This is a genomic window from Pseudomonas sp. Irchel 3H3, from assembly GCF_900187635.1.
Lineage (GTDB): Bacteria > Pseudomonadota > Gammaproteobacteria > Pseudomonadales > Pseudomonadaceae > Aquipseudomonas.
On the sequence record NZ_FYEC01000035.1, the window covers coordinates 1 to 51,018 of the forward strand.

Here is a 51,018-nt window from a genome sequence, read left to right on the forward strand (position 1 = left end):
GGGCGCCCCGTTAACCACGCTGGCCGAACGCAGGCTTGAAGCCGTGGGTAACCCGGCAGGACGCCGGGTTAGCCGCCCCGCGCCATGGATGGCGCGTGGCGGCGGCCCACGGATTCAAGCCGGAGTGAGGGAACACCGAGCCCAAGCGAGGTGCCAAGTGGTGGGGCAAGAGCCTTTTGCTTACTTTTGGGTTTTCAAAAGTGAGCCGCCGTCAGGCGGAACCATAGGAGGCCGTTACCGAAGAAATGGATATGTACTCGACCTAATCCAACACCCCGGCCGGCCCAGAGGCCGCCACAAAGTTGTGTAGATACCTATGCCGCGATGGGCGCGATGGGCGCGCCGCGGTATCGGATCAATCCATCGAACCGTAACGCTTCGCCGCTTCAATCGCCAGGCCGCTGCCGATGCTGCCAAAGATGTTGCCTTCGACATGGCGGGCGTTCGGCAGCATGGCCGAGACGCTGTTGCGCAGGGCCGGAATCCCGCTCGAACCGCCAGTGAAGAACACCGTGTCCACCTGGTCGACGCTGACGTTGGCGTCCAGCAACAGTTGGCTGACGCTGTTGCGCACGCGCTCCAGCAGCCCATCGATGGCTGACTCGAACAACGCTCGGCTCAGCTCCACGCTCAACCCCGGCTCGATGCGGTCCAGCGGCACGTGGCGGCTGTCGGCATGGGTCAGATGGATCTTGGTTTCTTCCACTTCCATCGCCAGCCAGTGCCCGGCGCGCTGCTCGATCAGTTTGAACAGGCGGTCGATGCCACCGGTGTCCTCGATGTCATAGCGCATGCTGCCCAACGCCAGCTGGGATTTTTGCGAGTACACCGAGTTGATGGTGTGCCAGGTTGCCAGGTTCATGTGCTGGCTGGTGGGCATGTAGGCGCCGCTTTTCATCCGACTGCCGTAGCCGAACAGCGGCATCACGCCTTGCAGGCTCAGTTGCTTGTCGAAGTCGGTCCCGCCGACGTGCACGCCGCCGGTGGCGAGGATGTCGTCCTGGCGCTGGTCCAGGCCACGGCGCTCGGGTGACAGGCGCACCAGCGAGAAGTCGGAGGTACCGCCGCCGATGTCGACAATCAGCACCAGCTCTTCACGCTCGATGGTCGACTCATAGTCGAAGGCAGCCGCGATCGGCTCGTACTGGAACGACACTTCCTTGAAGCCAATGGCGCGTGCCACATCCACCAGGGTGTCTTCGGCTTCCTTGTCGGCCATCGGGTCGTCATCGACGAAGAACACCGGCCGGCCCAGCACCACTTCTTCGAATTCCCGACCGGCGGCGGTCTCGGCACGCAGCTTCAACTGGCCGATGAACAGGCCCAGCAGGTCCTTGAACGGCATCGCCGTGCCCAGGACGCTGGTGTCGTGCTTGATCAGCTTGGAACCCAGGAGGCTCTTGAGGGAACGCATCAGGCGCCCTTCGTAGCCTTCCAGGTACTCGTGCAGCGCCAGGCGGCCGTACACCGGGCGGCGTTCCTCGATGTTGAAGAACACCACCGAAGGCAGGGTGATCTTTTCGTCCTCCAGCGCGATGAGCGTTTCCATGCCAGGGCGCAGCCAGCCGACAGTGGAGTTGGACGTGCCGAAGTCGATACCGCAGGCACGAGCTGGAGATGCGTTTTTCATGTCTTTCTGGTTCCGGTTAAAAAACGGCCGCGCAGTGTATGTCAGTGCGACGCAGAATCGAAGGCCGACTATCCGCTAAATCTCAGCTTTAAGTGCCTTGAAAGACTATCCTTGCTCCCCAAACTTACAGGCATGGCTTGGCAGCCACTGCGCAATCAACGGATTCGCCCGGCTGCCGATAAACTTCTGCTGCGCTGTCCGGTCACAACCTTGAGATCGGTCAAGCCCGCTGCGCCCCGCTGGTGCATGCTGGCAGACGGCGCGATATCGATAACGGATGGTGATTCCCGCGATGGACTTCAAAGACTATTACAAGATTCTCGGTGTCGAACCGACCGCTGACGACAAGACGATCAAGGCCGCCTATCGCAAGCTGGCGCGTAAATATCACCCTGACGTCAGCAAGGAAAAAGACGCCGAAGCCAAATTCAAGGACGCCTCGGAAGCCTATGAAGCGCTGAAAAGTGCCGACAAGCGCGCCGAGTACGACGACCTGCGCCGTTATGGCCAGCATGGGCAGCCGTTCCAGGGCCCGCCTGGCTGGCAGAGCCGTGGTGGTTTTGGCGGCGCGCAGGACAGCGGCGACTTCTCGGACTTCTTCAGTTCGATCTTCGGTAACCGTGGCCCAGGCTTCGGTGGTGCACAGTCTGGCCGCAGCGCCGGTCGGCGAGGGCAAGACGTGGAAATGGAACTGGCGGTCTTTCTCGAAGAGACCCTGTCGAACGAGTCGAAGAAGATCAGCTTCCAGGTGCCGCAATACAACGCGGCTGGCCAGCACGTCAGCAACACGGCCAAGAGCCTCAACGTGAAGATCCCCGCCGGCGTCACCGACGGCGAGCGCATCCGCCTCAAGGGCCAGGGCGCACCGGGAATCGGTGGCGGCGCCAATGGCGACCTGTACCTGACGATTCGTTTTGCGCCGCACCCAAAATTCGACGTCGAAGGCGAGAACCTGATCATCACCTTGCCGCTGGCGCCGTGGGAGCTGGCCTTGGGTGCCGAAGTGGCGGTGCCGACCCTGACCGGCAAGATCAACCTCAAGGTCCCGGCCGGCAGCCAGAACGGCCAGCGCATGCGCGCCAAAGGCCATGGCCTGCTGAACAAGGCCGGCGAGCGCGGGTACCTGTTCGTGCAGCTCAAGGCCGTGATGCCCAAGACCTGCGACGACGAGGTCAAGGCGCTGTGGCAGGAACTGGCGAGCAAAGCCGCGTTCAACCCACGTGAGCACTTCTGATCGAGCACATTCGCGTTCCAGAACCTGGAGTAACTGACAATGAGCAGTCCCCTGATCGTTCAACTGGACATGGCGCAATTCTGTGAGGCGACCGATTTACCGGACGTCTACGTGATCGAAATCGTCGAGCACGGCATCCTCGAACCTCAGGGCGCCCAGCCCAAGGACTGGCGTTTCAACGACTACGAACTGGCGGTCGCCAAGCGCGCCGCCAAGTTGCGCCACGACCTGGAACTGGAGTGGGAAGGCGTCGCCCTGGCGCTCGACCTGCTCGAAGAAGTGCAGCAACTGCGCGCCGAAAACCAGATGCTCAAGCAACGCCTGGCGCGGTTGGTGGTGGAGTAAGTGTTCTATTCCCTTCGCGTTCTGATACTGCCTTGAATCATCGGCAAACTGACTTTTTGCACACTGCGCTGCCTGGGGTTTCCGCTGCGGTCGTAAGTTACGGAATATTCGCGGGTGGCGCCACTTGGTAGTGTTCTCGGCGGCGGAACGGGTGCGAGTAGAGGCTCATAGGGGGTGCTGTTCCAGATCTGACGGGAACTACTAGGTTCTCCAGGTTGCTGGTCGGGACTAAGAATACCTACTTGCCCACCGGTATCATTAAAGCGGGGTAACTGTCTCTTTGGTGGAATCGGCGGAGGAGCTTCACTCCGAATTGCGTGATCAGGAAAGTTGCGAGTGGTTTCACCCGAGTGCTTCCTGACCAATGGCTGCGTAGTTTGGGGCGCAGCCCCGCCAGGGAAGTTTGGATTGCTAATGCCCGTTTGCATTTGGTTGGCAGGTGAGGCGGGGGGAGTATCCGTAGAAGCTAGTAAAGGGGTTACGCTAGAGGTGCTGGAGGTCCTAGCCAGTGAGGTACGGCGGTTGGAGAGAAAATTCAGCCACTTACTATGCCCCGTCGGATCCGAAAAGTTCACCGGATCCCCCTCGCAATACGTATACGCATTCAACCCACCTCGTCCAAACGGGCTCCAACTGTCTGGGCTATGAAAACGCATCAATATCGGGTTGTAAGCGCGGTAGCCATTGCCTAGCAAGTACCAGCCCAGTCGCGCTTCGCGCAGTTCACCGTTAAAACCCAGCCCCGTCGTAACTGCCTGTTGTCCGGATTGCTGGCCGTAAGGAGGGTAAGCGATAGGGTTGGTCCGATCCGCCGTAATCTCAGCGATGATCGAGCGCTTGTTATCGGTGGCCAGCAGCAGGGTTCGTGCCTGGCGCGAGCCGTCGCTACTGTCAGATCGAGAGTGGGTCATGACCGGCCTTCCTTGTGAAGAGGTGCGACGCGAATCAATTTTACCGATAACGCATAACGCGGGTAACTAGCAGAACTGCTAGTAAAGCGTCACCCTTGCCACCGAAATGCACCCGTCATATCAAATCGGACCGTTCGTCGAAGGTGCTCGACATGCAAATACTACCAGGGCACCACCTCAGAACAGGAAGTAATGTTGCGCCATTGATAATGGTATCCGTCGGCTTATTGCGCGGCGCATCCGGGCGGGTGGTATATAAGTACTTTCGGTATTCGGATAGTCGAAGATTAGCTCGTTGTTTGGCAGGTTTCCTTGCAGCTATTTGGTTTATTTATCGGCTCGGCTTTTTAGTAAGTTTGGTGCTCTTGAAAATGACGTGAGTGGATCAGACGATGGCTGAGTTAAATAAACCGTTTGCAAGTAGTGCTGAAACTGCACTCGCTGAGGATAAAGGGCCTCACTATGATTATGTAAAGAATAAACTGCCTGCCTGGCTTTTGCAGGCAACACCACAAAGACGCAGGGAACTGCGTGATGCCGGGTTGGCTAGGCCCAGCCGGCACGAAGCTGCAACCCAGGATCACCAGGCTGCTTTCAAGCGTAGCAGTCGGCAGAGTTACGCTACGCAAAATACGCTCGATCAGATGCTGGTTAACCTGCAGGACGTCAAGGCCTTTTCCCGCCCACTCCTGACGGCTGCAATTATGCAGAAGTTAAACGTTGCGGTGGATGTTGATACTACGCAGTTAGTGTACGCGGTCGCGAACCCTGAACCCTTTGGCAACGATATTCGATTAACCAGCAGCTTGCTGGATGCAGCCTTGCATAACTTCACCGAAGCTGACGAAGCTGACACTTATGGTGAGACGCGCAGTAGCAGTAGTGTGTTGCTTGTTTCACCGCAAGGAAGGTTGCCGTTTACCGTTGAACAGTTTGCAGCGTTGTCTCGACAGTTGGACCTGGGTGCCAAGTATCAGGCGCATATCAAGAGCGCACTGGGTATCGCCGAGGTAGTGGCTGAAGGTGTCTTGAAGGCCAGGGTCATACTGAGTCAACAGCATGCGTTCAGTGCGGCCATCGATCTTGCGCGAATGCAGGGTGATATCGACAGGGTCACACCCGATTCAACTATTTATAACCTGCTTATCCAGGTCCGGGACAACCTCAATGACCTGACTCTGGATGACAAGCCTGTGCAATTCAACGGGCTGAAACTGCTCGGGGAAACCGAGTTGATCGGCGTGGTACTGATTGGGCCGGACCGCATCAGCAGTGAATCGGTACAGCGCCTGGTTGTGTACATTCCGCATGACCCGATCAGCCCGATCAAGGAGTACCCATCGGCGCAGCATTTCCACAGCGAGCTGCGTGAGCGATTGAGTGATCCTGCCTATCAGGAATTTTTCAGTCGGTTTGTCAGGCAGGAAGACAAGGCGCGTTTTTTCAGGCGGTTGAATGATCGGCTGACGCCGCTTAAATCGCAGCCCAACGGCCGTGTTTATGTAAGAACTCCAGATCCTGAGGCCAGGATCCATATGGAGGAAACGCCGGTTTTAGGGGCGCTTTGGGTTTTTCTCTTCGACCAGCAACTGAACAAGCTCCTCAACGATGCAACGTTTGTTGCAGTGTCCACGGCAGATGTCGATGCGCAGGCGCGTAATGACAAACTGCTCGGCTATCTGGGTACGGCGCTGGCAGTGCTCAATGTCGTTGCGTTGTTTGTCCCGCCCCTGGGGGTGGCGATGATGGCTGTGATGGCGACGCAACTGACCTATGAGGTGGTAGAAGGCGTCGAGGCATTGGCGCAGGGCGATACGGATGAGGGTTTTGTCTATCTGATGGATGTTGCACAAAACCTCGCTCAGCTAGCGCTGCAGGCAGCCTTTGGTGTTGAGGGCGCAGAACCAGTTACCCCCCTCAAGCGCTCGCCGTTTATCGATAGTTTGAAACAGGTCACCTTGCCGGATGGCGAGACTCGGTTATGGAAACCCGATCTAGAACCCTACGAGCACACTGGAGCATTGCCGGCAGGTCTGAAGCCCGATGACCTGGGATTGCTGCATCACGATGGCCAGGCGTTCCTGGTCCTGGGGGATAAGCGCTACAGGGTGAAAATGGACCCTGCCAGCGGCAAGTACCGGGTCGTCCATCCTGCCAGGGCAGAGGCCTATGGGCCTGAACTCAGCCACAACGGTTTCGGTGCCTGGAGCCATGAAGTGGAGCAGCCTCGGACTTGGGAGGGCCGCGAACTGATGCGACGGGTCGGGCCTGGTGTCGGCGAGTTCAGCGATGCTGAGCTTGAACAGATTCGCCATGTCAGCGACACCGATGAGGGCGTCTTGCGTCGAATGCACGTCGAGAGCGAGCCACCTGCACCGATGCTGGCCGATACGATCAGTCGATTTGAGGCGTACAGGCAGGTCGAGGAATTTATCGCTGATATGAAGAGCGCCTCATCCAGCGCTTCTGCAACCGATCATTCGATCAACCAGTTGCATGTCATGACGCGGTATGGCACGTGGCCGGACACGGTATCGGTACGGATCATCGATGCGCAGGCGAAGACGCTCTGGGAATACGTCAATCCCCAGGGTGTACAGGGCAAGGTGCGGATCGTGCAGATCCATGACGCGCAGGTTCGAGGGGGGCGACTACTGAAAACGCTCCTGGAAAGTCTCACTGAAAGTGAAACCGATGTTGTGCTTGGCCAAGCGCCTGGGGCCCCGCGGGAAGTTCTGGAAAAACGCATCGAGGGACTGCGCGCGCGCATTGCTCGTGTTGCCGAAAGCCATAAGGTCGAGTTCTTCAATGATATCTACAACGCGAGGACCGACAGTAGCGATCCACGGCTCAATCTGATCAAGTCGCGCTTTTCCAATGTGCCCACGAGCTTGGTTGAACAGTTGCTGGCCGACGCTAGCCCTGGTGAGCGTCAGCAAATGGCCAAATGGGACTTTGCCGACAAGCTGCAAACCAAGCCCATACCCCTGCGCCTGGCGGAAGAACTGCGCTGGATCCAGCGCGAGGTACGCCTGTCACGAGCCTATGAGGGGCTTTACCTGGACGATTTGATGGGGCAGGACGCAGAGAGGCTGGTACTCAACTCACTGAAAAAGCTGCCAGGCTGGTCGGATGATTTGCGCATTGAGGTTCGAGACGGCTCGTTCAGCGGAGCGCTGCGGGCCAGTGTCGGTCCCCAGAACGCTGAAAGCTCAAAGGTGTTGGTGCGTAATGACCAAGGGCGGTACGAGGCCCGAGATAAGAATAATGAGCATTTGCACGGGGCCGATGATCTTTATGCTGCTCTTCAGCATGCCTTGCCGGATACCCAGCGCAAAGCGCTAGGCTTGCCTGATGTGGGGCAGGGGCCAGAGTTGAAGGCGTTGATCAGGCAGCACCTATTGACGCGCGGTGAGTTGCGCTCGTTACTGGGGATGCAACCGATCAATCCCGGATTCAGGGCGCCCCAGCGCTTGATCGATGGTCGCCTGGGTTATCCACTGTCGGGGCGCGGGACGGGTTTGAATTCCGTACCGGTATCGGACGAGGCAAGAGTGCTCCAGCTGTTTCCCAGCTTCACTGATGGTCAGGTTGAGGGTTTCCTGGAGATGTTGGGAGCCGCGCGGGAAGTGTATCTGGTCAATTTTGAGGCGGAGCATCAACGGTTGCTGAGCTGGTCCGAGCAATGGCTATCGACGCCGTCCACGCGTGTCTTGCCAGATGGCAGTGTTGTCGCCGTCGAGCAGTATGAAAAACAAGTGGTCGCTGAGTTGCTCAAGCGTAGCTGGCAAAGACAGTCACTCAGATACTCGCGCTATGGTGTTCGTCGGGGGTATGAACTGAGGCTGCGAGGTCGAGCGGTTGGGGCGCTGCCTGCTCTGGAAGTGGACTTTGGTCATGTGAATTTTCTGGACCTCAGTGGCATGGACCTCATGGCGGCTCCCAATGAGTTTCTCGAATCGTTTCCCTTTGTTCAACGCTTGGAACTGCAGGCCAACCGTCTTGTAGACATACCCACGCAACTGGATGAAATGCCCAGTCTTGCCTATTTGGACCTGTCCGGTAACCGCATCAGGTTAACCACCGGCGAAGCGGATTCACTGGCTCGGATGAGGGGGCTCAGAGAGTTGAATCTAAACCACAACCCGTTGGAGCGAGTGCCTGATCTAAGCCAGATGAAGGAACTGGGCGTGGTTCGCTTGCAGGGCACCGGAATCAGTCAATGGCCAGTCGGGCTGGCCGATCCACCCCGCCTGGAAATGGTCGATTTGCGTGATAACCAGCTCACCTCGTTTCCCGAATGGGCGGTGAATCCACCTGCGCAGCAGTCGGCGGCAATCAATCGGGTATTAAGGTTCACTGAACTGAACGGCAATCCTCTTTCCGATCAAGGCATCGCGCAATATGGGGAGATTCTGACACGTATCTACCTGGACAACGATGAGGCCGGATTGGCGCCCGTCCCCCCTGATTCGCCGGCTGATCGTGGTGCTGCCGGCGGCACCCTGGCGCCCTCGGCGCAGCGTCTAGAGCGCTGGATGCGCGATACGCCAGCGCCGGAGCAGAATGTCAGAAGGACGCAATGGGCACTCCTCGACAGTGAAGCCCTCGCTAGGGAAGCCGCCGCAGGAGAGGCTGGAAGGGCGGTCAGTGAAAGCGAGGAGTTTTTCCGGCTACTGGAAAAACTACATCAGACGGCCGAGTACAAAAAAGCCTATCCAGACCTCAAGGCAAGGGTTTGGGCGGTGCTGGATGCGGCTGAAGAAAACGCAGTGCTGCGTCGTGAACTGTTCCAGTTGGCAGGGGAGCCAGAAACCTGCAGCGATCGTGCTGCGCTGATGTTCAGCCAGCTGGAAATCAAGGTCCTGGCTCACAAGGCCCTGGCGCGCGTCGGCGATAGCGACGCAGGTCTTCAATTGCTCAATCTGGCCAAAGGTCTGTTTCGTCTGGATGAGGTGGAAGCGTTTGCGCTCAAGGACATTAACGAGCGCATCAAAACCATAGTCCGTTCCGATACTACGACGCGCGACAAGGGCCTCCAACTGCTGTTGATGGATCAAATCGAAGTGCGGCTTTCCTATCGGGTCAACCTCAGGGACAGGCTGGACCTGCCAGGGCAGCCTACGAAGGCAGAATACGCGGGTTCGCAATACGTGCCTCGCGCCAAGCTGCAGGAAGCAGAACAGTATGTGCACAGCCTCAAGGACTCGAAGGCCGAGATTGAATCGATCGCGCAGCGTGATTTCTGGGCGCAGTATTTGAAAGAAAAATATCGCTCCAGGTTCGACCTGGCCTATGAGTCAACCCTTGAACGCCTGGAGCAGTTGGACATCGCCCGGACGACGATGACCAGTGATGCCTACAACACTCAGTCCAAGGCACTGGCCGTCGAGGCCAGGGTTGTCGAGCAACGGCTCATCGACCTGCTGACACCCGAGGAAATACTCAGCCTGGAAAATGGCGGTAATGCTGCTTAGCGGATAGCTCCAACCCCGAATGTTGCCTGCGGCAGCCTTCGGGGTTTTGCGTAGTCAGAACAGGAAATACCGCTGCGCCATCGGCAACACATCCGCCGGCTCACACCACAACAGTTCGCCATCGGCCTTGACCTGATAGGTCTGCGGATCGACGTCGATGCTGGGCAGGTAGTCGTTATGGATCAGGTCGGTCTTGCGCACGCTGCGGCAACCCTTGACCACGGCGATGGTCTTCTTCAAGCCCAATGCCTGCGCCAGTCCTGCTTCCTCTGCGGCCTGGCTGATGAAGGTCAGGCTGGTGGCGTGCAACGAGCCACCGTAGCTTGCGAACATCGGGCGGTAGTGCACCGGTTGCGGCGTCGGAATCGAGGCGTTGGCGTCGCCCATGAGGCTGGCGGCAATCGCCCCGCCCTTGAGAATCAGGCTGGGCTTGACCCCGAAAAACGCCGGGCGCCAGAGCACCAGGTCGGCCCATTTCCCCACTTCGATCGAACCCACTTCGTGGCTGATGCCGTGGGTGATCGCCGGGTTGATCGTATATTTGGCGAGGTAGCGCTTGGCGCGGAAGTTGTCGTTGCCCTCGCCATCGCCCGGCAATGGGCCGCGCTGCTGCTTCATCTTGTCGGCGGTCTGCCAGGTACGGATGATGACTTCGCCGACCCGGCCCATGGCCTGGCTGTCGGAACTGATCATCGAGAATGCCCCGAGGTCGTGCAGGATGTCCTCGGCGGCGATGGTTTCACGACGGATACGGCTTTCGGCGAAGGCCACGTCCTCGGCAATGCTTGGGTCCAGGTGATGGCAGACCATCAGCATGTCCAGGTGTTCGTCGATGGTGTTGCGGGTGAATGGCCGGGTCGGGTTGGTCGAACTCGGCAGCACGTTGGCAAAACCGCAGGCCTTGATGATGTCCGGGGCGTGACCGCCACCCGCGCCTTCGGTGTGATAGGTGTGGATGGTGCGGCCCTTGAAGGCGGCGAGGGTGGTTTCGACAAAACCCGATTCATTGAGGGTGTCGGTGTGGATCGCCACCTGCACGTCGTACTGGTCGGCCACCGTCAGGCAGTTGTCGATGCTGGCCGGGGTGGTGCCCCAGTCTTCGTGCAGCTTGAGGCCAATGGCGCCGGCCTTGACCTGCTCGATCAGCGGTCCCGGCAGGCTGGCGTTGCCCTTGCCGGTGAGGCCGATGTTCATGGGAAAGGCGTCCGCGGCCTGGAGCATGCGCGCCAGGTGCCAGGGCCCGGAGGTGCAGGTGGTGGCGTTGGTGCCGGTGGCAGGACCGGTGCCGCCACCGATCATGGTGGTAACGCCGCTCATCAAGGCTTCTTCGATCTGCTGCGGGCAAATGAAGTGGATATGCGTGTCGATGCCGCCAGCGGTGAGGATCATGCCTTCGCCGGCAATCACTTCGGTCCCGGCGCCGATGGCCATGCTCACGTCGGGCTGGATATCCGGGTTGCCGGCCTTGCCAATGGCGGCGATGCGCCCGTCCTTGAGGCCGACATCGGCCTTGACGATGCCCCAGTGGTCGAGGATCAGCGCGTTGGTGATCACCGTGTCGACGACGTCGGCCGCCAGCAACTGGCTCTGCCCCTGGCCGTCGCGGATCACCTTGCCGCCACCGAACTTCACTTCTTCGCCATAGGTGGTGAAGTCCTTCTCGACCTCGATCCACAACTCGGTGTCGGCCAGGCGGACCTTGTCACCGACAGTGGGGCCGAACATGTCGGCGTAGGCCTGACGGGAGATTTTCATTCGTTCGCCTTGAGATTCAGGAAAATTTGAAGTCGTTCGCTGCGCTCACTATCGCGGGCAAGCCCGCTCCCACAGGGGAATGCGATCACTTGTGGGAGCGGGCTTGCCCGCGAAGAGGCCAGGGCAGACGCCGTAAAATTTAAAGGTCACCCATGATCCGTCCGGCAAAGCCGAACACCCGGCGATGCCCGGCCAGGTCCACCAGCTCCACGTCGCGGCTCTGCCCCGGCTCGAAGCGCACCGCGGTACCGGCCGGGATGTTCAGGCGCATGCCGCGGGTGGCGGCGCGGTCGAAAGCCAGGGCGTCATTGGTTTCGAAAAAGTGATAGTGCGAACCGACCTGGATCGGTCGGTCGCCACTGTTGGCCACGGTCAGGCTCAGGGTGCGCCGGCCGACGTTGAGCTCGATCTCGCCGGGCTGGATCCGGTATTCGCCAGGAATCATGCAGGTTGTCCCAGGGTCTTGAAGTAGATGGCGGTCGGCGCGTAGTGGCCGTCCGGGCTTTGGCAGTAGTTGGGCAGTTCGCCGACGCGGGTATAACCCAGTGACTGGTAGAAGGTTTCCGCGGCCGAGCCGGCTTCGGTATCCAGGTACAACAGGCCGCGCTGGTGCTGGCGCGCGGCAAGTTCCAGGGCATTCATCAACTGCTGGCCGAGGCCGCGTCGACGGGCCTGGTGCAGGACCTGGAGTTTTTGCACTTCGGCGCGATTGCGCCCGTTGGCTTTCTGGCACAAGCCAAGTTGCACACTGGCCAGGACCCTTTCTTCCTGGACCACCACCCACAAGAGCAGGCTGCCGTTCTCCAGGTCGGCCTGGACGGCGTTGAGGTAGGCGCGGGCCTGGGCGTCATCGATGTCGGCCAGAAAGCCGATCGAGGCCCCGTGCTGCACGGCGTCGAACAGCAAGTCGTGCAAGCCCTGGCGGTAGTGGGCAAAGCTTTCCGGGTTGACCCGGCGTAGTTGGGCGGCGTTCATCGTGGCTTACTCCTTGTGGGCCTGGGGTGGCTCCGAGCCTGGGTTGAGGGTCAATTGCATGAACGTCAGGTCGAGCCAGCGACCGAACTTGGTGCCCACCTGCGGCATCTGTCCGGTGGTGATGAAGCCGGCCCGCTCATGCAGGCGGATCGATGCCGCGTTGCCGCTCTCGATGGCCGCCACCATCACGTGTTTGCCAGCGTCCCTGGCGCGCACCACCAGCGCTTCCATCAGGCGCGGACCGAGGCCGTTGCCGCGTTGGTCGTTGCGCACGTACACCGAGTGTTCCACGGTGTGGCGAAACCCATCGAAGGGCCGCCAGTCACCGAAAGAGGCGTAGCCGAGCACCCGCTCGTCGGCAGCGGCGATCACCAGGATCGGGTAGCCCTGGGCGTGGCGGGCGCTGAACCAGGCTTGGCGATTGGCCAGGTCGACCGCCTGTTCGTTCCAGATCGCGGTGGTGTTGAGCACGGCGTCGTTGTAGATGTCGCGAATCGCCGGCAGGTCGGCGGGCACGGCATCGCGGATGTGATACGGCATGGCGCGACCTCAGACGATAGGTTGATGGACGGTGACCAGTTTGGTGCCATCGGGAAAGGTGGCTTCGACCTGGATCTGCGGGATCATTTCCGGGATGCCGGGCATCACCTGTTCGCGCTGCAGCAGGGTGGTGCCCAAGTGCATCAGCTCGGCGACGCTCTGGCCGTCCCGCGCGCCTTCGAGCAGCGCTGCGCTGATATACGCCATGGCCTCCGGGTAATTGAGTTTGACGCCGCGGGCCAACCGCCGCTCGGCCACCAGGCCGGCAGTGAAGATCAGCAGCTTGTCTTTTTCGCGTGGGGTCAGGTCCATCGTGGAAATCCATCTGGGCAGAAAAAAAGAGCATTCGTAAGGTCGACCCGAACCCGTTGTCGGTGTTCAGGTATTCCATATTCGCGGCGCCAGCGCCTCGCGGCCGAGCAGGGCCGGGCGCAGCAGTGTCCATAAATCAATCAGCCAACCCCGCGCCAGCAAGGTTTCACTGGCCAGGCAGCGGGCAACCAGCAGCCCGGGAAGTTGGGTCAAATCCCCGCGTACCGGGTTGGGCAATGAGCGACAGGCCTGCAGCAGTTCGCTGTCGATCTCGCCGGTCACCAGCAAGGTGGCAAATACCGGCTGGCCATCCAGGCCAATCGGCGAGTCGAGCAAACCGTCAGCGCCGACAATGCGCTGGCGTTCGTGCCAGAGCAACTGGCCGTCGCGGCGGATCTCCAGTTGCGCTTGAAAGTGCCCATGCTCGAAGCGTTCGCCGCTGGCCGGGCGACCCAGTGCCACCACGTCCCAATAGAACAATCGCGCATCGCCCTGCAGTTCGATCGAGGTCTTGAGCTCGGCCTGGGCGGCGCTGAAGACGATGGTTTCCTGGGGCAGCCATTCCAGTGTGGCACCGGCGGCGACCTGCAAGTCGAGCTGCTGATAGGCGGGGCTGGCGGCGCGATACCACTTGGCGGCGCCGGGGCTGGTCAACTGCGCCCAGGCGTTGGGTCCGACGCTCGCGCGGACCTCCAGGCGATCGCCACCGGCAATCCCTCCGGGTGGGTGGACGATGATGTGCTGGCACACTTCGGGGCCTTCGGCGTACAGGTGTTTTTGCACCCGCAGCGGACCCTGATGGCGGCGCAGGGTCGGCCGCGTGCTGGCGCCGAAACGGGCGTAACCGAGTTCCAGCTCGGCATGCCAGCTGGGTGTGAATGCGTTGTGTTGGGCAGTGGCAGTCATATTTTCTGATTATCGTCAGGACGCTAGAGACTAGATCGTTACCAGGCCGCGTACACCCTCGGCTTCCATGTTTTCGCCGCGACCTTGCTGGACGATCTCGCCTCGCGACATCACCAGGTACTGATCGGCCAGCTCGGCAGCGAAGTCGTAGAACTGTTCCACCAGCAGGATCGCCATGTCACCGCGTGCCGCAAGCTGCTTGATCACCGCGCCGATCTCCTTGATCACCGAGGGCTGGATGCCTTCGGTGGGTTCATCGAGGATCAGCAGGCGTGGCCGGCTGGCCAGCGCACGGCCGATGGCCAACTGTTGCTGCTGGCCACCGGAGAGATCACCGCCACGGCGTAGCTTCATTTGCAGCAGCACCGGGAACAGCTCGTAGATGAAGGCCGGTACTTCCCGGGCTTCGGCGCCGGGGAAACGCGACAGCCCCATCAACAGGTTTTCTTCGACGCTCAGCCGGGGGAAGATTTCCCGGCCCTGGGGAACATAGGCGATACCAGCGTGAACCCGCTGGTGCGGCTTGAGCCCACTGATGGTCTTGCCCTCCCAGTTCACCGCGCCCTCTTTGGCCGGCAGCAGGCCCATCAGGCATTTGAGCAGGGTGGTCTTGCCCACGCCGTTGCGCCCGAGCAGGCAGGTGACTTCGCCAACCTTCACCTCGAAACTGAGGCCGCGCAGGATATGGCTACCGCCGTAGTACTGGTGCAATTTATCGACTTGCAGCATAGGCCCTCCGGGCAGTTTTTAGCCGTAAGCTATAAGCTTCAAGAACAAGCAGAACCGCGTTTGCTTCTAACTTGCAGCTTGTAGCTGAATTCTTGCCGCTGGCCGATTCACCGACCCAAGTAGACCTCAACGACTCGCTCATCGGCCTGCACCTGCGCCAGTGACCCCTCGGCCAGCACGCTGCCCTGGTGCAATACGGTGACGTGGTCGGCGATCGAACCGACGAAGCCCATGTCGTGCTCCACCACCATCAATGAATGTTTACCGGCCAGGCGCTTGAACAGCTCGGCGGTGAACTCGGTCTCGGCGTCGGTCATGCCCGCCACCGGTTCATCGAGCAGCAGCAATTGCGGGTCTTGCATCAGTAGCATGCCGATTTCCAGGAATTGTTTTTGCCCGTGGGACAACAGGCCGGCGGGGCGATTGACCGAGGCGGTCAGGCGAATGGTGTCCAGCACCTCACTGATCCGGTCGCGCTGCTCGCCATTGAGTCGGGCGCGCAAACTGGCCCATACCGACTTGTCGGTCTTTTGCGCCAGCTCGAGGTTCTCGAACACGCTCAGGGCTTCGAACACCGTGGGTTTCTGGAACTTGCGGCCGATCCCGGCCTGGGCGATCTGCACTTCGCTCATGCGGGTCAGGTCCAGGGTCTCGCCGAACCAGGCCTTGCCGTGACTGGGGCGGGTCTTGCCGGTGATCACATCCATCAGGGTGGTCTTGCCGGCTCCGTTGGGGCCGATGATGCAGCGCAGCTCACCAACGCCGATGTACAGGTTGAGACTGTTCAACGCCTTGAAACCATCGAAGCTGACACTGATGTCCTCCAGGGTGAGGAGGGTGCCGTGGCGGGTGTTCAGGCCTTTTTCGGCGCGCTGCCCGAGGCCGATGGCATCGCGGCTGCTGCCGGCATCCTTGTTCGGTTCCAGGATCGGTTCGAGCATGAATTCGGCGGTCGCAGTGACTCTCATTGTTCACCTCTTTTTCTCAGCAGGCCGATCACGCCCTTGGGCAGGTACAGGGTGACGATGATGAACAGCGCACCGAGGAAGAACAGCCAGTATTCGGGAAAGGCCACGGTGAACCAGCTCTTCATGCCGTTGACCACGCCGGCGCCCAGCAGCGGGCCGATTAGCGTGCCGCGTCCGCCCAGGGCGACCCAGACGGCGGCTTCGATGGAGTTGGTCGGGGACATTTCGCTGGGGTTGATGATGCCTACCTGGGGCACGTAGAGCGCACCGGCCAGGCCGCAGAGCACCGCGCTCAAGACCCAGACAAACAGCTTGAACCCGCGTGGGTCGTAGCCGCAGAACATCAGCCGGTTTTCCGCGTCGCGCAGGGCGGTCAGCACCCGGCCGAACTTGCTTTGCGCCAGGCGCCAGCCGATGAACAGGCTGGCCACCAGCAGCAGTACGGTGGCACTGAACAGCACCGCGCGGGTGCCGGGTTCGGTGATGCCGAAGCCGAGGATGGTGCGAAAGTTGGTGAAGCCGTTGTTGCCGCCAAATCCGGTCTCGTTGCGGAAAAACAGGAGCATGCCGGCGAAGGTCAGGGCCTGGGTCATGATCGAGAAATACACGCCCTTGATCCGCGAGCGAAAGGCGAAGAAGCCGAACACCAGCGCCAGCAAGCCGGGGGCCAGCACCACCAGGCACAGGGTCCAGAGAAAGCTGCTGGTGCCGGTCCAGAACCACGGCAGTTCAGTCCAAGAGAGGAAGGTCATGAACGCCGGCAAGCCGTCCCCCGAGGCCTGGCGCATCAGGTACATGCCCATGGCGTAGCCACCGAGGGCGAAGAACAGGCCGTGGCCCAGGGACAGCAGGCCGGCGTAACCCCAGACCAGGTCCAGGGCGAGGGCGACGATGGCGTAGCAGAGGATCTTGCCGACCAGGGTCAGGGTGTAGGCCGAGACATGCAGGGCGTTGTCGGCGGGTAGTAGCGACAGCAGCGGTAGCGCCAGCAGCAACAACACCAGTAGCGTACCGACGGCAATCGTCACCTTGGGCCCGGCCTTGCGGGTGGCGGTAATGAGCAGGGGCTGGTTCATCAGTCGATTACCCGTCCTTTGAGTGCGAAGAGGCCTTGCGGGCGTTTCTGGATGAACAGGATGATCAGCGCGAGGATCAGGATCTTGCCCAGCACCGCACCGATCTGCGGCTCGAGGATCTTGTTGGCGATCCCCAGGCCAAAGGCGGCGAAGACGCTCCCGGCCAGTTGGCCGACGCCACCGAGCACCACCACCAAGAAGGAGTCGATGATGTAGCTCTGGCCGAGGTCCGGGCCGACGTTGCCGATCTGGCTCAGCGCGACGCCGCCGAGCCCGGCGATCCCGGAGCCGAGGCCAAAGGCGAGCATGTCCACGCGCCCGGTGGGCACGCCGCAGCAGGCGGCCATGTTGCGATTCTGGGTGACGGCGCGCACGTTCAAACCCAGGCGGGTCTTGTTCAGCAGCAGCCAGGTGAGCACCACCACAAACAGCGCAAAGGCGATGATCACGATACGGTTGTACGGCAGCACCAGGTTGGGCAGGACCTGGATCCCGCCCGAAAGCCAGGCCGGGTTGGCGACCTCGACGTTCTGCGCGCCGAACAGCAGGCGGACGAGTTGAATCAGCATCAGGCTGATGCCCCAGGTGGCGAGCAGGGTCTCCAGCGGGCGGCCGTAAAGGTGGCGGATCACCGTACGCTCGAGTGCCATGCCGATGCCGGCGGTGACAAAAAACGCCACCGGCAAGGCCAGTAGCGGATAGAACTCGATGGCGTTGGGGGCGAAGCGCTGGAGCAGCATTTGCACCATGTAGGTGGAGTAGGCGCCGAGCATCAGCATTTCGCCGTGGGCCATGTTGATCACCCCCAGCAGGCCGAAGGTGATCGCCAGTCCCAAGGCCGCCAGCAGCAGGATCGAGCCCAGCGACATGCCGCTGAATGCCTGGCCGAGCAACTCGCCCACCAGCAGTTTGCGCTTGACCTGGCCGAGACTGGTTAGCGCTGCGGTGAGGACCGCGGCATCGGCCTCGACTCCAGGTTGGAGCAGGCTTTCCAGGCGGGTGCGGGCCAGTGGGTCGCCGGTTTCACCGAGCAGGCGCACTGCGGCCCGGCGCACGGCCGGGTCACTGTCGACGAGTTGCAGGTTGGCCAGGGCCAGGCTCAGGGCCGCGTGCACCGGTTCATCCGCTTCGCCAGCCAGTTGCTGGCCGAGGAATTTCAATTGCGCCGGCTTGGCGCTTTTCTGCAGTTGTTGCGCCGCACCGAGTCGCACCCGGGGATCGACGGCAAGCAGTTGCTGGCTGGCCACGGCGGTGTCGATCAGACCCCGCAGGCGATTGTTCAGGCGTAGGGTCTTGGCTTGGCCGTCGACGGTCACTACGCCTTGCTGCAAGGCATTGATCAATTCGACGCGCGCCGGATCGGGCTGCGCGGCCCAGGCTTCGAGCAGCCGGGCTTGCTGCGCCGGATTGGCGGTGACGAAGTCTTCGGCATCGCCGGCGTGGCTGGCCAGAGGCAGCAGTAGCGCTGCGAGTGTAAGGAACAGGCGAAAAAGCGACATGGTGATGTCCTGAATAGCAGCGACTACCCCTGTAGGAGCCGAGCTTGCTCGCGATAGCGGTGCATCAGACACACTGCCATCGTGAGCAAGCCGCAAGCGGGCACCCGCTCCCACAGGATTCTATTGGTCCGCTCAGTTGCTCTTGACCGCGTAATCCGGCTTCTTGTCGTTGCCGGCAATGAACGGGCTCCAGGGCTCGGCGCGGATCGGTCCTTCGGTCTGCCAGACCACGTTGAACTGACCGTCGGCCTGGATCTCGCCGATCATCACCGGCTTGTGCAGGTGGTGGTTGGTCTTGTCCATGGTCAGGGTGTAGCCCGACGGTGCGGCGAAGGTCTGGCCGGCCAGGGCTTCACGGACCTTGTCGACATCGGTGGACTTGGCTTTCTCGGCGGCTTGCGCCCACATGTGGATGCCGACGTACGTGGCTTCCATCGGGTCGTTGGTGACGGCCTTGTCGGCGCCCGGCAGGTTGTGTTTCTTGGCGTAGGCCTTCCAGTCTGCGACGAACTTCTGGTTGACCGGGTTCTCCACCGATTCGAAGTAGTTCCACGCCGCGAGGTTGCCCACCAATGGCTTGGTGTCGATGCCGCGCAGTTCTTCCTCGCCTACCGAGAATGCGACGACGGGCACGTCGGTGGCCTTCAAGCCCTGGTTGGCCAGCTCCTTGTAGAACGGCACGTTGGAGTCGCCGTTGACCGTGGAAATGACGGCGGTCTTGCCGCCGGCCGAGAACTTCTTGATGTTGGCGACGATGGTCTGGTAATCGCTGTGGCCGAACGGCGTGTAGACCTCTTCGATGTCCTTGTCGGCCACGCCTTTGGCGTGCAGGAACGAGCGCAGGATTTTGTTGGTGGTGCGCGGGTAGACATAGTCGGTGCCCAGCAGGAAGTAGCGCTTGGCGCTGCCGCCTTCTTCGCTCATCAGGTATTCCACGGCGGGGATCGCCTGTTGGTTCGGCGCGGCACCGGTGTAGAACACGTTCGGCGACATCTCCTCGCCTTCGTATTGCACCGGATAGAACAGCAGGCCATTGAGCTCTTCGAACACTGGCAATACCGACTTACGCGACACCGAGGTCCAGCAACCGAATACCACGGCCACCTTGTCCTGGGTCAGCAGTTGCCGGCCCTTTTCGGCGAATAGTGGCCAGTTCGACGCTGGGTCGACGACCACCGGCTCCAGCAGCTTGCCATTGACGCCGCCCTTGGCGTTGATTTCGTCGATGGTCATCAACGCCATGTCTTTGAGCGAGGTTTCAGAGATCGCCATGGTCCCGGACAGGGAATGCAGGATGCCAACCTTGATGGTCTCGGCGGCCTGGACTGTCCAGGTCATGCCCATCGCGGCAATGCTTGCCGAAAGTGTGAAAGCCTTGATCAAGCTGCGACGCTTCATTGTGCGATCTCCATGAACGTGTTGGGGTTTCTGGTTGGCATTGGTGGAAGGCTGAAGAGTCTTTAGCAAGGGCTGTGCCTAAGCGCGTAGGCCTGCGGTTTGGTGCCGCCGCCGAGGAGGACTGATGCGCGGGTGCACCAGGGACGGGCGTGCAACGCTATGTGGGGCATGGCGGTGCGCTGAAGTGGTGCCTGTGGTCCCTACATATGTACCGCACAGTCACGCTGTCGCTGGATAACCTGATGGCTCACTACAGGTCGTACACAGATTGGAGCTATTTCATGGACGAGAGAGAAGGCCCGAGTAATGCATCCCGGCATTCCAGCGCTGCAATTGTGCGCATGAGCCGAGAGTTTCTCTCGGCGGATGACGCAGCGCGGCATGCTCATGAACAGGTCGGTAAGCGACGTGACCACGAGTTTGTTGCAATGATCTTCGAGCGCAGCAACCAGCGGTTCGTCGTGACTGAACCGGTCGACGCCGGAACCGATGCGCTCGAAGCGCCCCCGCTGTTCCCGGTGGACGCCCAAGGCCGGCCAATCTATCCGGCGAACCACCTGCTACACAGCGTGTTTTATTCGCACCGGGCGCTCTCGACGCTGGATGCCGATCAGGTGCAGGGTTTGCAATGGTCGCGCGCAGACGCCAGCGTGAGCTTGCAGATGTTCAAGGTTCACGAGTTGTTCCATGTGGTCACGCAAGGTGTTCCGGCCTATCTGTCAGGTGCCGACGACAGTCTGTTGTGGTTCGAGCCCGATACCAGCGGCTGGCAGCAGTTGCTGGTGCGCTTGGGCACCGTGAGCAACCCGGGGCCACTGGCGCGGGGGCTAGAGGATGGCAGCGTCGTTCCTGTGGAGTTTGTAAAAGCGGTGGCGGGCGCAGGAACGTTGCGGGTCGTTGTCGACAGTCTGCTCTGGGGCTATCGGGGGCAAGTGGCCCAGGACTGGACGGCCTACCCGCCACAGACTCCGCGACCGGTACCGAAGCAGGTCGCCTATGGCGCGGTTTTTTCGTCCGCAGACGAAGCGGCGCAGGATCGTTTCTCCCGCGGGGCAGGGGCCGACGACAAGGAGCAGACCTGGTTCGGCTTTATCCTCAAGCGACAGGGCAGGGAGGAGTACATCGCCACGGAGTTGGTTGCGGTCGATGGTGTTCGAGACAAACTGTTTTCACGCGCTAGCCTGTTCCGCCGCTCCCGTCCGGGAGCCGGCATTGATTTTGTGTACCCGGAATCCTTCCAGCGCCATTCGTATTTTTATTCGCGCCAGCGGGTTACGCAGACTCCGCGTCCCAGCCGACTCTGGTTGGCCCAGCACTTCATTGTGCCCAGGGACCTGTATGTCGTAGTGGACGACTCCAAGAGGCCGTCGATCCTCGAAGGGCCTGAGTCGATTCCCACCTATATCGCGACACAGGATGGCGCACTGTTGAGGTATGTCGCGCGCAAGAGCACCAAGTTGTTTGATAACAACACCCCGAACATGGGGTTGGATGATGTCCAGAGCAGCCTGGTCAAAGGCACTCTGACCCAGACCGGTTTTGTCAGGTTAGTGGCCAACAGTGGCGAGTTGCGAGTCCTGCACACCAATATGTGCTGGGACAGGGAAGGGCTGGTCAATGCGCAATGGACGCCGGCGCAGAACCTCGAACGGCGTCTTTTGGGGCCTGTTTTCCCGACCCTGGATGATGCGGCGCTGCATGCTCGCGCGCAGGTCCCCGTGACGACCGATAGGGTCTATGGAGGCCTGATCCTGAAGCGTGCCGATGGCTTGTTTGTTGGCACCTTGCCGGTGATCACGCCTGAGGAAGACTTCGATGTGAAATGGATCTTCCCGGATGAAAGTGTCAGTGCCGGACTCTTCCCTGCCGGATGCACAATTGTGGCTCGCTATCGCGCGCGCCATGCCCGGGAGGTTCCGGTGCTCTTGTCTGCGTCGGAAAAACAACTGTACCTCAACATGTTGTCCGTGAAGGCAGTCCATACCGCGTTCGAGCGCGGGACGCGAACGATGGAGGAGTACCTGTTCGGGCCTGACGGCTCGGTGATTCGCTATCGCAGTGGTGCATGGAATAAGGTTCGAGCCAACCTTGCCCATGCCTTGACCGATTTCGGCAGTCTGCCCCATGACCTGGATGCAGCCTGGGTAAAAAAGCGTATCCATGAGGGGGATTTGAAACCGTCGGCGTGGGTCGATTCGCTGGCGAAGAACGGTTATCTGTACGTGGTGGCAGGCAGCTCTGTTTGGGGCGCGCCGCGTTTAGTCACCGATTTCAGCCTGGTGCGCCAGGCGAGCGGCGACACTGTGCCCAAGCTGCCACGCAGTGAGCCGCACTACAGTCCCGTATTTGCTGACGGCGTTGCGGTGGCACGTCATGTTCATGAACACACCGCAGAGCGTGGGGCGCTGAGTTTTGGTTACATTCTGCGGGATCGTTGGCATGACAGGTTCATTGCCACTCTTGCGATCCAGGTACCTGGCTCGACTCTGGCCTATGACCAGGTATTCCCCGACGGGCTCCTGCCCCAGGGCTACGTCGTCGACAGTCTGTACCTGTGCGCCGCCCAAGCACCCGATAAGCTGTCGGATAACGACTACCGGCATTTTTTTTCACCGATGGACATGCACCTGGCACTTGCGCATGTTCAAACGGAGCGGGGCAACTTACCCCTCTACTTATCGTGCAGTGACGGGGCGTTGTTGCGATTTGAGAGGGATTACTATGATCCGTTCGATCCACCGGACGAAGCCGCTCAGTTAGCGCTTAAGCGCAATCCGTTCGCGAGCCTTGTGCAGGCGAGTGCAGACTGGCGCGATGTACTCGACGGCACCTTCAGTCTGCCGACCTACATACGAAACATGAGAAAGGCTGGGCGTTTGCAAGTCATGGTGCCAAGTGCTGTCTGGGGGATCGGATTCCTGGCACGGGATTGGCAGCCGCGCAAAGCGGGCATGAGTGAGCAGGATCTCTGGTCGTGGATGCCGAAATTGGCAATGGGACCGATTTTCCAGCATCCCGACGATGCGGCCCGCTACATCCAGCACCAGGCGGGAAGTGCTTATGAGCAGGCAACTTCTTACGAAAGCGCAATATTGCGTCAAAAGGACAAGCATTGCTTTTGTGCACTGGAGCCCCTGGCGCGCAGTGACGACTCCAACCATCTGCTTGATCGCATTTTCCGGACGCCGAGTGACCCCACTACGACCCAGAGGAATCAACCGCCGATTTTTCCTGCGGGCTATGAAGTGTTTGCCAGCCACCAACTTTATCTATCAGGTACCAGCACGCTGGCAACCGATGCTGAACAGGTCTATGCAAACTTTGCCTCGCCCTGGTTGGTGTATCTGCACACCCATGCCCTGAAGGACAAAGGATTCAAGATCATTTCGTATTACTACTCAACACCCCATGGCGCGTTGCTGAAGTATGTGCCGCAGTACACCCAGGCAGAAACGGCCTTGCTGCGGACCAAACAAGCCGAGCGGGTTGGCGACCAGTGGGTCACTCGATTGTCGACAGCAGACTTCATTTCGCAATTGGCCGACATCGGTGAATTGCGGGTACTTACAGCCGCGCACTACTGGAATCAGTCTGGGCGTCTGGGCAGTAACTGGAAGACTGATCGGCTACAGGCGCCGCTGGCGCCAGTCAGTTTTCACCGTGATGAACTGTAGCGTCTGGGCACCTGTGTACGATCAAAGGCGTTTTTTGGAACGCCTTTGATCGTGAGGTAAACCGGCGAGAACTATTGGCGCGTGCAGGTTTCCATGCCGTGACCACCGCCTTCATACTCGGGACCGTAATAATATTTACTGAAAGATACACGGCCATCGGCGGCCGTTTTAACCTGCGCGATTCCCACGCCGTAATCTTTCAGGGCAGGGTCGGTGTGGGCAAAGTAGATCGCCAGCGACTTTTTGTGCGCGGCGGCGAAGCCGTTATAGAGGGAGTTGTCGGCCAGGGTCAGGGTGAAACTGTAGGCACCATACGGACCGGTACTTTGCTCGGGGTTGAGCTGCATGTCGACGGTGCCTTTGTACTCTCCGATATGACTGTCCATGCCAGTACATTGGTAATGCCCTGAATAGTTAGTGCCGGTAAATGGTGGCTGGGCTGCCATTGCCGGCAGTGAAATGAAGGCGAGTGAGGCTAGGATCTTCTTTATCAAGTTGACCTCTTTCAATTCTTTGTAGGAATTGTACGGATTGAAAAGTAGGAAGTTTCCCGCAACTAATGTTGTCTGGTTAGTGGGTGCTTAAGTTGTGGGAGCGGGAGTATGCCGAGGATTAGGCAGCGGCTCAAAACCAACCCAAGACAAGACTTTTCAAGTTGTTCAACGATATTTCAAGCGCCCTTGAAATACCGTTGCTCCGTCCCTGGCGATGTTCAGGAAGAAGAAGAGGCCGCTGCAGTCTGCCGGCTCACGCGCGTCAGCAGGAAACGGTCCAGTACCCACATCACCACCAGCGAAGCGCCCACCAGCGGGAACAGCACGGCCAGCACCAGCATGATCAGCACCCCGGTTTTCCAGGTCGGTAGGCCATGGCGCAACGGAGGTACCCCGACCTTGCCCTGGGGCCGGCGCTTCCACCAGATCACCACGCCACTGACGGCGCTGAGCAGGATCATCAGGCAGATCAGCAGCACGATGAGCTGGTTGAGCACGCCGAACATCTTGCCTTCGTGCAGCATTACCCCCATTTCCGTGGCGCGGGCGACATTGCCATAGTGTTCCCAGCGCACATCGGCCAGGACCTTGCCGCTGTACTGGTCGACGTGCAGAGTGGCGTCGTTGCGCGGGTCGTCGGCGAACACGGCGATGGTGAACACACCGCTGGCGCTGGTAGGCAAGGTGATGCTGTAGCCCGGCTCGACCCGGCCTTGCTCGGCGATTTCCTGCACCGCCTGCAGGCTGATGCCCGGAGCTGCCGGCGCGCTGCTGGCGCCGTTGTGGGCCATGTGTTCGGCGTGGTCGCCGGACATCGGCATCGGCGTATTTTCCATGGCCCAGGGCACGGTCTGGCGGGCCGCGGTGTTGAGGCTGCGCGCTTGCTCGTCGGACTTTGGGACGTTGTCCCACATGGCGGCCGGGAACTGGTTCCAGAGTTCGGCGTAGGATTTGCCCCAGAAACCGGTCCAGGTCATACCGCTGAGCAGCATGACCAGCAGCAATGCCGCCCCCCAGAAGCCGGTGACGGCGTGCAGGTCACGCCACAGCACCCGACCACGACTGTTCAGGCGAGGCCAGAGAATGCCGGCGCCGCCCTTGCCACGAGGCCACCAGAGGTAGACCCCGGACACCACCAGCACGATGCCCCAGCCGGCCGCCATCTCGATCAGGCGATCGCCGAGGGTGCCGATCATCAGTTCGCCGTGAATCGCGCGGGCGATGGCTTGCAGGTTGTACTTGGCATCCTGCTCGCCGAGGATGTCGCCGTGGTAGGGGTCGACGAATACGTTGAGTTCGTTGCCCTGGTTGTTCAGCACAAACTGCGCGCTGCGCTCGGCATTGATCGCCGGCAGGTACTGGGTGACCTGGCCCTGTGGATACGCCGTTTGTACCCTGCGCAGCAGATCATCGGCACTGAGGGTGTGATGGCCGGCCGGGACATTCAGCAGGTTGCCGTACATCAGGGGATCGAGTTGTGGCTTGAACAGGTAGATGGTGCCGGTCAGCGCCAGCATCACCATGAAAGGGGCGACGAACAGCCCGGCATAAAAATGCCAGCGCCAGGCCAGGTTGTAGAAGGACACTTTGGGTTGGCTCATCAATAGCACTCCGCTCGGCTATGAATCTTTTATAGGTGTTGTGTGGCTGCTGGTTCTGCAGCAACTGGCGCGGGCAGCGCCAGTTGCTACAGGCATGGCGTCCTTGCGAAGCGTTTTAGAAACTCATGTCCACTTTGGTCCAGAACGTGCGCCCCGGTTCATTGATCGCTTGTGGATCACTGGCCGGGTAGCCGAACCCGGCGTTGCCGGCCAGGTTCAAATGCTCGGCGTAGTCCTTGCCGAACAGGTTGTCGATGCCGCTGCTGACCTTCCAGTGCTGGTCGATGCGGTAGGCGCCATTGAGGGAGAACACCGCGAAGCCGGGGCTCTTGTCGTAGTCCTTGCCCACCACGTTGCCCTTGTTCTGGTCGATGCGGTTTTGCGCGGCGACTACCCGCCACAAGGCACCGGCGCTCCAGTTGTCTTCGCTGTAGGTCAGGCCGAAACGCGCGTCCAGCGGCGGCATTTGCGGCAGGGCGGTGTCGTGGGTGGTGTCTTTGCCCCAGGCGTAGGCCAGGGTGGCGTCGGCTTTCCAGTGGGAGGTCAAGTTGTAGGCTGCACCCAGTTCACCGCCCATGATGCGGGCGTTGATGTTCTCGGCCCGCGAGCTGGTGCCCATGGGCGTGGGGGTGTAGTCGAACAAGATGTAGTCGTGCACTTCGCCGATGTAGGCCGAGGCCCAGGCTTCGAGGTCCTGGGTCTTGTATTGCAGGCCGACGTCGAGCTGGGTGGTTTTCTCCGGCTGGATCGAGTCGAAGGCGTTGAGCGACCCCACGGGACCGGACTTGGGCGAAAACAGCTCCCAGTAATCCGGGAAACGCTCAGCGTGGCCCAAGCCTGCGTACAGGGTGGTCGGGCTCTCCGCCAGGTCGTGCTCGTAGCGCACGAAGCCGCTGGGCAAGGTATCGGCGCGGGTGTCGTCGGCCGTCGGGTTGGGTTTGCTCATCATCCCGGAGCCGATGCTCTGGCGAAAATCCTTGGCCGAGGCACGGTCCAGGCGTGCGCCAGTGATCAGGCGGTTGCGGTCGGCGGCGTACCAGGTCAGTTCACCGAACAGGCCGTAATTGTGGAAGTCCGCATCCTTGTTGCGTGGCACGTCCTTGTAGGTGTCGATGCCCATGGCGCTGCGCTGGCGGTGTTCGTTGGTCTGTGCGTCGACACCGCTGACCAGTTGCAGGTCGGCCCAGCGCCAGGTGGCCTTGACCCGCGCACCGAGGGTCCGGCGGTCGACGTTGGAGGCCATGGGGCCGGCCATCATCCCGGTGCCGGAAGGCGTGCGCAGGGTGTAGTTGTCCATCACGTGGTCGGCGTAGTTGTAGTAGACCTGGGCCTCGAGTTTTTCCAGCACTTCGCTGAGGTCCGACTGCACGAAACGCAGGCCCAGGCTTTCGCGCTTGAACTGCGAGCCGTCCATGCCGCGTCCGGCATAACGCGCTTCACCGTCGCCCTTGCCAGCGGTCAACTCCAGCAAGGTGTCGGTGTTCGGGGTCCAGCCGACGGCGACGTCGCCGTTCCACTTGTCATAGCGCGACGGCACGCTGTCGTTGTTGCCGTCCTTATAGTCATCGGAGTGGGCAGTGTTGCCGATCACCCGCACGTAGCCCTGTGGGCCACCCGCAGCGGCATCCAGCACTTTGTCGAAGCGCCCGTTGGAGCCACCCAGCACGCTGGCATTCACCCGGCTGCCGAGTTCGCCGAAACTTTCCGGTTCGCGATCGAAGAGGATCGTGCCAGCCGAGGCGCCGGGGCCCCAGAGCACGGTTTGTGGGCCCTTGATCACCGTGAGCGTGTCGTAGGTTTCCGGGGAGATGTACGAGGTGGGTGCGTCCATGCGGCCAGGGCAGGCGCCCAGCAGCATGCTGCCGTTGGTGAGGATGTTCAGCCGCGAGCCGAACATGCCGCGCAGCACCGGGTCGCCATTGGTGCCTCCGTTGCGCACCAGGGCGAAGCCGGGAATGGTCTTCAAGTAATCGCCACCGTCGCTGGCCGGCACCGGTTGGCGCGGGTCCTTGGGGTTGGTGACGATGGTCAGGGGCGAGCTGGGGGCAATGCCCGTGATCACCGTGGGGCTCAGCTCTTCGGCGTGCTGGCTGTGATCAACGGCCGTCTCGGCGGCGCCGGCCAATGGCGTGAGCAGGGCGCCGCACAGCAGCGCGGTGGCCTGTTTGAGGCGAACGCGCAAGGTATTAGGGGCGAAAGTTGCCTGGGCAGCGCTCAGGCGTGGGGCAGCAGAAAACCTGGACATAACAATTCCATCAATCAGTCGTAAACACACGGCCAGCAGCCAGTGGCTGTCGAGTTCAACAGTTGGCCGTGTCAGTGGGGATGTGGGTGTTTACGCGTTGATGGGTGGGGCGCGGGTGCGGGCGCCGGGGAAGACGGTCAGCCGGGCATGACCCAGGCGAGGTGATGAGCTGATGAAACCTTGCGCCAGAGGCGGGTCGAAAGTCGCCAGGGCCAGGCTACCTGGCAGTGCCGGGCAATTGAAGAGCAGGTTGCAGTAGCCGCACTTTTCCCAGATTGCATGGTGATCGGCCTGGGGCGCGCAGTGTTCGGCAGGCGCTTGGGCCTCATGCTCGGCATGGGCTCCGGGCGCCATGTCCATGCTCATGTCCATCGACATGCTCATGGACATTGGGGCGCGTTGATCCATCGGCATCGACTGAGAAATCAGTGGGCCGATAAAGATCAACAGCATGGCAAACAGACTGACCCAGCTGCCACGCGCGACCGTCAAGCTGGTCTTGCGTGGAGCTGTGCGCCTGCGGCCGGGTGAGCGCTGCGCGTTCACGGGCGGTGGTGCTGCCGGTTACTGGGCGTGCTGGTGCGTGTCGGTGCCAGCGGGCGGTTGTTTCTGCACCGCGACGTCCACGGTGAGGTTGCCGGCCTTCTCGAAATGCAGGGTCAACGGGAAGCGCTTGCCGTCGCTCAGCAGGCTGCGGTCCTTAAGCTCCATGAGCATCACGTGGTAGGCCATTGGCGCGAACGTGATGGTGCCACCGGCGGGAATCTCGACGCTGGGCACCTGCTGCATTTTCATCAGGTCTTTTTGCATCAGGTGTTCGTGCAACTCGGCTTTGCCCGAGATGGGCGAATCCACACTGAGCAGTCGGTCAGCGGTTTTGCCATTGTTGTGAATGACAAAGTAGGCCGCCACGGTTGGGGCATTGGGCGGCAGCTCTTGTGACCAGGGGTGGGCGATGTCCAGCTCACCGGCCTTGTATTCATGGGCATTGGCAAAGCAGGCAGGCAACAGCAATGCGGCGAGCAGCAACGTGTGCTTCACCAGGGATGGTTTTGACATGGCAGTTCTCCGAAACGATTAAAACGCAGGGTAGTTGCGAATCGAATCAGACCAGGGGAGAGGCCCGGGGGTTGAGACTGGGCCATTGCTGGCGCGGTGTCGGCGAGTCGAGGGTCGGCGCCGGCAGGCTGCGATTGGCTTCGAACCGGGCGAAGTACAGCTGTGGCGTATGCCCGGGCAATGCCACCAGGGGCGCTGAACCCGAGCAGCACCAGCAGTGCTGCATGTTGGAGTGTTGTTCGCCGGGCGGGGTTTTCTGCTCAAGGTTACCCAGGGAGATGGCGACCATGCGGGTGCCACTGGACGAGCAGAAACTGCCCCACATCAACTGCTCGGTCGGCGACTGGCCGGACGCTTTGGCCATGGCGCTGGACATCGGCATGGCGAGCATGTTGAACAGCACTGCGAAGCAGGCGATCCAGGCAATTGCTAGCCGTTGTCGGGACATGGTCAGATCCGGTGAAGTGGGAGATCAGGCGGCGTATTTAGCCTGATCGGGGTGGATAAGTAAAAAGCTGTCGTGCGGTGTGGTGTCGCAGTGTCATCAGGCAGCTGTCGCGTGAAGCTTGAGGCCCAGGGCCTTCATCACCTTCATGATAGTCGCGAATTCCGGATTGCCAGTGCTGCCGAGTGCCTTGTACAGGCTTTCACGGCCCAACCCGGTGTCGCGGGCGATCTGCGTCATGCCTTTGGCGCGCGCAATGTCATTGAGCGCGCATCGGATCAACACACCGTCGCCTGCATCCTCTTCAAAGCAGGCGTCCAGGTAGGCCGCCATTTCCTCAGGTGTCTTGAGGTATTGGGCGACGTCGAAACGGCTAAATTGTTCAGCCATGGCTTACTCCTCGCTACCGATGTTTCGCGCCATCGACTGCGCGCGCTTGATGTCGCGTTTTTGCGTCGACTTGTCCCCTCCCGCCAACAACAGATAAACCACTCGATGTTTGCGGGTGAAGTACATTCGATAGCCAGGCCCGTAATGAACACGCATTTCATAAACAGCCTCACCCACAGGTTCACAATCACCGAAGTTGCCATGTTCCGCAGCTCGAAGCCTCGCCAACAGGCGAGCCTTGCCGATGGTGTCCTTGATTGAGCCAAGCCAGTCGGAAAATAGGTCTGACTGTTCGAAGTCGATCATGGCTGATCGTATTCCTTGGGATACAGGTTGGCAAGCAGCACTTTCTCCAGGGCGAACGGCGGGTACCGAGTAATCTTGGGTCGTGTGCTCGAAGTATTGAGGTGTTTACGAAGAGTTGACGCAATGTAGAGCAGGCGTGTCGGGTTACACCAGACAGCGCTTTCTGGTTGTCTTGCCTGTTTTTTCTTTCTTGCCGGTTGTAGTCAGGAACCGTCTGACAACGACAGTGCCTTCAATACCTGCTCCACAGTGACAAATTCCCGATCCGCCGCTGGCAACACTGGACGCTTGAGAATCAGCACCGGCACCCCACACTCGCGGGCTACTTCGAGTTTCGGTTCGGTGGCGCTGCTGCCGCTGTTCTTGCTGATCAGGACGTCGATCTGCCGACGCTGGAACAGCGCGCGTTCGTCTTCGAGGTGGAATGGGCCGCGGGCTCCGAGCACTTCGCAGCGCGGGTTGCCGGGGTAAACCTCGAGCGCGCGCAAGGTCCAGAACTGCCCGGCAGGGATTTCGTCCAGGTGTTGTAGCGGCTCGCGGCCCAAGGTGAACAGCGGGCGTTGGAACGGCTTGAGGGCTGCACTCAGTTCGGCCCAGTCGCTGACTTCGCGCCAGTCATCGCCGGCTTGCGCCTGCCACGCTGGCCGGCGCAGCGCCCAGCATGGGATAGCGCTGAGTCGCGCGGCAGTGACGGCGTTCTGGCTGATCTGTGCGGCGTAGGGGTGGGTGGCGTCGAGCAGCAGGTCGATGCCTTGTTCCTGGATGAAACGGGCCAGGCCTTCGGCGCCGCCATAACCGCCGACGCGCACTTGGCACGTCAGGTCGCTGGGTACCCGGCCGACACCGGCCAGGCTGTAGATGTGCTGCGCGCCAAGCGTGCGAGCGATCGCCAGGGCTTCGGTGATACCGCCGAGCAACAACAGCCGTTTCATGGCAAGACTCCCGCTTGACCGACAATGCCGCCCTGGCGGTCGATGGCAAATACTTCGACCTGGACCTGGGCCGGCACCACGCTGCGGGCGAACGCCAGGGCGTGCTGGCACACCGCGTCACCCAGGGCGATGCCGGCGGCGCTGGCCATCGCCAGGGCCTGCTGACTGGTGTTGGCTTGGCGAATCTGCTGCTGCAGTGCGGCGTCGGCGCCCACCGCAGCGGCCCATTCGGCCAGTTGCACAAGGTCGATGCTTGAATGTCGACTGTGCAGGTCCATGTGGCCGGCGGCGAGCTTGCTGATCTTGCCGAAGCCACCACACAGGCTGAGTTTATCCACAGGCACTTTGCGTAGGTGCTTGAGCACCGCACCGACAAAATCGCCCATTTCGATCAGGGCGATTTCCGGCAGGTTGTAGACCCGGCGCATGGTGTCTTCGCTGGCGTTGCCGGTGCAGGCGGCGATGTGCAGGTAGCCGTTGGTCTTGGCGACGTCGATGCCCTGGTGGATCGAGGCGATGTACGCCGCGCAGGAAAACGGCCGGACGATGCCGCTGGTGCCGAGAATCGACAGGCCACCGAGAATGCCCAGGCGCGGGTTCATGGTCTTCAGCGCCAGGGCTTCACCGTCCTGGACGTTGACCGTCACCGCAAAACCGCCGGCATAACCGAGCTCCAGGGCCAGGGCGCCGAGGTGGTCGCTGATCATCTTGCGCGGCACCGGATTGATCGCCGGCTCGCCGACGCCCAGCACCAGGCCTGGGCGGGTCACGGTGCCGACGCCAAGCCCGGCACTGAAGCGAATGCCGGGCTCGGCGGTCAGGCGCACCTGGCTGTAGAGCAAGGCACCGTGGGTCACGTCCGGGTCGTCGCCGGCATCCTTGATCGTGCCAGCCTCGGCGCCGTCAGCCAGGAGCCGGCAGAACTCCAGGCGCATCTGCACCTGCTTGCCCTTGGGCAGGACGATCTGCACCGCATCACTGCTACCGCCGCCCAGCAGCAAGCGCGCCGCCGCGAGGCTGGTGGCGGTGGCGCAACTGCCGGTGGTCAGGCCGCTGCGCAGGGGGGCGGGTTGTTCGCCGGTTTCGTCACGCATCGAGGGGTTTGACCAGATCCAGCAAGGTAATCGGCAGCGCCTGGCGCCAGGTGTCGAACTCGCCCAATGGCTGGGCCTGGGCGATGTGCAGCCGGGTCAGTTCGCCGCCGTGCCGCTCACGCCAGGCCAGCAAGGTCATTTCGCTTTGCAGGGTGACGGCGTTGGCAACCAGTCGGCCGCCGGGTTTGAGTTGCGCCCAGCACGTTTCGAGCACGCCGGCACGAGTCACGCCGCCGCCAATGAATATCGCGTCCGGGCGTTCGAGTCCGGCCAGCGCTTGTGGTGCGCTGCCGCGAATCAGCTGCAGGCCGGGGACGCCGAGGGTGTCGCGGTTGCGCTCGATCAGTAGCTGGCGGCCTGGGTCCGCCTCGATGGCAAAGGCGCGGCAACTGGGGTGGGCGCGCATCCATTCGATACCGATCGAGCCTGAGCCTGCGCCGACATCCCACAACAATTCGCCGGGTATCGGCGCCAGGTGGGCCAGGGTCACGGCCCGCACGTCGCGCTTGGTCAATTGGCCGTCGTGGGCGAAGGCCGAGTCCGGCAGGCCGGCAAGACGCGACAGGCGCGCAGCAGTCGGTTCGGCGATGCACTCGATGGCCAGCACATTGAGGTCGGCGACCGCGGGATCGTCCCATTCGCTGGCAAGGCCGTCGATCCGCCGCTCCTGCTCGCCGCCCAGGTGTTCCAGCACGCTGATCCGGCTCGGGCCGAAGCCCCGTTCACGCAGCAGCGCGGCCAATGCAGCCGGGCTGTGTCGGTCGTTGCTCAGCACCAACAGGCGTACCCCACTGAACAATTGGCCGTTGAGCGCGGCCAGTGGCCGGGCCACCAGCGACAGGCAGACCGCCTCTTGCAGTGGCCAGCCGAGACGGGCGGCTGCCAGGGAGCAGGATGACGGCGCGGGCAGGATCAGCATCTCTTCGCTGGGTACCTGACGCGCCAGGCTGGCGCCGACGCCGAAAAACATCGGGTCACCACTGGCCAACACACAGACCGGTGCGCCGCGTTGCGCCAGGAGCGGCTCGAGGAAGAACGGGCTTGGCCACAGTTGGCGCTCGCCACGGATGCACACCGGCAGCAGATCGAGCTGGCGCTGGCCGCCGATAATCCGTGCGGCCCCCAGCAATGCACGCCGGGCCTGCTTGCCCAGTCCCTTGAAGCCGTCTTCTCCGATGCCTACGACTGTCAGCCAGGGGGCCATCTATATTCCTCAAACATGAAGGTTCCGACGGGCAGGCTTTTCATGCCGTCGGACAAAGCAGGCATAATACCGCGCCTTCGCCCGCGAAGTGCTTCTACCTCTTGAGTCGGTCGCCCCCTTGAACGAACGTCCGTTGCATCCTGCCTTACGCCCCTCGGCCTGTCCGGGGTTGCTGCGTATCGTCCAGGCGCTGGATGGCGGGATCTGCCGGATCAAGTTGAGCGGCGGCTCGATCAGTGCCGCCCAGGCCCTCGCGGTAGCCACGGCTGCCGAGGAATTTGCCGGCGGGGTGATCGAGGCGACCAACCGCGCCAATTTGCAGATTCGCGGCATTACCGGCGAGCACTCGCGGCTGATCGAGCGCCTGCTGGTGGCCGGACTCGGTCCGCGCTTGGCGGCGGGTGACGATGTACGCAACCTGATGCTCAGTCCGGCCGCCGGCATCGACCGCGCCATGGTGCTGGATACCCGGGCGCTGGCGGCGCAGATCCTCGCGACCCTGGAGAGCAATTCGGGCCTGCATGACCTGTCCGCCAAGTTCGCCGTGCAGTTGGATGGCGGCGAGTCGCTGGCCATGCTCGAGCACCCCCATGACCTGTGGTTGAGTGCGTTCGAGCGCAAGGGTGAGACCTGGTTGGCCTTTGGCCTGGCCGGATGCCCGACGGACACCGCCGCGGGTGCCGTGCGGCTCGACGACGGTCACTGCCTGGTGGTGGCGGTGCTGGAGCTGTTTCTCGCACTGGCGCGGCCGGAGCAGACTCGCATGCGCCACTTGCTGGCCGAGCGTTCCTTGGACTCGCTGCTGGTGCTGCTCGGTGAACGGCTGCCGCTGCAGCGACTCGATACCTGGCAGCGCACGCCGGCACCGTCGGGGCGGCACCTGGGTACTTATCCACAGCGTCAGCCGGGCCTGGTCCATGTAGGGGCCGTGCCGCCGTTGGGACGGCTGACCTCGGAAATGCTCCAAGGCGCGGCGCTACTGTGTGAGCAATACGGTGATGCCAGTCTGCGCCTGACACCCTGGCAGAGTCTGTTGCTGCCCAGCATCCGCGAGCAGGACGCGCCCGCCCTCAGCCAACAGTTGCAAGCGCTGGGGTTCCTGTTGAGCGCCGATCAGGCCTTGGCCCATGTGCTGGCCTGCACCGGTTCCACCGGTTGTGCCAAGGGCCTGGCCGACACCAAGCGCGACGGCCAGCGCCTGGCCGCGCTGCGCCAATCAGCTGGCGCGCCAGTGCAGGTGCACTTATCCGGTTGCCCGCGTTCCTGCGCCGCCGCCCATACGGCGCCCGTGACCTTGCTGGCGGTCAGTCCCGGTCACTACGACCTCTATTTTCGCGATGCAGGGCAGGCCGGTTTCGGCGCCCTGCAAGCACGTAACCTCACTATTGAAGCGGCGGGTGCACTGCTTGATGCCCGCCCACGGAGCCCCCTTGATGCTTGATTACATCCGCGACGGTCAGGAGATCTATCGCAACTCCTTCGCGATCATTCGCGCCGAGGCGAACCTGGACCGTATTCCGGCCGATCTGGAAAAACTCGCGGTGCGGGTGATCCACGCCTGCGGCATGGTCGAGGCCATCGATGGCCTGCAGTTTTCCGCCGGGGCGGGCAAGGCCGGGCGTGATGCGCTGGCGGCCGGTGCACCGATTCTGTGTGACGCGCGGATGGTCTCCGAGGGCGTGACCCGGGCCCGCTTGCCAGCCAACAACCCAGTGATCTGTACCCTGCGCGACGACAGCGTGGCCGAGTTGGCGCGCGAACTGGGCAACACCCGTTCCGCTGCGGCGCTGGAGTTGTGGCGTCCGCACCTGGAAGGCAGCGTGGTGGTGATCGGCAACGCCCCGACCGCGTTGTTCTACCTGCTGGAAATGCTCGACGCCGGCGCACCCAAGCCGGCGCTGATTCTCGGCTTCCCGGTGGGGTTTGTCGGCGCCGCCGAATCCAAGGCCATGCTCGCGGCGGACAGCCGTGGCGTGCCCTTCGTGATCATGCAAGGCCGGCTGGGCGGTAGCGCCATGGCCGCCGCTGCGGTCAATGCCCTCGCCACGGAGATTGAATGATGCAGCAACCTGGACGCTTGATCGGCCTGGGCGTGGGCCCCGGTGACCCGGAACTGATTACCGTCAAGGCCCTGCGCCTGCTGCGCGAGTCGCCCGTGGTGGCGTACTTCGTGGCCAAGGGCAAGAAAGGCAATGCCTTCGGCATCATCGAAGCCCACCTGCAAGAGGCGCAGAACCTGTTGCCGCTGGTGTACCCGGTGACCACCGAAGCGTTGCCAGCGCCGCTGTCCTACGAAGAAATTATCAGTGATTTCTACGACGGCGCTGCCCAAGCGGTGGCCGCGCACCTGGACGCCGGCCGCGACGTGGCGGTGATCTGCGAAGGCGATCCGTTCTTCTACGGCTCTTACATGTACCTGCACGACCGTCTGGCCACGCGCTATGAAGCCGAAGTGGTGCCAGGTGTGTGCTCGATGCTCGGTGGCGCTTCGGTGCTTGGTGCGCCGTTGGTGTATCGCAACCAGAGCCTGTCGGTGCTGTCCGGCGTGCTGCCCCACGAAGACCTCAAGCGCCGCCTGGCCGATGCGGACGCGGCGGTGATCATGAAGCTTGGCCGTAACTTCCCGAAAGTGCGCCAAGTGCTCGAGGAGCTGGGACTGGCCGAGCGAGCGCTGTATGTCGAGCGGGCGACCATGGCCAATCAGAAGATTGTGCCGCTGGATCAGGTCGAGCCGATGTCCTCGCCGTACTTCTCGCTGATTATCGTTCCTGGCGAAAGGTGGCAAGGCTGATGACCCATTCCACGCCAGCCATTGTCATTCTCGGCCAGGGTAGCCTGGCCACTGCGCGTCGCCTGCAGCAGGTGTATCCCGCCGCCTTGATCCACGGTCTCGGTGGGCGGGTAGAAGGCGCAGACCGGGTGTATCGGGAGTTCGGCGCGACCCTGCGCGAACTCTATCAACAGGGCACGCCGATCATTGCCCTGTGTGCGGCCGGTATCGTGATCCGCACCCTGGCACCGTTGCTGCTGGAGAAAGGTGTCGAGCCGCCGGTGCTGGCGGTGGCGGAAGACGGCAGCGCAGTAGTGCCGCTGCTGGGTGGTCTCGGCGGGGTGAATGGCATGGCCCGGGAGATTGCCGCGGCATTCGAGGTGGCGCCAGCGATCACCACCAGCGGTGAGCTGCGCTTCGGCACTTGCTTGCTCAATCCACCCAGCGGATATGCGTTGGGTGATCTGGAGGCGGGTAAACGTTTTGTCTCCGATCTGCTGGCCGGTCACTCCGTGCGCGTCGAAGGTGCCGCGCCCTGGCTGGCGCAAGCCCAACTGCCGGAGGATCCGCAGGCCCAGCATTCGATCCACGTCGGCAGTGCCGAGCGTGTGGCGACGGTCAACGAGTTGTTGATCTATCCGCGCAGCGTCGCGGTGATTGTGGCGAGCGCCGCAGAGGAACTGCCAGAGCGGATTCGCGCGGCCTTGCAGGAGGCGCAACTCGCGCTGCCGGCCCTGGCCTGCCTAGTGGCGCCGCAGGCACAGATGGCCTGCCCGGTGTTGCGTGAAGCCGCGCTGGCGTTGGCCGTACCGCTGCGTTTTGTCGCCTCGGCGATCGACCTTGAAACCCTGGCGCGCAGCGCCGTGCCAGAGGGGCGTCTGATCGCCAGCGCCCAGGAGCTGATGATTGCCGTGGCCGAACAGCCGCTGCAGGTGAATCTTATCGGCCGTCCCCGTGGGCGTCTGGCGGTGATTGGCCTCGGCCCGGGCGCCGCCGAACTGATGGTGCCAGCGGTGAAAGCCGAACTGGCGCGAGCCACCGATGTGCTCGGTTATGAAACCTACGTACGCATGGCCGGACCGTTTCGTCAGGACCAGGTGCAGCACTGCACCGATAACCGCGAAGAGATGCAACGGGCCCGGCACGCCTTTGAACTGGCCGCCCAGGGGCGTTCGGTGATCGTGGTGTCGTCCGGTGATCCGGGAGTGTTCGCCATGGCGGCGGCGGTGCTTGAGGCGTTGCACGAGTCGGATGACCCGGCGTGGCATAACGTCGACCTGCAGATCCTGCCCGGGGTCTCTGCTTCGCTGGCCACCGCCGCCCAGGCCGGAGCACCGCTGGGGCATGACTTCTGCGTGATGTCGCTGTCCGACAACCTGAAACCCTGGTCGATCATCGAGAAGCGCCTGGACCTGGCAGCCGAGGCCGATCTGGCGCTGGCGTTCTACAACCCGATTTCCCGCTCGCGCCCCTGGCAGTTGGGGCGCGCGCTGGAGATTGTCGCCCAGCATCGCGCACCTGCAACGCCGGTAGTCCTGGGCCGGGATATCGGCCGCCCCGGCCAGACCCTGCGCATCACCACCCTCGGTGCGCTGACCCCTGATCAAGTCGACATGCGCACTATGGTGCTGGTCGGTTCTTCCACGACCTGCACTTTTCCACGTAGCGACGGCGGTGAGTGGGTCTATACGCCACGTTGGTATGGTGAAAAGCCTGGCACTTGAATAATAACGCCCCTTCTTAGGGGCGTTATTGTTTTACCCCTGTTAACGGATTTGTGAAGTTTGTATTGGGGGCAGATAACCGTGGCCGTATAACGCTGAATAAATCGCAGCTTGAAGTCATTCTCTCGGTCTGCTGTTTCGCGGTGCCGAAGCGCTCGATGCGGCGTCAAGGCATGGACTGGAACTGGCCATGGAGTTTTCTGGCGAGCGTGTCTCGCTGTCACCGGCAGAGCTGATGGCGGGGCTTGAGCCGGGCCTCAGGGCACCAGGTAACCCTTGACCCCGGTAAAGATGATCTGCGCCGCCAGTGCACAGACAAACAGCCCCATCAGGCGGCTGACGATCTGCAAACCCTGGTCACCGAGAATCCGCTCGATGCGATTGGAAAGGTACAGCACCACGCCCACAGTGAGACTGGCCAGGGCAATACTCATGATCGCGGTGAGTTTATCGTCCCAGTGCGGTTGGCCGACGCCCATCACCAGCAAGGCACCGATGGTGCCGGGACCGACGGTCAGCGGGATGGTCAGCGGGACGATGGTCACATCCTGCTGCACGTTGTCGGTCTGCACCGCGGATTTGCCTTGGGCCATGCCCAATGCCGAGATGAACAGTACGCTGCCGGCGCCGATGCGAAAGGCGTCTACGGTGATGCCGAACACGTTGAAAATCACCCGGCCGAACAGGTACAGCAAAATGCTGGAAATCAGGGTCGCGAGGGCGACTTTCCACGCCAGGCGCCGACGCTCCTTGTTGGAATAGCCGCGGGTCAGGCTGATGAAGCACGACAGCACGAAGAACGGGCTATAGAGCACCAACATTTTCAGGTAAACGCTGAATAGCACGTGGAGCATGGTTTTGGCTCGCGGCGGGAGAGTGTTGGGGGAGTCTATCAGTCGGTCTATGGGTTGTGGGAGATGGCCGGTAGATCAATGATTATTTTGTCGGTGCGTAGTTAGTTGTTTTGTTTAGGTAGTTCGATGCTTGGGTGACAGTTGTTATTGGAAAGTTACAGGTTGCAGTTTGTGATTTTCCTTGTTCCTGTTTATGGTCGCTTTGCAGTCTCATGAAGAGGCTGGAATTATAATCAAGGAGCTGGTCATGAATGTTGTTGATGGTGTGTATGGAATGACTGCCGTCGGATGTGTTGAACGTATCAGGAATTATGAGATAGCGGACTCCTCGACTCTACGCTCCCGCAGTTTTGCTTTGCCGGAAGTTGAGGCGCCGGAAAAAGCTGCTGTTGTCGGGGAGGGTGTTTTGTCTTTTACCGGTAATCTCGCTGGGCAAAATATCGACGATGTCATGCACGCGTTTCTTTTTGCAACGCTGGCGTCGAACAAAGAATTTCCGCGCGAGGAGCAGGGTAAGGAGTGGTACTACCATTTTGTCCAGGTCATGACCGATGCCGGTTGGCTGCCCACCCAGAAGTTTTATAACGACATCAATATCGGGGGTAACTCGGTGCGCATGGATGAATTGGTCCTGGAGATCCTTGGGGCTGTCGTGGCCGGGATTGCCTTGCCGGGTTCTACCTCCGCACTGATGCTGAAAGTGGCAAGTTCCGCCATCAACGCACTGAAAAAGCGCGAAACCGCGCTGACCCTGTATGAGCGCAACATGCTTGAAAATGGCGTAGGCGGTACCGCGGCCGGAACCTGTACGGAAATCAATGGTGAAGTGACACTGGCCTTGGGGACCGTGCGGTTTATTCGCAAGAATACTTCGACCCAGGTTCTGTTTTCCGACTGGGATTCTCGCGATGTGAAGCTGTATCGCGGTGAGTCGGTATTCAGGAAAGTACCGGCTATTGTCGAGGTGACCCGCGAGGTCATTCTAGAGAAGTTAGGTATCAACGCAAAAACCAAGATCTCCAACTACCAAATTTAACGGAATAAAAATAAAAGGGGAGCCATGCAGTGGCTGCCCTTTTAGTTTTGGGGGTTTGCTATGGAACAGCATTACATGGTGTATGCAGTAAGGGATGCGGTTGTTGCATTGCCCGGAGCCAATGGCCTGGCCACGTGTTCTGATGTCGTCAAATCGTGCCTGTTGGCCCAACTGGTGGCTAATAAAAAAATGCAGATGAAGGCGGCTGTCGATTGGTACGACGCCTATCTGCAGGTGGTCGATGATTTTTGGATACGCTCGCTCAAGGCGCAGCAGCATTTTTCCCTGGGACCCCAGAGTGGCAGTTCCCCCTTGGAGTGGGCAGCCGGGATGATGACCAATTGCAAAGATCGTTCGGGGCAGGCTTTTGCCGCTTTCCTGCCCCATATAGCGCACTTGAACAGCTCCGTTGCAGCCATTGGCGAGCTGCCTGGAAACGCCAGTCCAGCCCTGCAGGACGTGCGTCTGTTGGCGATCCTGGCGCTGACGCCAACCTCGATCATCAGCCTGTATATCGTCTTCCAGACTCGCCAGGTGCTGAGCGCAAACCCCTGGTCGCAGGCATTTTGCGTTGAGGAGGTGGTGGGCCCTGTATGCATTCGCCAGGCGCGGGCGAATCTTTCCGAACTCCTTTATGCACGGGCTCGTGAGGCGGTTGACCTGAAACTCAGGGATAAACTGAGCGACAACCTTGCGAAGCTGGGTGAAATCACGGATGTCACCTGTAAACCCTTCACGGTGGAGGGCCGCTCATGATCGATACCACTGCACAGGCCGCCGTGGTGGGTGGCAGCCTGATCGCCTTTGCCGGTGATCTACCGGAGTCCCATCGGGAAGACATTTACCTCAGTACCCTGTACGCGCAAAGGGCGACCCGCGCGGCAGTTGCCGATGGCCTGGAAGGCGACTGGTTTGAGTATTACCGCAACACGCTCAAGTTCATCGGCTGGGATGTGCCACGGCCGGAGGGGTTGCTGCTCACGTCCACCGACTCGATGGGCCATCAGGTCATTCAGCAGATTTCCAGGCGCCTGGGTGAGGCTTTTTCCAGTCCTATCAGTCGTGCAATGGCAGCCCTGGAGCAGAACCAGGCGGCGCTCGATTTGTTCGAGTCCAGCAGCCTGACACAGCAGGCCGGGGTCTTTCAGATGATTCCCTGCATCGCCAACGGCCCGAACAAGATCGACCTGGGTCTCTACCACCGACAGTTCAGGCTGTATCGAAGCGCTCCGCAGTTTCTATTCGCGCAAGAACAGGTGCGAGAGAGCAGGGAGCAGATGGCGTTGCTGACCTTCAATACGCTTTACTACGCGCAGTTTCGCGAGAAAGTTAAAAAAGCGATCCTGGAGCAATCACTCACGTCCATCCGCGGGCTGTCGATTTGACTGGGACGCAGCGAGGGGATTGATCAGACGGGCGATGTGTTGCGATTGTGCTGATCGCGCTGGACCACCCAGTACTCGACCAGCTCACGCAGTTGCGACAGCTCCACCGGCTTGGCCATGTGCCCGTCCATGCCGGCCTGGCGTGCGCGGTCCTTGTGTTCGGCGAGGATGTGCGCGGTCAGTGCTACCACCGGGGTACGAGTGCGCTGGTTGCCGACTTCCCAGGCGCGTAATTGCTGGGTGGCGGAAAACCCGTCGAGGATCGGCATTTCGCAATCCATCAACACCAGGTCATAACGCTGGGCCTTCATCGCCTTCAAGGCTTCTTCGCCGTTGCTGGCGGTGTCCGGTTGCAGGTTGAGTTTGCCCAGCATGCCGCGAATCACTTTGGTCGAGATGCTGTTGTCTTCGGCGACCAGGATGCGGAAGTCGCTGGGCACACTGACCTCCAGGGGTTGGTTGCCGGGCAGGGACGGGGAGACGGCCTGGCCTTTGTTGCGTTGGGTCAACTCGTCGGCCAGGGTGGTCTTGAGCGTATAACCGGCCACGGGTTTGGCCAGAATGCGTTTGATCCCGGCATTACGCGCGATGATCTTGCTCGGGGCGTTGCTGATACCGGTGAGCATGATCAGCAGGATGTCGTGATTCAGGCTCGGGTCTTCCTTGATCTTGGCGGCCAGTTGCATGCCGGTCATGCCGGGCATGTTCTGGTCCAGCAGGACCACGTCGAAATAATCGCGCAGGTGCGCCTTGGTACGCAGCAAGGCCAGGGCTTCCTTGCCGGAAGGCACGGCGCTGACATTCAGGCCCCAGGCCGTGCATTGCTGCACCAGGACCTTGCGGCAGGTGTCGTTGTCGTCCACCACCAGCACCCGTGCGCCTTGCAGCGGGCTGTCGAGGTCGGATGTCGGGTGTTCGAGACGGTCCGGGTCCAGGGGCAAGGTCAGCCACAGTGTATTGCCCTGATTGCTGCCGCACTTGATGCCGAACTCGCCGTGCATCAACAGGATCAACTGGCGGGCAATCACCAGGCCCAGGTTGCCGCCCAGGGGTGTCGCGGAGAGGAAGTTCTTGCTGTGCAGTTCTGCGTGCATCAAGGCTTCACGTTCTTGCGCCTCCATGGGCAGCCCGCTGTCCTGCACGGCGATGCGCAGGCGCGGTTTGCTGCTGCGCTCATCGAGGGCGACAACAATCAGGATCTCGCCTTCCTCGGTTTTTTTCAGTGCGTTTTCCAGCAGGCTCAGCAGGGTCTGGCGCAGGCGTGTCGGGTCGCCGCTGATCACGCGTGGCACCTGGGGCTGGATGAAGCTGATGAGCTCGACGTTCTGCTGCTCGGCCTTGGCGCGGAAGATGCTCAGGCAGTCGTCGACCAGGGCGTTGAGGTCGAACTGCACGTCATCCAGCTCGATTTGCCCGGACTCCAGCTTGGAGATGTCGAGGATCTCGTTGATCAGCGTCAGCAGTTCGTTGCCGGCGCTGTGGATGGTCTGCACGTAGTCGCGCTGCTTGACTGACAGTGGCGTGCCCAGCAGTAGTTCGGTCATGCCCAGTACGCCATTCATCGGGGTGCGAATTTCATGGCTGATCTTCGCCAGGAACTCGGCCTTGGCGTTGATTTCGGCATTGCTGGCGGCCAGGTCGCGGCTGATGCTGAAGCGGTTCTCGATGATGCTGCGCTGGCGCTCGGTCAGCGAAATCCCCATCAGCAGGCCGCTCAGTCCGATAAAGGCCAACAAGGCGGTGATCAGGCTTTGCGGGGCGACCACTGTCAGGCCCAGCAGCGCCGGCAAGATGATCAGCGTGCCGAGGTTGAACACCACCATCGCGATGACGAAGAAGCGGGCCGGTCGGTAGCCCTGCTGCCAGTGGTAGGCGCTGACCAGGAGCATGCTCAGGCCGGCCAGCGCGACCAGTGCATAGGTCATCAGGTTCAGCGGCAAGGTCTCGACGAACAGCAACAACAGGCTGCACAGGACAATGAACAGGATATCGCCCATCAGCAGCTTGTTCAGCGGGTGCGGGCCCAGCGGGGTAAAGAACCGGTAGGTGAACATCAGCCCGCACGGCGCCGTCAGTAGCAGGGCCAGGTAGGCGTCGGGGGTTTGCAGGGCATGCCAGTCGGGTAGCCATGGGCCGGCCAGGTTCAACAGCAGCAGCATGCCCAGCATCAGCAGGCCTTCACACGCCGCGAGCCACAGGCAGGTTTGCGAGCGGGTGAAGGCATAGCGCGTGAGGTTGTGCAGGATCAGCATGGCGATGCAACCGAACAACAGGCCGTAGATCAGCGTCTGGGTCTGGTTGGCGGCGGACATGACCGCTGATTGCAGGGTGATGTAGGGCCGCAACTGGTGTTCGGACACCAAGCGTAGATATACGTCGAGTGGCTGCTGGACCTGCGGCAGTGGCACCATGAAGTCGGTGCTGGGCAGCGGGCGGGTACTCAGTGCCTGGTCGTTGCCACTGTGGGTCTGCTCGATCAGCGTGTCGCCGTCCAGCACATAGAGGTCCAGGTGCACCAGGTCGGGGGCGAAGATGCGCAGCAGTTGTTCGTGTTTGCCAGGATTGAGCCGAAAGCGCAGCCACAGCGCGCCATCAGGGTCGGCGGCGGTGATCTGGTCCAGTTCAATCGGGCTGAATTGATTGGTGTAGCGGGCCGAGCGGATGTCGGTCAGTTGCAGGCTGCCGTGTTCGTCGAGCAATACCGCCCAGCCACTGCCTTGCGTGGCCTGGGCCGGGAGCATGCAGAGCAGGGTCAGTAGGGTGACGGTCAAGCCAATGGCAATCCTGAGCCAGCGCACGGCGGAATCCCTTCTTAGGTTGATGCCAGATTACAACTATGCGCGGGCCTGGAACAGGGCGGCAAGGACCAGCGGCCCTTGCCTGGCCGAACGGCTGGCTTATTACTGGTTTTCGCCACGCTCGCGGGCAATGGCGCGGTAGCCAATGTCCTTGCGATAGAAGCAGCCGGTCCAATTGATCTTGGCGGCCAGTTGGTAGGCTTGCTGCTGGGCGGCATCGACGCTGGTGCCCATCGCCGTGGCGCAGAGCACCCGGCCACCGGCAGTCACGACGTTACCGTCCTTGAGCGCAGTGCCGGCGTGGAAGACTTTGCCTTCCAGTGCGGCGGCTGCATCCAGGCCCTGGATCACATCACCCTTGGCGTAGTCAGCCGGATAGCCACCCGCAGCCAGGACGATGCCGACGCTTGGGCGTGGATCCCACTGGGCTTCGACCTTGTCCAGCGCTTGGGCCAGTGCCGCTTCGACCAGCAGCACCAGGCTCGACTGCAGGCGCAGCATCACCGGTTGGGTCTCAGGGTCGCCGAAACGGCAGTTGAATTCGATGACCTTCGGATTGCCGGCCTTGTCGATCATCAGGCCTGCATACAGGAAGCCGGTGTAGACGTTGCCTTCGGCCGCCATGCCCTTCACGGTTGGCCAGATCACCAGGTCCATGACCCGCTGATGCACTTCGCTGGTGACCACTGGTGCCGGGGAGTAGGCCCCCATGCCGCCAGTGTTCGGACCGGTGTCGCCATCGCCCACACGCTTGTGGTCCTGGCTGGTGGCCATCGGCAGGACGTTCTTGCCGTCGACCATGACGATGAAGCTGGCTTCTTCGCCGTCGAGGAACTCTTCGATCACCACGCGCGAACCGGCGTCACCGAAGGCATTGCCGGCGAGCATGTCGCGCACCGCGTCTTCGGCTTCCTGCAGGGTCATGGCGACGATCACGCCTTTACCGGCAGCCAGGCCGTCGGCCTTGATCACGATCGGCGCACCTTTTTCACGCAAGTAAGCCAGGGCTGGCTCGATCTCGGTGAAGTTCTGGTAATCGGCAGTCGGGATCTTGTGGCGCGCCAGGAAGTCCTTGGTGAAGGCCTTGGAGCCTTCCAGCTGGGCCGCGCCGGCGGTTGGGCCGAAGCAATCCAGGCCACGGGAGCGGAACAGGTCAACCACGCCAGCCACCAGCGGGACTTCCGGGCCGACGATGGTCAGGGCGACGTTCTGCTCGGCAAAGTCTGCCAGTTGTTCCAGGGCCAGGACGTCGATCGCGACGTTTTCGCACTTGGCTTCAATGGCGGTACCGGCGTTGCCGGGTGCCACGAAAACCTTCTGCACACGCGGATCCTGAGCCACTTTCCAGGCCAGGGCGTGTTCACGGCCACCGCTGCCAATGATCAAAACATTCATTTCAAAAACCTCGGATGACGCTAATTCTGTGGAGCACCGCAGGGGCGCTTTTCTGTGGGAGCTGGCTTGCCAGCGATAGCATCACTGCGGTCCATCTGAAAAACCGAGGTGTCTGCATCGCGGGCAAGCCCGCTCCCACAGGGAATCGGTTAATCAGTGACGGAAGTGGCGCATGCCGGTGAAGACCATCGCGATGCCGGCTTCATCGGCCGCTGCGATCACTTCTGCATCACGCATCGAGCCACCTGGCTGGATCACCGCCGTCACGCCGGCCTTGGCTGCGTTGTCCAGGCCGTCGCGGAACGGGAAGAACGCGTCGGAAGCCATCACCGAACCGACTACCTGCAAGCCGGCGTGTTCAGCCTTGATCGCAGCGATACGGGCCGAGTTCACACGGCTCATCTGGCCAGCGCCGACCCCGATGGTCTGGCGGTTCTTGGCGTAGACGATGGCGTTGGACTTGACGTACTTGGCCACTTTCCAGGCGAAGATCAGGTCGTTGATCTCGTGTTCGGTCGGTGCGCGCTGGGTCACGACTTTCAAGTCGTCGGCGCCGATCATGCCGATGTCGCGGCTCTGTACCAGCAGGCCGCCGTTGACGCGCTTGTAGTCCCAGGCAGTGGCACGCTCAGCCGACCACTCGCCGCAGGTCAGCAGGCGCACATTGGCCTTGGCCGCAACGATGGCGCGGGCCTCGGCGCTGACGCTCGGGGCGATGATCACTTCGACGAACTGACGCTCGACGATGGCTTTGGCGGTTTCAGCATCCAGTTCGCGGTTGAACGCGATGATGCCGCCGAAGGCCGATTCGGTGTCGGTGGCGTAGGCCAGCTCGTAGGCCTGGCGAATACCGCCTTCGGCGTCTGGGCTGACCGCTACGCCGCACGGGTTGGCGTGCTTGACGATCACGCAGGCTGGCTTGACGAAGCTCTTCACGCACTCCAGCGCGGCGTCGGTATCGGCCACGTTGTTGTACGACAGTTCCTTGCCCTGCAGTTGGGTCGCAGTGGCGATCCCGACTTCGGCAGGCGTCGCTTCTACGTAGAACGCCGCGCTCTGGTGCGGGTTCTCGCCGTAACGCATTTCCTGAGCCTTGACGAACTGGCTGTTGAAGGTGCGCGGGAATTCGCTGCGACCTTCGGTGCTGAGGGTGTCAGCCGCCTGGTTCACGGTGCCCATGTAGTTGGCGATCATGCCGTCGTAGGCGGCGGTGTGTTCAAACGCCTTGAGCATCAGGTCGAAACGCTGGGCGTAGGTCAGGCCGCCGGCCTTGAGGTTTTCCAGGACGCTGGCGTAATCGCTGGCATTCACCACGATCGCTACGTCTTTGTGGTTTTTGGCTGCCGAACGGACCATGGTCGGGCCGCCGATGTCGATGTTCTCGATCGCGGTCGGCAGGTCGCAGCCCGGCTTGTTGATGGTGGCTTGGAACGGGTACAGGTTGACCGCCACCAGATCGATCGGCTTGATGCCGTGCTCGTTCATGATCGCGTCGTCGATACCGCGACGACCGAGGATCCCGCCGTGGATTTTCGGGTGCAGGGTCTTCACCCGACCGTCCATCATCTCGGCAAAACCGGTGTAATCCGCGACTTCCACAGCGGCTACGCCATTGTCCTGCAGCAGCTTGAACGTCCCACCGGTGGAGAGGATCTCAACCCCAAGGGCTTCAAGCTCCTTGGCGAATTCGAGGATCCCGGTCTTGTCGGAAACGCTGATCAAGGCGCGGCGGATCGGCAGGCGGGTAGTCTGGTCGGTCATCTCAATTTCCATCAAAAGCAAAGGAAGTCAGCAAAAAAGGCGACCGGTTTTACGCGGGCGCCTTTCTGGTTTGATTAAATGCTTACAGCAAATCGTACTGCTTGAGTTTCTTGCGCAGGGTGCCGCGGTTCAGTCCCAGCAGCTCACTGGCCTTGGTCTGGTTACCCTTGACGTAGTTCATCACGCTTTCGAGCAGGGGAGCCTCGACTTCGGAGAGCACCAGGTTGTACACATCCGTGACGGCAGCGCCCTCAAGGTGGGCGAAATAATTGTGCAGCGCCTTCTCGACACTCCCGCGAAGGGTCTGGCCTTCTTCGCTCGGCGTATTGAGGTGCTGTTTCAAATTCACGTTGTCGCTCACGGGTGTTGTTCCACTCACTAAAGTCTCGGTCATCATCGTCATGCGGCCACCCCTTCTCCGTCCCCTGTCAGGCTCTTATAACGCTCGGCAAAAAACTCCCGGACGTTGGCGCATTGTGTTTCCGTTCCATCCAAACGATTGAAGTGGGCGCGAAATTCCCTGGCGCCCGGCAAGGTTGCGAGATACCAGCCGACATGCTTGCGCGCAATGCGTACGCCCATGACGTCTCCATAAAAAGCATGGAGTGCGGCCAGATGCTCAAGCAGAATACGTTCCACTTCGCTCAGCTGCGGAGCCGGCAGTTTTTCGCCGGTACGCAGGAAATGCTCGATCTCACGAAAAATCCATGGCCGCCCCTGGGCAGCCCGGCCTATCAGCAGGCCATCGGCACCGGTCGCGTCAAGCACGTGCCGGGCCTTCTCGGGCGAGTCGATGTCGCCATTGGCGAACACCGGAATCGACACCGCCTGCTTGATCGCGGCAATGGTGTCGTACTCGGCGTCCCCGGTGTACAGGTCGGCACGGGTGCGCCCGTGCACCGCCAGCGCCGTGATCCCGGCCTGCTCGGCGATCTTCGCCACGGTCAGGCCGTTCTTGTTTGCCCGGTCCCAGCCGGTGCGGATCTTCAGGGTGACCGGCACATCAACCGCAGCCACCACGGCCTGCAGGATCTCGGTCACCAGTGCTTCATCTTTCAACAGGGCGGAGCCGGCGGCCTTGTTGCAGACCTTCTTTGCCGGACAGCCCATGTTGATATCAATAATCTGTGCGCCCAGCTCGACGTTGGCCCGGGCCGCGTCCGCCAGCATCTGTGCATCACCACCGGCGATCTGTACCGAGCGAGGCTCGGGATCACCTTCGTGGACCATGCGCAGGCGCGACTTGCGGGTGTTCCACAAGCTCATGTCGCTGGTTACCATTTCCGAGACTACTAACCCTGCGCCCAATCGCTTGCACAGCTGACGAAAGGGCTGGTCGGTGACGCCCGCCATCGGGGCGAGAATCAAGCCGTTGTGCAATGTATATGGGCCGATGCGTACCGCCGACATAGGACTTCCCTGTTGTGGGGTCGGATCATGAGAGTTCGAAAAAGGGTTGGCATGATACCCGCTCTCGATGACTGGTTAAAGGCTGAATTGGATAAAATCTGAACAGTTACTTTGTTATTGCCAGTAGTTTGGTGCGCCTCGCCAGCCGTCAGAAAGCCACCGTCAAAGGCAGGACACTGAACCGATTCACTCGGGCGAGTGAAAGCTGAGGCTGTAATTCACGGCCTTGGAGCCGGGGTCGAGGATATCCAGGGCGATGTGGATCGGCGTTTGTGGCGGCATCTCCGCCAGGCCGGCAAGGTCGCCATTGAGGTATTCCCCCGGCTTGAATCGCCGGCTGGCGATCAGGTGGCCGTTGAGGTCGGCAAACCGCAACTCCAGCAGCGGGAACGGCTGGGAGAACGGCGCACGGTTATAGATGATGGCGTCCACCACCAGGGCGCCGCTGAAGTCCGGGTGGCTGCGCACCACCAGGTTACTGCTCTTGATTTTGGCGATGTCGACCTTGGACGGCACATTGCAGCCAATCTGTGGGCACAGTTGCTGGAACCAGGGGCGGTACTGGTCCTGGCGGGCCAGTTCGTCGAAGTGATAGGCGATGTACTGGCCGGCCAGGGCGCCGCCCGCCAGCAGCACCATCAAGCCCCAGAACAGGCGTCGGCCCCAGGGTGAGCGGCGCTTTTGCCAGTCCAGTTGCAACGGGTCGTCGACCAGGTCCTGCAGCACTTCATCATGGCGGGCGGACTCGTTGCGCGGGCGTTTCTTGCGCGGCGGTTCGATAACCTGGGGCTGATCTTCCAGCTCGTCGTCATCGGTGGCGGACAGCCGTTCGTGGCGCAGGTCCTGCCTGGCGTCCTCGTCCACAGGCTCAAGGCGCAGTTGCGGAGCCTCGGGTTCGTCGTCATCAAGATCGACCAGCGACAGCGAAGGCTCGGTGCGTGAGGAGGTGTGGGGTTCGTCGAGATCGTCGATCGAGCCGTTGCCTGTTGCCGGGCTGCCGTCGTTGGTCAAGGCGCGTTCGGCTGCAGACTCGCTGAACAGGCTGTCGGACCAGGGTTCTTCGCTTTCGCCGCTGTCGCGCCGGGCACTGAGCGAGTCTTCCCGAGGCTTGCGCTCCTGGCCGAACTCCTTGGTCGGCTGGATTTCCCGCTGCTCCAGCCGGGCCAGTTCCTCGTCGAGGTCGAGGTGGTCCAGGTCAAGCTCGGCGGCGGTCCACTGCTTCTGGCTGATCGCTCGTTGCTCGGGAGCAGGTATGGCCGGCGGCGGGGTAAGCGGGGTTGCTTGCTGACCCTGGCGTTGCTCGAGCAACTGGCGGGCGGCGTTGAACACTTGCAGGCACGAGCCGCAACGAACCACCCCGCGAGCCACGCTCAATTGAGTGTGGCTGACGCGAAAACTGGTCTGACAGTGCGGGCATTGAGTGACGAAGCTGTCGGTCATGCGGCCATCCGGAGTCTGCAAGCGCTCATTCTAGCGCCGACGGCCGGTAATACGCACCCAGCCGTCGCGATTGGCGATCGGGTCGAGATCAAAGTCCTGGGCATAAGCACCAGCGACCTCGTCACCTTGCTCGGCAAGGATCCCCGACAGCGCCAGGCGTCCGCCGGACTTGACCAGACTGGACAGTTGCGGTGCCAGTGAAACCAGGGGGCCGGCCAGAATGTTGGCGACCAGCACATCGGCCTGCACCGGTGGCAGATCTTGTGGCAGGTACAGTGGAAACAGCTCTTCGGCAATGTTGTTGCGCCCGGCGTTGTCGCGCGATGCTTCCAGCGCTTGCACGTCGATATCGGTGCCGACCGCTTGTTTCGCGCCGAGCAGCAGGGCGGCAATGGCCAGGATCCCCGAGCCGCAGCCGAAGTCCAGCACGTTGCAATCTTGCAGGTCCTGGCCGTCGAGCCACTCCAGGCACAGCGCGGTGGTCGGGTGAGTACCGGTGCCAAACGCCAGGCCCGGATCCAACAGCAGGTTTACCGCGTCGGGCTCAGGGGCGGCGTGCCAGCTTGGCACGATCCACAGGCGCTGGCCGAACTGCATCGGCTGGAAGCCATCCATCCAGCTGCGTTCCCAGTCCTGGTCTTCGATCACTTCGCTGTGATGCTCGGGCAGCGGGCCGCCGGTCAGCAGCTCAAGGTGAGCCAGCACCGGGCCAGGCTCGGTGCCACCTTCAAACAGGGCCAGCAGGTGAGTGTGCGACCACAGCGGGGTGGTGTTCAGTTCCGGCTCGAAGATCGGCTGATCTTCGGCGTCCATGAAGGTCACCGAGACGGCGCCCACTTCAAGGAAAGCGTCTTCGTAGGTTTCGGCTTGTTCTGGGCTGATGGCGAGACGGACTTGCAGCCAAGGCATGGCGGGCACCTTTGAAAAATATTGATTGCAGCCTAGCGGTCTGCGAGAAGCCCGCAAGTTTACGCGAGCGCGAAGGTTTTGTGGGAGTGGGCTGTGAGCTGGGGCGAGGGAGCTTGCTTGCGTGGCGGCCTCTGGGCTGACCGGGGTGTTGGATTGGGCCGAGGACATATCCATTTCTGCGGTAACGGCCTCCTATGGTTCCGCCTGACGTGAACTGCCCCCCGAAAGTTGGACAGGGGACGCTATTGATTTAATGCCTGGGTCCGAAATTGTACCGGGCTCAAGCCATTCAGTCTGAGGCTTATGCGGTCTTGGTTGTAGTAGGCGATGTAATCCT

44 protein-coding genes are annotated in these 51,018 nt (G+C 61.4%); 11 read left to right on the forward strand and 33 right to left on the reverse strand.

All coding sequences use genetic code 11. From position 1 onward, the window contains the following. Positions 1-355: 355 nt before the first annotated feature. Entirely contained in the window at positions 356-1,630 is a 1,275-nt protein-coding gene (locus CKW24_RS24660; RefSeq protein WP_095171079.1) for an Hsp70 family protein, read from the reverse strand. Between the two features lie 292 nt (positions 1,631-1,922). On the opposite strand from CKW24_RS24660, the gene CKW24_RS24665 reads away from it, so the two are divergent. Beyond that, positions 1,923-2,864: a DnaJ C-terminal domain-containing protein gene (locus tag CKW24_RS24665; protein ID WP_095171153.1), complete on the forward strand. Its 942-nt coding sequence runs from the start codon at positions 1,923-1,925 to the stop codon at positions 2,862-2,864. 39 nt (positions 2,865-2,903) lie between these two features. Beyond that, a complete protein-coding gene (locus CKW24_RS24670; RefSeq protein WP_095171081.1) occupies positions 2,904-3,209 on the forward strand; it encodes a chaperone modulator CbpM in 306 nt (101 codons plus the stop codon). Between the two features lie 5 nt (positions 3,210-3,214). On the opposite strand, the gene CKW24_RS24675 is transcribed toward CKW24_RS24670, so the two are convergent. Further along, complete coding sequence (locus CKW24_RS24675) at positions 3,215-4,120, reverse strand: RHS repeat-associated core domain-containing protein (RefSeq protein WP_095171083.1); 906 nt, start codon at positions 4,118-4,120, stop codon at positions 3,215-3,217. Between the two features lie 392 nt (positions 4,121-4,512). Between CKW24_RS24675 and CKW24_RS24680 the strand changes: the two genes are divergently transcribed. Continuing rightward, on the forward strand, positions 4,513-9,597 hold the full coding sequence (locus CKW24_RS24680; protein ID WP_095171085.1) for an NEL-type E3 ubiquitin ligase domain-containing protein: 5,085 nt from the start codon (positions 4,513-4,515) through the stop codon (positions 9,595-9,597). A 54-nt stretch (positions 9,598-9,651) separates the two neighbouring features. Here the strand turns inward: CKW24_RS24680 and ureC are convergent, their stop codons facing one another. The 11 genes from ureC to urtA form a co-directional block, all read right to left on the reverse strand. Further along, positions 9,652-11,352 (reverse strand): urease subunit alpha, encoded by a 1,701-nt coding sequence (gene ureC, locus CKW24_RS24685; protein ID WP_095171087.1) that lies wholly within the window; start codon positions 11,350-11,352, stop codon positions 9,652-9,654. 139 nt (positions 11,353-11,491) lie between these two features. Next, entirely contained in the window at positions 11,492-11,797 is a 306-nt protein-coding gene (locus tag CKW24_RS24690; protein ID WP_095171089.1) for an urease subunit beta, read from the reverse strand. Next, positions 11,794-12,327 (reverse strand): N-acetyltransferase, encoded by a 534-nt coding sequence (locus CKW24_RS24695; RefSeq protein WP_095171091.1) that lies wholly within the window; start codon positions 12,325-12,327, stop codon positions 11,794-11,796. The genes CKW24_RS24690 and CKW24_RS24695 overlap by 4 nt, the downstream gene beginning before the upstream one ends. A gap of 6 nt (positions 12,328-12,333) precedes the next feature. After that, positions 12,334-12,867 (reverse strand): GNAT family N-acetyltransferase, encoded by a 534-nt coding sequence (locus CKW24_RS24700; protein ID WP_095171093.1) that lies wholly within the window; start codon positions 12,865-12,867, stop codon positions 12,334-12,336. A gap of 9 nt (positions 12,868-12,876) precedes the next feature. Continuing rightward, positions 12,877-13,179, reverse strand: a complete 303-nt coding sequence (locus CKW24_RS24705) for an urease subunit gamma (protein WP_095171095.1) — start codon at positions 13,177-13,179, stop codon at positions 12,877-12,879. Positions 13,180-13,245: 66 nt separating this feature from the next. Then, positions 13,246-14,085, reverse strand: a complete 840-nt coding sequence (locus tag CKW24_RS24710) for an urease accessory protein UreD (protein WP_095171097.1) — start codon at positions 14,083-14,085, stop codon at positions 13,246-13,248. A 30-nt stretch (positions 14,086-14,115) separates the two neighbouring features. Next, positions 14,116-14,814 (reverse strand): urea ABC transporter ATP-binding subunit UrtE, encoded by a 699-nt coding sequence (gene urtE, locus CKW24_RS24715; RefSeq protein ID WP_095171098.1) that lies wholly within the window; start codon positions 14,812-14,814, stop codon positions 14,116-14,118. A gap of 107 nt (positions 14,815-14,921) precedes the next feature. Continuing rightward, entirely contained in the window at positions 14,922-15,782 is an 861-nt protein-coding gene (gene urtD / locus CKW24_RS24720) for an urea ABC transporter ATP-binding protein UrtD (protein ID WP_095171100.1), read from the reverse strand. After that, positions 15,779-16,858 carry an urea ABC transporter permease subunit UrtC gene (gene urtC, locus CKW24_RS24725; protein WP_095171102.1) on the reverse strand — a complete coding sequence of 360 codons (1,080 nt, stop codon included), beginning with the start codon at positions 16,856-16,858 and terminating at the stop codon, positions 15,779-15,781. Before urtC ends, urtD begins: the two co-directional genes overlap by 4 nt. Then, entirely contained in the window at positions 16,858-18,357 is a 1,500-nt protein-coding gene (urtB, locus tag CKW24_RS24730) for an urea ABC transporter permease subunit UrtB (RefSeq protein WP_177440712.1), read from the reverse strand. The genes urtC and urtB overlap by 1 nt, the downstream gene beginning before the upstream one ends. Positions 18,358-18,489: 132 nt before the next feature. Then, the gene (urtA, locus tag CKW24_RS24735) at positions 18,490-19,755 is read right to left on the reverse strand and encodes an urea ABC transporter substrate-binding protein (protein ID WP_095171104.1); all 1,266 of its coding nucleotides are present in this window, start codon (positions 19,753-19,755) and stop codon (positions 18,490-18,492) included. A 281-nt stretch (positions 19,756-20,036) separates the two neighbouring features. On the opposite strand from urtA, the gene CKW24_RS24740 reads away from it, so the two are divergent. After that, the gene (locus tag CKW24_RS24740) at positions 20,037-23,429 is read left to right on the forward strand and encodes a hypothetical protein (RefSeq protein ID WP_095171156.1); all 3,393 of its coding nucleotides are present in this window, start codon (positions 20,037-20,039) and stop codon (positions 23,427-23,429) included. A 71-nt stretch (positions 23,430-23,500) separates the two neighbouring features. Here CKW24_RS24740 and CKW24_RS24745 read toward each other — a convergent pair whose 3' ends face one another. The 11 genes from CKW24_RS24745 to cbiE form a co-directional block, all read right to left on the reverse strand. Beyond that, positions 23,501-23,923 (reverse strand): hypothetical protein, encoded by a 423-nt coding sequence (locus CKW24_RS24745; RefSeq protein WP_095171158.1) that lies wholly within the window; start codon positions 23,921-23,923, stop codon positions 23,501-23,503. 218 nt (positions 23,924-24,141) lie between these two features. Beyond that, the gene (locus CKW24_RS24750) at positions 24,142-25,524 is read right to left on the reverse strand and encodes a PepSY domain-containing protein (RefSeq protein WP_095171105.1); all 1,383 of its coding nucleotides are present in this window, start codon (positions 25,522-25,524) and stop codon (positions 24,142-24,144) included. Between the two features lie 115 nt (positions 25,525-25,639). Beyond that, positions 25,640-27,769, reverse strand: a complete 2,130-nt coding sequence (locus CKW24_RS24755) for a TonB-dependent copper receptor (RefSeq protein WP_095171107.1) — start codon at positions 27,767-27,769, stop codon at positions 25,640-25,642. A gap of 90 nt (positions 27,770-27,859) precedes the next feature. Further along, entirely contained in the window at positions 27,860-28,261 is a 402-nt protein-coding gene (locus CKW24_RS24760) for a DUF2946 domain-containing protein (RefSeq protein WP_256585539.1), read from the reverse strand. Between the two features lie 72 nt (positions 28,262-28,333). After that, entirely contained in the window at positions 28,334-28,813 is a 480-nt protein-coding gene (locus CKW24_RS24765; RefSeq protein ID WP_095171161.1) for a copper chaperone PCu(A)C, read from the reverse strand. 61 nt (positions 28,814-28,874) lie between these two features. Further along, entirely contained in the window at positions 28,875-29,276 is a 402-nt protein-coding gene (locus CKW24_RS24770) for a DUF2946 domain-containing protein (protein ID WP_095171109.1), read from the reverse strand. 96 nt (positions 29,277-29,372) lie between these two features. After that, a complete protein-coding gene (locus CKW24_RS24775) occupies positions 29,373-29,663 on the reverse strand; it encodes an addiction module antidote protein (RefSeq protein WP_095171111.1) in 291 nt (96 codons plus the stop codon). 3 nt (positions 29,664-29,666) lie between these two features. Further along, positions 29,667-29,969, reverse strand: a complete 303-nt coding sequence (locus tag CKW24_RS24780) for a type II toxin-antitoxin system RelE/ParE family toxin (RefSeq protein WP_095171113.1) — start codon at positions 29,967-29,969, stop codon at positions 29,667-29,669. Positions 29,970-30,172: 203 nt separating this feature from the next. Further along, positions 30,173-30,901: a cobalt-precorrin-6A reductase gene (locus CKW24_RS24785; protein ID WP_095171115.1), complete on the reverse strand. Its 729-nt coding sequence runs from the start codon at positions 30,899-30,901 to the stop codon at positions 30,173-30,175. Continuing rightward, positions 30,898-31,995: a cobalt-precorrin-5B (C(1))-methyltransferase gene (locus CKW24_RS24790; protein ID WP_095171117.1), complete on the reverse strand. Its 1,098-nt coding sequence runs from the start codon at positions 31,993-31,995 to the stop codon at positions 30,898-30,900. Before CKW24_RS24790 ends, CKW24_RS24785 begins: the two co-directional genes overlap by 4 nt. Then, positions 31,988-33,199, reverse strand: a complete 1,212-nt coding sequence (cbiE, locus tag CKW24_RS24795; protein ID WP_095171128.1) for a precorrin-6y C5,15-methyltransferase (decarboxylating) subunit CbiE — start codon at positions 33,197-33,199, stop codon at positions 31,988-31,990. Before cbiE ends, CKW24_RS24790 begins: the two co-directional genes overlap by 8 nt. A 133-nt stretch (positions 33,200-33,332) precedes the next feature. On the opposite strand from cbiE, the gene cobG reads away from it, so the two are divergent. Genes cobG through cobJ form a run of 4 tightly spaced genes read left to right on the forward strand, consistent with a single transcriptional unit; the run spans position 33,333 to position 37,693 of the window. Continuing rightward, positions 33,333-34,640: a precorrin-3B synthase gene (gene cobG / locus CKW24_RS24800; RefSeq protein ID WP_256585540.1), complete on the forward strand. Its 1,308-nt coding sequence runs from the start codon at positions 33,333-33,335 to the stop codon at positions 34,638-34,640. After that, positions 34,633-35,259, forward strand: a complete 627-nt coding sequence (locus CKW24_RS24805; protein ID WP_095171133.1) for a precorrin-8X methylmutase — start codon at positions 34,633-34,635, stop codon at positions 35,257-35,259. Before cobG ends, CKW24_RS24805 begins: the two co-directional genes overlap by 8 nt. Next, positions 35,259-35,990: a precorrin-2 C(20)-methyltransferase gene (locus CKW24_RS24810; protein WP_095171163.1), complete on the forward strand. Its 732-nt coding sequence runs from the start codon at positions 35,259-35,261 to the stop codon at positions 35,988-35,990. Before CKW24_RS24805 ends, CKW24_RS24810 begins: the two co-directional genes overlap by 1 nt. Then, positions 35,990-37,693: a precorrin-3B C(17)-methyltransferase gene (gene cobJ / locus CKW24_RS24815; protein ID WP_095171135.1), complete on the forward strand. Its 1,704-nt coding sequence runs from the start codon at positions 35,990-35,992 to the stop codon at positions 37,691-37,693. The genes CKW24_RS24810 and cobJ overlap by 1 nt, the downstream gene beginning before the upstream one ends. A gap of 257 nt (positions 37,694-37,950) precedes the next feature. Here the strand turns inward: cobJ and CKW24_RS24820 are convergent, their stop codons facing one another. Beyond that, positions 37,951-38,547, reverse strand: coding sequence for a MarC family protein (locus CKW24_RS24820; protein WP_095171137.1), 597 nt, complete (start codon positions 38,545-38,547; stop codon positions 37,951-37,953). Between the two features lie 247 nt (positions 38,548-38,794). Here CKW24_RS24820 and CKW24_RS24825 point away from each other — a divergent pair, with 247 nt between their 5' ends. Genes CKW24_RS24825 through CKW24_RS24835 form a run of 3 tightly spaced genes read left to right on the forward strand, consistent with a single transcriptional unit; the run spans position 38,795 to position 40,968 of the window. After that, entirely contained in the window at positions 38,795-39,583 is a 789-nt protein-coding gene (locus CKW24_RS24825; RefSeq protein ID WP_256585541.1) for a hypothetical protein, read from the forward strand. A 60-nt stretch (positions 39,584-39,643) separates the two neighbouring features. Further along, positions 39,644-40,339, forward strand: coding sequence for a hypothetical protein (locus tag CKW24_RS24830; RefSeq protein ID WP_143501291.1), 696 nt, complete (start codon positions 39,644-39,646; stop codon positions 40,337-40,339). Further along, on the forward strand, positions 40,336-40,968 hold the full coding sequence (locus tag CKW24_RS24835) for a hypothetical protein (protein ID WP_095171141.1): 633 nt from the start codon (positions 40,336-40,338) through the stop codon (positions 40,966-40,968). The genes CKW24_RS24830 and CKW24_RS24835 overlap by 4 nt, the downstream gene beginning before the upstream one ends. A gap of 23 nt (positions 40,969-40,991) precedes the next feature. Here CKW24_RS24835 and CKW24_RS24840 read toward each other — a convergent pair whose 3' ends face one another. The 8 genes from CKW24_RS24840 to CKW24_RS24875 form a co-directional block, all read right to left on the reverse strand. Beyond that, positions 40,992-43,766, reverse strand: a complete 2,775-nt coding sequence (locus CKW24_RS24840; RefSeq protein ID WP_095171142.1) for a hybrid sensor histidine kinase/response regulator — start codon at positions 43,764-43,766, stop codon at positions 40,992-40,994. Between the two features lie 102 nt (positions 43,767-43,868). Beyond that, positions 43,869-45,161 carry a phosphoribosylamine--glycine ligase gene (purD, locus tag CKW24_RS24845; RefSeq protein ID WP_095171144.1) on the reverse strand — a complete coding sequence of 431 codons (1,293 nt, stop codon included), beginning with the start codon at positions 45,159-45,161 and terminating at the stop codon, positions 43,869-43,871. 153 nt (positions 45,162-45,314) lie between these two features. Next, positions 45,315-46,922 carry a bifunctional phosphoribosylaminoimidazolecarboxamide formyltransferase/IMP cyclohydrolase gene (gene purH, locus CKW24_RS24850; protein ID WP_095171146.1) on the reverse strand — a complete coding sequence of 536 codons (1,608 nt, stop codon included), beginning with the start codon at positions 46,920-46,922 and terminating at the stop codon, positions 45,315-45,317. An 82-nt stretch (positions 46,923-47,004) separates the two neighbouring features. Then, positions 47,005-47,325 carry a DNA-binding transcriptional regulator Fis gene (gene fis, locus CKW24_RS24855; RefSeq protein WP_003186237.1) on the reverse strand — a complete coding sequence of 107 codons (321 nt, stop codon included), beginning with the start codon at positions 47,323-47,325 and terminating at the stop codon, positions 47,005-47,007. Next, entirely contained in the window at positions 47,322-48,332 is a 1,011-nt protein-coding gene (gene dusB, locus CKW24_RS24860) for a tRNA dihydrouridine synthase DusB (RefSeq protein WP_095171147.1), read from the reverse strand. Before dusB ends, fis begins: the two co-directional genes overlap by 4 nt. A 186-nt stretch (positions 48,333-48,518) precedes the next feature. Then, positions 48,519-49,772, reverse strand: coding sequence for a DUF3426 domain-containing protein (locus CKW24_RS24865; RefSeq protein WP_095171150.1), 1,254 nt, complete (start codon positions 49,770-49,772; stop codon positions 48,519-48,521). 30 nt (positions 49,773-49,802) lie between these two features. Beyond that, positions 49,803-50,681: a 50S ribosomal protein L11 methyltransferase gene (gene prmA / locus CKW24_RS24870; RefSeq protein ID WP_095171151.1), complete on the reverse strand. Its 879-nt coding sequence runs from the start codon at positions 50,679-50,681 to the stop codon at positions 49,803-49,805. Between the two features lie 242 nt (positions 50,682-50,923). Beyond that, the coding region (locus CKW24_RS24875; RefSeq protein ID WP_143501162.1) for an IS3 family transposase at positions 50,924-51,018 on the reverse strand (95 nt) is incomplete at its 5' end.

Coding starts and splice junctions, on each gene's coding strand:
- fis (WP_003186237.1), bottom strand. CDS start 47,325: ATGACGATGATGACCGAGACTTTAGTGAGTGGAACAACACCCGTGAGC.
- CKW24_RS24865 (WP_095171150.1), bottom strand. CDS start 49,772: ATGACCGACAGCTTCGTCACTCAATGCCCGCACTGTCAGACCAGTTTT.
- urtC (WP_095171102.1), bottom strand. CDS start 16,858: ATGAACCAGCCCCTGCTCATTACCGCCACCCGCAAGGCCGGGCCCAAG.
- CKW24_RS24690 (WP_095171089.1), bottom strand. CDS start 11,797: ATGATTCCTGGCGAATACCGGATCCAGCCCGGCGAGATCGAGCTCAAC.
- CKW24_RS24705 (WP_095171095.1), bottom strand. CDS start 13,179: ATGGACCTGACCCCACGCGAAAAAGACAAGCTGCTGATCTTCACTGCC.
- urtD (WP_095171100.1), bottom strand. CDS start 15,782: ATGAGAGTCACTGCGACCGCCGAATTCATGCTCGAACCGATCCTGGAA.
- CKW24_RS24700 (WP_095171093.1), bottom strand. CDS start 12,867: ATGCCGTATCACATCCGCGATGCCGTGCCCGCCGACCTGCCGGCGATT.
- urtE (WP_095171098.1), bottom strand. CDS start 14,814: ATGCTGCAAGTCGATAAATTGCACCAGTACTACGGCGGTAGCCATATC.
- dusB (WP_095171147.1), bottom strand. CDS start 48,332: ATGTCGGCGGTACGCATCGGCCCATATACATTGCACAACGGCTTGATT.
- CKW24_RS24805 (WP_095171133.1), top strand. CDS start 34,633: ATGCTTGATTACATCCGCGACGGTCAGGAGATCTATCGCAACTCCTTC.
- CKW24_RS24775 (WP_095171111.1), bottom strand. CDS start 29,663: ATGGCTGAACAATTTAGCCGTTTCGACGTCGCCCAATACCTCAAGACA.
- CKW24_RS24825 (WP_256585541.1), top strand. CDS start 38,795: ATGAATGTTGTTGATGGTGTGTATGGAATGACTGCCGTCGGATGTGTT.
- purD (WP_095171144.1), bottom strand. CDS start 45,161: ATGAATGTTTTGATCATTGGCAGCGGTGGCCGTGAACACGCCCTGGCC.
- urtA (WP_095171104.1), bottom strand. CDS start 19,755: ATGAAGCGTCGCAGCTTGATCAAGGCTTTCACACTTTCGGCAAGCATT.
- purH (WP_095171146.1), bottom strand. CDS start 46,922: ATGACCGACCAGACTACCCGCCTGCCGATCCGCCGCGCCTTGATCAGC.
- ureC (WP_095171087.1), bottom strand. CDS start 11,352: ATGAAAATCTCCCGTCAGGCCTACGCCGACATGTTCGGCCCCACTGTC.
- cobJ (WP_095171135.1), top strand. CDS start 35,990: ATGACCCATTCCACGCCAGCCATTGTCATTCTCGGCCAGGGTAGCCTG.
- urtB (WP_177440712.1), bottom strand. CDS start 18,357: ATGTCGCTTTTTCGCCTGTTCCTTACACTCGCAGCGCTACTGCTGCCT.
- CKW24_RS24750 (WP_095171105.1), bottom strand. CDS start 25,524: ATGAGCCAACCCAAAGTGTCCTTCTACAACCTGGCCTGGCGCTGGCAT.
- CKW24_RS24660 (WP_095171079.1), bottom strand. CDS start 1,630: ATGAAAAACGCATCTCCAGCTCGTGCCTGCGGTATCGACTTCGGCACG.
- CKW24_RS24675 (WP_095171083.1), bottom strand. CDS start 4,120: ATGACCCACTCTCGATCTGACAGTAGCGACGGCTCGCGCCAGGCACGA.
- CKW24_RS24770 (WP_095171109.1), bottom strand. CDS start 29,276: ATGTCCCGACAACGGCTAGCAATTGCCTGGATCGCCTGCTTCGCAGTG.
- CKW24_RS24670 (WP_095171081.1), top strand. CDS start 2,904: ATGAGCAGTCCCCTGATCGTTCAACTGGACATGGCGCAATTCTGTGAG.
- CKW24_RS24695 (WP_095171091.1), bottom strand. CDS start 12,327: ATGAACGCCGCCCAACTACGCCGGGTCAACCCGGAAAGCTTTGCCCAC.
- CKW24_RS24780 (WP_095171113.1), bottom strand. CDS start 29,969: ATGATCGACTTCGAACAGTCAGACCTATTTTCCGACTGGCTTGGCTCA.
- prmA (WP_095171151.1), bottom strand. CDS start 50,681: ATGCCTTGGCTGCAAGTCCGTCTCGCCATCAGCCCAGAACAAGCCGAA.
- CKW24_RS24790 (WP_095171117.1), bottom strand. CDS start 31,995: ATGCGTGACGAAACCGGCGAACAACCCGCCCCCCTGCGCAGCGGCCTG.
- CKW24_RS24810 (WP_095171163.1), top strand. CDS start 35,259: ATGCAGCAACCTGGACGCTTGATCGGCCTGGGCGTGGGCCCCGGTGAC.
- CKW24_RS24740 (WP_095171156.1), top strand. CDS start 20,037: ATGGACGAGAGAGAAGGCCCGAGTAATGCATCCCGGCATTCCAGCGCT.
- CKW24_RS24830 (WP_143501291.1), top strand. CDS start 39,644: ATGGAACAGCATTACATGGTGTATGCAGTAAGGGATGCGGTTGTTGCA.
- CKW24_RS24820 (WP_095171137.1), bottom strand. CDS start 38,547: ATGCTCCACGTGCTATTCAGCGTTTACCTGAAAATGTTGGTGCTCTAT.
- CKW24_RS24665 (WP_095171153.1), top strand. CDS start 1,923: ATGGACTTCAAAGACTATTACAAGATTCTCGGTGTCGAACCGACCGCT.
- CKW24_RS24835 (WP_095171141.1), top strand. CDS start 40,336: ATGATCGATACCACTGCACAGGCCGCCGTGGTGGGTGGCAGCCTGATC.
- cbiE (WP_095171128.1), bottom strand. CDS start 33,199: ATGGCCCCCTGGCTGACAGTCGTAGGCATCGGAGAAGACGGCTTCAAG.
- CKW24_RS24680 (WP_095171085.1), top strand. CDS start 4,513: ATGGCTGAGTTAAATAAACCGTTTGCAAGTAGTGCTGAAACTGCACTC.
- CKW24_RS24710 (WP_095171097.1), bottom strand. CDS start 14,085: ATGACTGCCACTGCCCAACACAACGCATTCACACCCAGCTGGCATGCC.
- CKW24_RS24755 (WP_095171107.1), bottom strand. CDS start 27,769: ATGTCCAGGTTTTCTGCTGCCCCACGCCTGAGCGCTGCCCAGGCAACT.
- CKW24_RS24785 (WP_095171115.1), bottom strand. CDS start 30,901: ATGAAACGGCTGTTGTTGCTCGGCGGTATCACCGAAGCCCTGGCGATC.